Origin of the sequence: Cellulomonas denverensis (assembly GCF_012396125.1) — a bacterium.
Classification (GTDB): domain Bacteria; phylum Actinomycetota; class Actinomycetes; order Actinomycetales; family Cellulomonadaceae; genus Cellulomonas; species Cellulomonas denverensis.
This window is the reverse complement of the sequence record NZ_JAAXOX010000013.1, coordinates 1-56997: the sequence shown is the minus strand read 5'-3', so window position 1 is coordinate 56997 and position 56997 is coordinate 1. Positions and strand designations below refer to the sequence as shown.

General features: G+C 73.6%; 51 protein-coding genes, 1 pseudogene and 1 riboswitch (1 of these 53 only partly in view). Of the genes and pseudogenes, 30 read left to right on the top strand and 22 right to left on the bottom strand.

The window, feature by feature from the left end; all coding sequences use genetic code 11:
- A protein-coding gene (locus HGA03_RS16405) for a YesL family protein (protein ID WP_168631379.1) crosses the window boundary here: on the top strand, positions 1-33 show its final stretch. The gene continues 660 nt to the left of window position 1, outside the view; 33 of the gene's 693 nt are visible here — the last part of the coding sequence; its start codon lies off the left edge, out of view; the stop codon is at positions 31-33.
- Positions 26-2089: a beta-galactosidase gene (locus tag HGA03_RS16400; RefSeq protein ID WP_168631378.1), complete on the top strand. Its 2064-nt coding sequence runs from the start codon at positions 26-28 to the stop codon at positions 2087-2089. The genes HGA03_RS16405 and HGA03_RS16400 overlap by 8 nt, the downstream gene beginning before the upstream one ends.
- Positions 2090-2136: 47 nt before the next feature.
- On the opposite strand, the gene HGA03_RS16395 is transcribed toward HGA03_RS16400, so the two are convergent.
- The 7 genes from HGA03_RS16395 to HGA03_RS16365 form a co-directional block, all read right to left on the bottom strand.
- Complete coding sequence (locus tag HGA03_RS16395; protein WP_203767666.1) at positions 2137-3555, bottom strand: mannitol dehydrogenase family protein; 1419 nt, start codon at positions 3553-3555, stop codon at positions 2137-2139.
- A complete protein-coding gene (gene uxaC, locus HGA03_RS16390; RefSeq protein WP_168631377.1) occupies positions 3552-4985 on the bottom strand; it encodes a glucuronate isomerase in 1434 nt (477 codons plus the stop codon). The genes HGA03_RS16395 and uxaC overlap by 4 nt, the downstream gene beginning before the upstream one ends.
- A 496-nt stretch (positions 4986-5481) precedes the next feature.
- Positions 5482-7359 carry an HNH endonuclease signature motif containing protein gene (locus tag HGA03_RS16385; protein ID WP_168631376.1) on the bottom strand — a complete coding sequence of 626 codons (1878 nt, stop codon included), beginning with the start codon at positions 7357-7359 and terminating at the stop codon, positions 5482-5484.
- A gap of 209 nt (positions 7360-7568) precedes the next feature.
- On the bottom strand, positions 7569-8585 hold the full coding sequence (locus HGA03_RS16380) for a LacI family DNA-binding transcriptional regulator (protein ID WP_168631375.1): 1017 nt from the start codon (positions 8583-8585) through the stop codon (positions 7569-7571).
- A 16-nt stretch (positions 8586-8601) separates the two neighbouring features.
- On the bottom strand, positions 8602-9780 hold the full coding sequence (gene uxuA, locus HGA03_RS16375) for a mannonate dehydratase (protein WP_168631374.1): 1179 nt from the start codon (positions 9778-9780) through the stop codon (positions 8602-8604).
- A gap of 138 nt (positions 9781-9918) precedes the next feature.
- Positions 9919-10914, bottom strand: a complete 996-nt coding sequence (locus HGA03_RS16370) for a hemolysin family protein (protein ID WP_168631373.1) — start codon at positions 10912-10914, stop codon at positions 9919-9921.
- Positions 10911-12299 carry a hemolysin family protein gene (locus tag HGA03_RS16365; protein ID WP_203767272.1) on the bottom strand — a complete coding sequence of 463 codons (1389 nt, stop codon included), beginning with the start codon at positions 12297-12299 and terminating at the stop codon, positions 10911-10913. The genes HGA03_RS16370 and HGA03_RS16365 overlap by 4 nt, the downstream gene beginning before the upstream one ends.
- A gap of 191 nt (positions 12300-12490) precedes the next feature.
- Between HGA03_RS16365 and HGA03_RS16360 the strand changes: the two genes are divergently transcribed.
- On the top strand, positions 12491-13960 hold the full coding sequence (locus HGA03_RS16360; protein WP_168631372.1) for an amidase: 1470 nt from the start codon (positions 12491-12493) through the stop codon (positions 13958-13960).
- On the opposite strand, the gene HGA03_RS16355 is transcribed toward HGA03_RS16360, so the two are convergent.
- Both HGA03_RS16355 and HGA03_RS16350 read right to left on the bottom strand, forming a co-directional pair.
- Positions 13950-14765: a PP2C family protein-serine/threonine phosphatase gene (locus HGA03_RS16355; protein WP_168631371.1), complete on the bottom strand. Its 816-nt coding sequence runs from the start codon at positions 14763-14765 to the stop codon at positions 13950-13952. The genes HGA03_RS16360 and HGA03_RS16355 overlap by 11 nt on opposite strands.
- Positions 14766-14845: 80 nt before the next feature.
- A complete protein-coding gene (locus HGA03_RS16350; protein ID WP_168631370.1) occupies positions 14846-15472 on the bottom strand; it encodes a TetR/AcrR family transcriptional regulator in 627 nt (208 codons plus the stop codon).
- Between the two features lie 265 nt (positions 15473-15737).
- Between HGA03_RS16350 and HGA03_RS16345 the strand changes: the two genes are divergently transcribed.
- From HGA03_RS16345 to HGA03_RS16320, 6 genes and pseudogenes are all read left to right on the top strand, one after another.
- A complete protein-coding gene (locus tag HGA03_RS16345) occupies positions 15738-17408 on the top strand; it encodes an ABC transporter substrate-binding protein (protein ID WP_168631369.1) in 1671 nt (556 codons plus the stop codon).
- A 65-nt stretch (positions 17409-17473) separates the two neighbouring features.
- Positions 17474-18325 (top strand): ABC transporter ATP-binding protein, encoded by an 852-nt coding sequence (locus tag HGA03_RS16340; protein ID WP_168631368.1) that lies wholly within the window; start codon positions 17474-17476, stop codon positions 18323-18325.
- The gene (locus HGA03_RS16335) at positions 18325-19122 is read left to right on the top strand and encodes an ABC transporter ATP-binding protein (RefSeq protein ID WP_168631367.1); all 798 of its coding nucleotides are present in this window, start codon (positions 18325-18327) and stop codon (positions 19120-19122) included. The genes HGA03_RS16340 and HGA03_RS16335 overlap by 1 nt, the downstream gene beginning before the upstream one ends.
- 3 nt (positions 19123-19125) lie before the next feature.
- Positions 19126-20109, top strand: coding sequence for an ABC transporter permease (locus HGA03_RS16330; protein WP_168631366.1), 984 nt, complete (start codon positions 19126-19128; stop codon positions 20107-20109).
- Positions 20110-20111: 2 nt separating this feature from the next.
- Positions 20112-21080 (top strand): annotated as a pseudogene (locus tag HGA03_RS16325) (ABC transporter permease); the annotation flags it as partial.
- Positions 21081-21445: 365 nt separating this feature from the next.
- A complete protein-coding gene (locus HGA03_RS16320) occupies positions 21446-23755 on the top strand; it encodes an exo-beta-d-1,3/1,6-glucosidase (protein ID WP_444542208.1) in 2310 nt (769 codons plus the stop codon).
- A 147-nt stretch (positions 23756-23902) separates the two neighbouring features.
- Here HGA03_RS16320 and HGA03_RS16315 read toward each other — a convergent pair whose 3' ends face one another.
- The 4 genes from HGA03_RS16315 to HGA03_RS16300 all read right to left on the bottom strand — a co-directional run bounded on the left by HGA03_RS16315 (position 23903) and on the right by HGA03_RS16300 (position 26002).
- Complete coding sequence (locus HGA03_RS16315; protein ID WP_168631365.1) at positions 23903-24442, bottom strand: GNAT family N-acetyltransferase; 540 nt, start codon at positions 24440-24442, stop codon at positions 23903-23905.
- A gap of 75 nt (positions 24443-24517) precedes the next feature.
- Positions 24518-24802: a HigA family addiction module antitoxin gene (locus HGA03_RS16310; protein WP_239073507.1), complete on the bottom strand. Its 285-nt coding sequence runs from the start codon at positions 24800-24802 to the stop codon at positions 24518-24520.
- A gap of 16 nt (positions 24803-24818) precedes the next feature.
- Entirely contained in the window at positions 24819-25097 is a 279-nt protein-coding gene (locus tag HGA03_RS16305) for a type II toxin-antitoxin system RelE/ParE family toxin (RefSeq protein ID WP_168631364.1), read from the bottom strand.
- Between the two features lie 65 nt (positions 25098-25162).
- A complete protein-coding gene (locus HGA03_RS16300) occupies positions 25163-26002 on the bottom strand; it encodes a formate/nitrite transporter family protein (RefSeq protein WP_239073508.1) in 840 nt (279 codons plus the stop codon).
- Between the two features lie 61 nt (positions 26003-26063).
- On the opposite strand from HGA03_RS16300, the gene HGA03_RS16295 reads away from it, so the two are divergent.
- From HGA03_RS16295 to HGA03_RS16265, 7 genes are all read left to right on the top strand, one after another.
- Positions 26064-26705: a hypothetical protein gene (locus tag HGA03_RS16295; RefSeq protein ID WP_168631362.1), complete on the top strand. Its 642-nt coding sequence runs from the start codon at positions 26064-26066 to the stop codon at positions 26703-26705.
- Positions 26706-26807: 102 nt separating this feature from the next.
- The gene (locus HGA03_RS16290; protein WP_168631361.1) at positions 26808-27383 is read left to right on the top strand and encodes a copper resistance CopC family protein; all 576 of its coding nucleotides are present in this window, start codon (positions 26808-26810) and stop codon (positions 27381-27383) included.
- Positions 27384-27409: 26 nt separating this feature from the next.
- On the top strand, positions 27410-27931 hold the full coding sequence (locus HGA03_RS16285) for a copper chaperone PCu(A)C (protein WP_168631360.1): 522 nt from the start codon (positions 27410-27412) through the stop codon (positions 27929-27931).
- Entirely contained in the window at positions 27928-29118 is a 1191-nt protein-coding gene (locus HGA03_RS16280; protein ID WP_168631359.1) for a Dyp-type peroxidase, read from the top strand. The genes HGA03_RS16285 and HGA03_RS16280 overlap by 4 nt, the downstream gene beginning before the upstream one ends.
- A 287-nt stretch (positions 29119-29405) precedes the next feature.
- Entirely contained in the window at positions 29406-30548 is a 1143-nt protein-coding gene (locus HGA03_RS16275; RefSeq protein WP_168631358.1) for a glutathione-independent formaldehyde dehydrogenase, read from the top strand.
- 93 nt (positions 30549-30641) lie between these two features.
- Positions 30642-31361: an ATP-binding cassette domain-containing protein gene (locus tag HGA03_RS16270; protein ID WP_168631357.1), complete on the top strand. Its 720-nt coding sequence runs from the start codon at positions 30642-30644 to the stop codon at positions 31359-31361.
- Positions 31358-33301: a YhgE/Pip domain-containing protein gene (locus HGA03_RS16265; RefSeq protein ID WP_168631356.1), complete on the top strand. Its 1944-nt coding sequence runs from the start codon at positions 31358-31360 to the stop codon at positions 33299-33301. The genes HGA03_RS16270 and HGA03_RS16265 overlap by 4 nt, the downstream gene beginning before the upstream one ends.
- A 120-nt stretch (positions 33302-33421) precedes the next feature.
- Here HGA03_RS16265 and HGA03_RS16260 read toward each other — a convergent pair whose 3' ends face one another.
- Complete coding sequence (locus HGA03_RS16260) at positions 33422-35713, bottom strand: Ig-like domain-containing protein (RefSeq protein WP_168631355.1); 2292 nt, start codon at positions 35711-35713, stop codon at positions 33422-33424.
- Between the two features lie 180 nt (positions 35714-35893).
- Here HGA03_RS16260 and HGA03_RS16255 point away from each other — a divergent pair, with 180 nt between their 5' ends.
- From HGA03_RS16255 to map, 3 genes are all read left to right on the top strand, one after another.
- Complete coding sequence (locus tag HGA03_RS16255; protein WP_168631354.1) at positions 35894-36778, top strand: endo alpha-1,4 polygalactosaminidase; 885 nt, start codon at positions 35894-35896, stop codon at positions 36776-36778.
- Between the two features lie 36 nt (positions 36779-36814).
- Complete coding sequence (locus HGA03_RS16250; protein ID WP_168631353.1) at positions 36815-37174, top strand: winged helix-turn-helix domain-containing protein; 360 nt, start codon at positions 36815-36817, stop codon at positions 37172-37174.
- 287 nt (positions 37175-37461) lie between these two features.
- Complete coding sequence (map, locus tag HGA03_RS16245; RefSeq protein WP_239073509.1) at positions 37462-38226, top strand: type I methionyl aminopeptidase; 765 nt, start codon at positions 37462-37464, stop codon at positions 38224-38226.
- Between the two features lie 3 nt (positions 38227-38229).
- Here the strand turns inward: map and HGA03_RS16240 are convergent, their stop codons facing one another.
- Together HGA03_RS16240 and HGA03_RS16235 are read right to left on the bottom strand one after the other, a co-directional pair.
- Positions 38230-39111: an NAD(P)H-binding protein gene (locus HGA03_RS16240; protein ID WP_168631351.1), complete on the bottom strand. Its 882-nt coding sequence runs from the start codon at positions 39109-39111 to the stop codon at positions 38230-38232.
- A gap of 67 nt (positions 39112-39178) precedes the next feature.
- The gene (locus HGA03_RS16235) at positions 39179-39529 is read right to left on the bottom strand and encodes a hypothetical protein (RefSeq protein WP_168631350.1); all 351 of its coding nucleotides are present in this window, start codon (positions 39527-39529) and stop codon (positions 39179-39181) included.
- A gap of 59 nt (positions 39530-39588) precedes the next feature.
- Here HGA03_RS16235 and HGA03_RS16230 point away from each other — a divergent pair, with 59 nt between their 5' ends.
- Genes HGA03_RS16230 through HGA03_RS16220 form a run of 3 tightly spaced genes read left to right on the top strand, consistent with a single transcriptional unit; the run spans position 39589 to position 41094 of the window.
- The gene (locus tag HGA03_RS16230; RefSeq protein WP_168631349.1) at positions 39589-40035 is read left to right on the top strand and encodes a MarR family winged helix-turn-helix transcriptional regulator; all 447 of its coding nucleotides are present in this window, start codon (positions 39589-39591) and stop codon (positions 40033-40035) included.
- Between the two features lie 40 nt (positions 40036-40075).
- Positions 40076-40591, top strand: a complete 516-nt coding sequence (locus tag HGA03_RS16225) for a GNAT family N-acetyltransferase (RefSeq protein WP_239073518.1) — start codon at positions 40076-40078, stop codon at positions 40589-40591.
- The gene (locus tag HGA03_RS16220) at positions 40588-41094 is read left to right on the top strand and encodes a low molecular weight protein-tyrosine-phosphatase (RefSeq protein ID WP_239073510.1); all 507 of its coding nucleotides are present in this window, start codon (positions 40588-40590) and stop codon (positions 41092-41094) included. The genes HGA03_RS16225 and HGA03_RS16220 overlap by 4 nt, the downstream gene beginning before the upstream one ends.
- Positions 41095-41111: 17 nt before the next feature.
- Here the strand turns inward: HGA03_RS16220 and HGA03_RS19470 are convergent, their stop codons facing one another.
- On the bottom strand, positions 41112-41234 hold the full coding sequence (locus tag HGA03_RS19470) for a hypothetical protein (protein WP_275407583.1): 123 nt from the start codon (positions 41232-41234) through the stop codon (positions 41112-41114).
- A gap of 94 nt (positions 41235-41328) precedes the next feature.
- Positions 41329-42108: an alpha/beta fold hydrolase gene (locus tag HGA03_RS16215; RefSeq protein ID WP_168631347.1), complete on the bottom strand. Its 780-nt coding sequence runs from the start codon at positions 42106-42108 to the stop codon at positions 41329-41331.
- Between the two features lie 78 nt (positions 42109-42186).
- On the opposite strand from HGA03_RS16215, the gene HGA03_RS16210 reads away from it, so the two are divergent.
- From HGA03_RS16210 to HGA03_RS16195, 4 genes are read left to right on the top strand one after another with little or no spacing between them, the layout of a single operon-like run.
- Positions 42187-43362 carry an aminotransferase class I/II-fold pyridoxal phosphate-dependent enzyme gene (locus HGA03_RS16210; RefSeq protein WP_203767283.1) on the top strand — a complete coding sequence of 392 codons (1176 nt, stop codon included), beginning with the start codon at positions 42187-42189 and terminating at the stop codon, positions 43360-43362.
- A gap of 60 nt (positions 43363-43422) precedes the next feature.
- Entirely contained in the window at positions 43423-43833 is a 411-nt protein-coding gene (locus HGA03_RS16205; RefSeq protein ID WP_168631345.1) for a TFIIB-type zinc ribbon-containing protein, read from the top strand.
- Positions 43834-43878: 45 nt separating this feature from the next.
- Entirely contained in the window at positions 43879-45300 is a 1422-nt protein-coding gene (locus HGA03_RS19465; protein WP_168631344.1) for a lactate/malate family dehydrogenase, read from the top strand.
- A 5-nt stretch (positions 45301-45305) separates the two neighbouring features.
- Entirely contained in the window at positions 45306-45761 is a 456-nt protein-coding gene (locus HGA03_RS16195; RefSeq protein ID WP_239073519.1) for a GNAT family N-acetyltransferase, read from the top strand.
- Here the strand turns inward: HGA03_RS16195 and HGA03_RS16190 are convergent.
- The 3 genes from HGA03_RS16190 to HGA03_RS16180 form a co-directional block, all read right to left on the bottom strand.
- On the bottom strand, positions 45733-47178 hold the full coding sequence (locus HGA03_RS16190; protein WP_168631343.1) for a choice-of-anchor D domain-containing protein: 1446 nt from the start codon (positions 47176-47178) through the stop codon (positions 45733-45735). The two genes, HGA03_RS16195 and HGA03_RS16190, sit on opposite strands and share 29 nt — an antisense overlap.
- A 216-nt stretch (positions 47179-47394) precedes the next feature.
- Complete coding sequence (locus tag HGA03_RS16185) at positions 47395-48783, bottom strand: choice-of-anchor D domain-containing protein (RefSeq protein ID WP_168631342.1); 1389 nt, start codon at positions 48781-48783, stop codon at positions 47395-47397.
- A gap of 205 nt (positions 48784-48988) precedes the next feature.
- Positions 48989-50371, bottom strand: coding sequence for a choice-of-anchor D domain-containing protein (locus HGA03_RS16180; RefSeq protein WP_168631341.1), 1383 nt, complete (start codon positions 50369-50371; stop codon positions 48989-48991).
- Between the two features lie 245 nt (positions 50372-50616).
- A riboswitch (glycine riboswitch) is annotated at positions 50617-50709 on the top strand.
- 168 nt (positions 50710-50877) lie between these two features.
- Between HGA03_RS16180 and gcvP the strand changes: the two genes are divergently transcribed.
- From gcvP to HGA03_RS16160, 4 genes are all read left to right on the top strand, one after another.
- Positions 50878-53721 carry an aminomethyl-transferring glycine dehydrogenase gene (gene gcvP, locus HGA03_RS16175; protein WP_308439745.1) on the top strand — a complete coding sequence of 948 codons (2844 nt, stop codon included), beginning with the start codon at positions 50878-50880 and terminating at the stop codon, positions 53719-53721.
- Positions 53718-54860 carry a glycine cleavage system aminomethyltransferase GcvT gene (gene gcvT / locus HGA03_RS16170; RefSeq protein ID WP_168631339.1) on the top strand — a complete coding sequence of 381 codons (1143 nt, stop codon included), beginning with the start codon at positions 53718-53720 and terminating at the stop codon, positions 54858-54860. The genes gcvP and gcvT overlap by 4 nt, the downstream gene beginning before the upstream one ends.
- Positions 54861-54870: 10 nt before the next feature.
- A complete protein-coding gene (gcvH, locus tag HGA03_RS16165; protein ID WP_168631338.1) occupies positions 54871-55242 on the top strand; it encodes a glycine cleavage system protein GcvH in 372 nt (123 codons plus the stop codon).
- A gap of 400 nt (positions 55243-55642) precedes the next feature.
- Complete coding sequence (locus HGA03_RS16160) at positions 55643-55882, top strand: helix-turn-helix domain-containing protein (RefSeq protein WP_168631337.1); 240 nt, start codon at positions 55643-55645, stop codon at positions 55880-55882.
- 83 nt (positions 55883-55965) lie between these two features.
- Here HGA03_RS16160 and HGA03_RS16155 read toward each other — a convergent pair whose 3' ends face one another.
- On the bottom strand, positions 55966-56892 hold the full coding sequence (locus HGA03_RS16155; protein ID WP_168631336.1) for a LysR family transcriptional regulator: 927 nt from the start codon (positions 56890-56892) through the stop codon (positions 55966-55968).
- Between the last annotated feature and the right edge of the window lie 105 nt (positions 56893-56997).

Below are 56997 nucleotides of genomic sequence, written 5' to 3'. Positions count from 1 at the left end.
GACATCACCGAGAGGTTCACCCGACATGACTGAGGCCCGCCTGCCGCGGACCGGGACGATCGCCTTCGGCGGCGACTACAACCCGGAGCAGTGGCCGCCGGAGGTGTGGGACGCGGACTACGCCGCCTTCGACGCCGCCCGGATCACCACCGTCACGCTCGGGGTGTTCCTGTGGTCGGTCAGCCAGCCCGGCCCGGACCGCTACGACTTCACCGTGCTGGACCGGATCGTGCAGCGCGCCGAGGACGAGGGGCGGCAGATCTGCCTGGCCACCGGCACCGGGGCACTGCCGCCGTGGCTGGCGCACGACCACCCGGAGGTGACCCGGGTCGACTTCGAGGGTCGCAAGCACCGGTACGGCCAGCGGCACAACGCCTGCTGGAGCTCGCCGGTGTTCCGCCGGCTGGCCCGGGAGCTGGCCGGCCGGGTCGCCGAGCGCTACGCCGACCGGCCCGCCGTGGTCGCCTGGCACATCGGCAACGAGTACGGCGGCGACGGCGGCACCTGCTACTGCGAGCTGTGCGCCGGGGAGTTCCGCGCCTGGCTGCGCCGCCGGTACGGCACGCTGGACGCCCTCAACGACGCCTGGAACACCACCTTCTGGTCGCACCGGTTCACCGCCTGGGAGCAGATCGAACCGCCGAGTGCGCTCACCGAGCACTGGCGCGGCCCGGACCACACCGCCTTCCAGGGGATCACTCTGGACTACCGCCGGTTCAGCACCGACAACGCGATCCGGCAGTTCTGCGAGGAGAAGGCGGCGATCCGCGCGCACTCCGACCTGCCGGTGACCACCAACTTCATGGGGTTCTACCAGCCGCTGGACTACCACCGCTGGGCGCCGCACCTGGACTTCGCCTCCTGGGACAACTACCCGCCCCGCAGCGACGAACCCTGGCGCACCGCCCTGACCCACGACCTGATGCGGGGCCTGAAGGACGGCGCCCCGTTCTGGCTGATGGAGCAGACGCCGACGGTCACCGCCTCCCGCGACGTCAACCCGGTCCGCCGGCCGGGGATCATGCGGCTGTGGTCCTGGCAGGCGATCGCGCACGGCTCGGACTCGGTGCTGTTCTTCCAGCTGCGGGCCTCGCGCGGCGCCTGCGAGATGACCCACGGCGCCGTGCTGGACCACTCCGGCCGGCTGGACACCCGGGCGTTCCGGGAGGTCGCCGGACTGGGGGCCGAGTTGCAGCGGGTCGGCGACCTGCTGCTCGGCGCCCGCACCCCGGCCCGGGCCGCCCTGCTGGTCGACTGGGACTCCTGGTGGGCGATGGAACTGGCGGACGGACCGAACCGGTTGCTGCGATACCTGCCCACCGTGCTGGAGTGGGGCCGGGCGTTCTGGGAGGCCGGCGCCCAGCTGGACGTGCTGCCGGTGACCGCCGACCTGTCCGGCTACGACGTGGTCGCCGCACCGCTGCTGCACCTGATCAAGGACGACCTGCCCGACCGGCTGGCCGCGGTCGCCGCCCGCGGTGGCACCGTGCTGACCGGCTTCCTGTCCGGCCGGGTGGACGAGTACGACCGGCGGTTCCTTGCCGACGTGCCCGGACCGCTGGCCGCCCTGGCCGGGGTCCGGGTGGCCGAGACCGACGCCGCCGAGCCGGAGCTGGCCAACCCGGTGACCTTCACCGACGGCGGGCCGGTGGCGGACGCGCGCTGGGTGTTCGAGATCCTGGTGCCCGAGGGGGCCGAGGTGATCGCCCGCTACGGCGCCGACTTCTACGCCGGGGAACCCGCGGTCACCCGCCGCCGGGTGCCCGCCCCGCAGGCCGGCCCGGGCGGCGAGGGCCAGGTCTGGTACGTCGGTGCGCCGCTGGACCAGGAGGGTCTGGCGCACATCGTCCGGTCCGCGCTCGGCCGGCACGACCTGCTTGGCCCCTTCGCCGAGGTGCCCGGACTCGAACTGGCCACTCGGATCACCCCGCGCGGTGACCGGATCGACCTGGTGCTGCACCACGGCACGGCGCCGGTGACGGTGGCGGCGCACGCCGACGGGGTGGACCTGCTCACCGACCGGCGCTGGACCCGGGGGGAGGCGGTGACGCTCGCGCCGGCGGACGTGGTGGTGCTGCGGCGGGACTGAGTCCCGTGCGGTGGTCCCGGCCCCGGCCGTGGTGCGCGCCGGTCCGCTCAGGCCGCCCGGCGGTTCAGCGCTGCGGCGGCGTCCAGCACGGCGTCCACCAGCGGCTGGTGCCGTTCCCACCCCGGCACCAGCCAGGCCAGCACGGCGTGCACGGTGTCGGCGAGGGACCCGCGGGCCAGCTCGGCGACCTGGTCCGGCCGGGCGTCCGCCACCGGGGCGCCCCCACCGCGCAGGTGCAGCACCCAGCCCGCCACCGTGGTCGCGGCACCGAGCGGGACCCGGCCGGCCGCGCACTCGGCGCGCAGCACCGGCGCCACCCGCGCCGGCAGCTTCTGCGAGCCGTCCGCGGCGATCTGCGCCAGCAGGTGCTCGATCCGCGGGTTGCCGAACCGGCCCAGCAGCGCACGCCGGTAACCGGCGACCTCGTCCGGCGGCAGCGCCAGGTACCGGGCGGCCTCGGTCCACCACAGGTCGACCCGCTGCCGCAGCCGGGGGTCGGCGATCGCGTCCGCCACCGTCCGGTGCCCGGCCACGCTCCCGGCGTAGGCGAGCAGCGAGTGCGCACCGTTCAGCAGCCAGAGTTTGCGCTGTTCGAACGGCCGCACATCGCCGACCAGGTGGGCCCCGGCGTCCTCCCAGGCCGGGCGCCCGGCCGGGAACTCCCCGGCGATCACCCACTCCGCAAAGGGCTCGGTGCCCACCGGGGCGGCATCGGCCAGCCCGGTCGCCGCCTGCACCGCCACCCGGTCCGCCTCGGTGGTCGCCGGGGTGATCCGGTCGACCATCGTGGTGCCGAAGGCGATCTGCTCGGCGATCCACCCGGCCAGCTCCGGCTCGACCAGGTCGGCGAGTTCCAGCACCACCCGGCGCAGCGCGGCACCGTTCTCCGGCAGGTTGTCGCAGGGCAGCAGCGTCATCGGCCCGGCACCGGTGGCGCGGCGCGCTCGCAGCCCGGCCACCACCCGGCCGGGCGCGGTCCGCACCGGTCCGCCGCGGTCGGCGCGCAGGGCGGTCAGGTCGGCCCGGACCCCGGCGTCCTGCTGGTCCAGTCCGCCGTCGGTGCCGCGCAGATAGCCGGCCTCGGTCACGGTCAGGGTCGCCACCGCCACCGCCCGGTCCGACCAGTAGCCCAGCCAGGCGTCCTGCTCGTCCGCACCGTGCACCGCCGAGACGCTGGACACCACCCGGAACCGGTCGCAGTCCGGGGCCCGCGCCACCAGGGTGTACAGCCCGTCCTGCGGTGCCAGGGCATCGGCGGGGCCGCGGGACCGGCCGGCGAAGGCGGCGATGCCCCAGCCCGCGGCGTCCGGCGCGTTGTCGGTGTACCAGGCCTGGTGCGCCCGGAAGAAGTTGCCCAGGCCGAGGTGCACGATCCGCACCGGTGCGGTCGGGCGGCCGTGGCCCGCGGCGCGGGAGAGCCGCAACCCGGTGCGGGCGGTCGGACGGTGCGCGAGGTCGATGGTCACAGCCGGAACGCCTTTCGTGGGGTGGTGGTGACGAGGTCCTGGGCGATCTGGTGGGCCTCGTCCAACGTCAGCCGGTGGTCGGCCACCAGCCGGGCGAGGTAGGCGGCGTCGGCCCGGCGGCTGGTGTCGTGCCGGGCCGGGATGGACAGATAGGCGCGGGTGTCGTCGACGAACCCGGAGGTGCGACCGAAGCCCGCCGTCTCGGTGACGGCCGCCCGGTAGCGCTCCATCGCGTCCGGGGCGTCCAGGAACCACCACGGCGCCCCGACGTACAGCGAGGGGTAGAACCCGGCCAGCGGGGCCAGCTCCCGGGAGAACGCGGTCTCGTCCACGGTGAACACCACCAGCTGGAACCGCGGGTGGGTGCCGAAGGCGTTCAGCACCGGGTGCAGGGCCGTGGTGAACTCGGTGGTCACCGGGATGTCCGCGCCGAGGTCGGTGCCCAGGCGCTCGCGGGAGTCCCGGTGGTGGTCGCGGCAGACCCCGGGGTGCAGGGTCATCACCAACCCGTCCTCGCTCGCCATCCGGGCCATCTCGAACAGCAGGCCCCGGCGCAGCTGCACCGCCTCGTCCGGGGTGGCCCGTCCGGCCCGGGCCGCTGCGTACAGCCGCTCACCGGCCGCCGGGTCGAGGGGGGCCATCCGGGCGTCGCGGTGACCGTGATCGCTGGACACCGCCCCGTGTGCGGCGAAGTACGCCCGCCGCAGCTCCATCGCCGTCACCCAGCCCGCCAGCGTGCCCGTGTCCACCCCGGCGACCTCGCCCAGCCGGTCCACCAGCCGCGGCCACTCCGGCCGCCCGGCCTCCAGGTACCGGTCCGGGCGGAAGGTCGGCAGCACCCGGCCGGGCCAGGACGGGTCCGCGGCCAGCGCGGTGTGGTGCCGCAGGTCGTCGCAGGGGTCGTCGGTGGTCGCCAGGACCTCGATCCCGAACCGCTGGTACAGCGCCCGGGGCCGGAAGTCCGGCTCGGCGACCCGGGCGGCGATCGCGTCGTACACCAGGTCGGCGGTGTCCTCGGTGGGCATCAGGTCGGTGCCGATCACCTCGACCAGCACCTGTTCCAGCCACAGCTTCACCGGCGTGCCCCGGAACGCCGGCCAGAACCGGCACAGCAGGCGGAAGGCGGCCCGGGACTGCTCGGGCGACGGGTCGGCGACTCCGACGCCCAGGTCGGTCAGTGGCACCCCTTGGGCGTGCAACAGCCGGGTCAGGTAGTGGTCGGGGGTGATCAGCAGGGCGGTCGGGTCCGGGAACGGGGCGTCCTCGGCCAGCCACCGCGCCGGGACGTGGCCGTGCGGGGAGATGATCGGCGCCGTCCGCACCGCGTCGTACAGCTCCCGGGCGATCGACCGGGTGCCCGGGTCGGCGGGCAACAGCCGGTCCGGATGCAGCGCGATCCGGGGGGCGACGGGAGACGGCAGGGTGACCATGCGGTCATCGTTCGAGGCCGCACCGAGCGACGGCAAGCGGTTGCCATCTGTTGCCCCGCGGTGGCCGTCGCCGTCGCCGTCCCGGCGGGACGGCCGCGCCGGGGTCGACCGCCGTGCGGCCGCACGGTGTGCGATCGCCCGCTGCCGCACCCGGCGACGAGACAGGCTCCGGCCGGACGTGCACGGGGCCGGAGGGAGGCGTGCGCGTCGAGGTGGGTGGTCGGTCGGCTGCGTTCAGGGACCGCAGATCGGTCAGCGCGGCGAGGTGGGCCGCAGGCCAGAACGGGATCGGTTCGGTGTCCTGCCATGGACCGGGGGCGGAGCTGGCCGTCCCGGTGTGTGGGGTCGTCGGTTCCCGTCCTGAAGGAGCGTCGCCCGGCCCGGCTGTCGGCCCTCGCCCGGCATGATCACCACCCGCTGCGTCGCGCCGCCCAGGGGTGGCAGGACGAGTGCGCGGCGGCGTGGGGCACCGGTCAGGGCGGGGTGGTGGCGCGGGTCAGAACGGGATGACCTCGTCGTCCGCGTCTGCGCCCGGGGGTGCGGGCAGTCGGGTTCCTGCGGTCAGGAGTGCGCGTTGGTCGGTCGCCGTGGTCGGGAGCGCGGGTCGGTCGGCCGGGGTGTGCGGGCGCGCGTGATCGCCGGGGTAGGTGCCGGGTGGTTCGCCGGGTCGTTCGCGGAGCATGCGGTGTTCGCCGTCGCGTCCGGGCACCGACACGTAGCGGCGGGTGAGGCTGGTCCAGACGATCTCTCCCGCGGCGGTCTGTTCGATCCGGTGTCCGGCGTGGGTGCGCAGCAGGTGGTCGCGGCGGCACAAGGGTGCGAGGTTGGTGGCGGCGGTGGGGCCGCCGTCGCCGAAGGGGATGGTGTGGTCGAGGTCGCAGGCGGTCGCGGGTACGGTGCAGCCGGGTCTGGCGCAGGTGCGGTCGCGGGCGATGACGTGGTCGGCGAGTTCTTGTGGTGGCCGGTATCGGGTTCTCCCGACGTCCAGGACCGCGCCGGATAGTGGGTCGGTGACCAGGCGCCGCCAGACACCTCCTGCGGCCAGGGCCCGGGCGGTGGCCGCGTCGATCGGCCCGTGTCCATCCATCTCGGCGGGTTCCTGGTCGGTGCCGATCAGGGTGGACAGGGGCACGGTGACCCGGACCTCGACCCGGGGCCGGGTCACCGACGGCGCACGGTGTCCCGTTGCCGCGCGATGGCCCGAGTCAGCGCCGCCGTCCTTGCCCGAGAGGCAGTCCATGTCGGCGCCGTAGCCGGTGTCCACGCCGGGCTCAGTGCCTGTGCGCTCGTGCGTGCCCGCGCGCTCGCCGGTGTACGCGCCCGGGAACGTCATCGCCCCGTGATGGGTCCCCGCGCCCTGACCGGTCCCAGCCCCGTGCTCGGGTAGCAGTGGCGCCCACGCGGGTCCGACCAGTGCCGCGTCCAGCAGCGCGTCCGCGCGCAACTGCGCCAGGGTCCGCTCGTCCCCGCCCGAGCGCAGCGCGTGGGCGGAGGCGTCCAGTGCCTGGTCCAACCGGGCCGCGTCGTGGGCGGGTAGGAACGCCCACACCCCGGCCATCCCGTCCCCCAACGGTTTGGGGCGGGCAACGTGCCGGTCCGCGCGCCCCCGCCGGCGCCGCAACGCCCCACCATCAGGGTCCACGCGCAGCAACGCCCGGTCGACGTCACGGGACAGTTGCGCCGCGGTCCGCTCCGACGCACCCGGCAGCACGGTCGTTTCGACCTCTTCGGCGGTGAACAGGTCCACCCCGGCAAGTCGGCGCACCATCACCCGCGCCCGCGCGGTATCGATCCGCCCGGTGCGCAACGCCTGACCCGTGCCCGGCAAGTGCCGCTCGTACGCCAGGCCCTCATCCACCAGGGTCTGGGCCGAGCGGCGCCCGATGTTCAGGTAGATCGCCAACTCGTCGGCGGCGGTGTTGGGTTGGTGGACGTTCCCGGCGTACTCAGGCCAGACCGGGTTCATCTCATCCCGCTCGGCCAGTTCCGCGGCCACCCGCGCGGACACTGCGTGCGCCCAGGACTCCAACCGCGCCGCCGCCTCAGCGACCGCGGGCAGGTCCAACAAGTCCACCGCGACCGGGTCGAGGTTGGCCAGCATCCGGGCCAACACCGGACCGTTCTCCGCGAGCATCTCCTCGACCTGGGCGCGCGGGTCCAGGGTCGGGTCGGCTGCCGTCTGTTCGGCCGCGACCCGGGCGGCCAACACCGGGTCGGTCACCCACCGCGGGGGTGCGTCCTCGACCGGGTCCAAGGGGTCTTCGCCTTCGAGCCACCACAGGTCACCACCGACGTCCCACGGGTCGGTGAACACCCGCGCACCCGACCGCACCGGGAGCTCCCCGGGGTCGTATTCGCGCAGGTCAAGTGCCATAAGACGACACTACCCGCCACCACCGACACGCCCGGTTGACCGCCCCAGCGAGCGCGACCAGCGGTCTGTGACGAGCTGGTGAATCCTCGTCGACGGACTGCCCTGAGGCATCCCCGTTCCGCGACGAGCCGCTAGGTCGACGGGCATCCCGGCTCCGTGATGAAGCCGGTCCTGGTCGTCGGCATCAGTCGTCGTGGCGGCGACGCGCGCTAGCCGCCCTGCGCCCCCGGCGGGCCGGAGGAGTCCCGGATCACCAGCCGGGCCGGCACCACCACCGGGCCCGGCGACCGCGACCGCGCGCCGTTCACCAGGCCGAGCAGGTTGCGCAGCCCGGTGGCGCCCATCGACTGCATCGGGGTAGACACCGTGGTCAGCGCGGGGGAGACGATCTGGCCGATCAGCACGTCGTCGAAGCCGACCACGCTCACCTGGTCCGGCACCACCAGCCCGGCCTGTTGCAGCCCGCGGATCAGCCCGACCGCCATCAGTGCGTTGAAGGCCACCACCGCCGTCGAGCGTGCCCCGGCGAGGGCGAGCGCGGCCTCGAACCCCCCGGCGAAGGTCGGCTCGAACGGGCCGATCCGGCGACCGGTCAGCTCCAGCTCGTGGCAGGCGTCGCTGAATGCCCGCCACCGGGCGCCGTTGGTCCAGGACGCGTCCGGGCCGGAGGCGTAAGCCAGATCGCGGTGTCCGGCCTCGCCCAGGTGCTCCACCGCGCGCCGGGCGCCCCGCTGCTCGTCCGCCACCACGCAGGACACGTCGGTCAGCCCGCGGTTCAGCACCACCACCGGTCGCTGCTTCGCGATGCTGCGGATCGCCGAGTCGGACATCCGGGAGGAGGTCAGGAGCACCCCCTCGACCAGCGGCAGGATCCGCTCGGCGGTCTCCCGCTCGGTGGCGGCGTCCTCGCGGGTGTCCTCGACCAGCACCCCGTAGCCCGCCGCGGAGGCGGCCACCTGGGCCCCGCGCAGCAGCTCGGCGTACAGCGGGTTGGACAGGTCGGAGACCAGCACCGCGATCATCCGGGTCCGCGCGGTGGACAGGGCCTGGGCGACCGGGTTGGCCCGGTAGCCGATCGCGGTGGCCGCCGCCCGGATCCGCTCCGCGGTCTGCGAGTTGACCCTGCCGGGGCGCGCGAATGCGCGGGACACGGTGGACGGCGCGACCCCGGCGGCCTGCGCCACGTCGTAGATCGTGGGCGGGCGCGGCGGGTGCTGGTCGGCCATCGGGTGATCGTAGGGGTCAGGCCGGCAGCAGGCGCTGGACCGCCTGTTCCACCCCACGCAGTTCGGCCAGGCCCTTGAGCCGCCCGATCAGCGAGTACCCGGGGTAGGTCTCGCGGAACTGGTCGTCCAGCATCCGCTGGCCGTGGTCCGGGCGCATCGGGATCCGCGGGCCGCCCTCGCGCACCCGGCGGCGCTCCTCGGTGACCAGGGCGGCGATCACGGCCACCATGTCCGCGTCCCCTGCGATGTGCGGTGCCTCGTAGAAGTGCCGGCCACCGTCCTGCAGCCGCACCGACCGCAGATGGGCGAAGTAGATCCGTTCCGCGAACCGCCGGGCCAGGTCGACCACGTCGTTGTCCGGCCGGGACCCGAACGAGCCGACGCACAGGGTCAGCCCGTTCGCGGGGGAGGGTGCCGCCGCCAGCAGGGCGTCCACGTCCTCGGCGGTGGACACCACCCGGGGCAGGCCGAATAGCGGGCGCGGCGGGTCGTCCGGGTGGATCGCCAGCCGCACCCCGGCCTGCTCGGCGACCGGGACCACGGCGCGCAGGAAGGAGGCCAGGTTCGCCCGCAGCGCCTCGGCGTCCACCCGGACGTAGCCGGTCAGCGCCTCGCGGAACTCGTCCAGGGTGTAGCGCTCCTCCGACCCGGGCAGCCCGAGCAGGATGGTGTCGATCAGCCGGTCGCGCGCCGCGTCGTCGAGGCCGTCGAACACCGCCCGCGCCCGTGCAGTCTGCTCGGCGTCGTATTCCGAGGCCGCTCCGGGCCGGCGCAGCAGGAACAGGTCGAAGGCGGCGAGCTGGTCGGCGTCGAACCGCAGCGCCCAGGTGCCGTCCGGCAACCGGTACGACAGGTCGGTGCGCGACCAGTCCAGCACCGGCATGAAGTTGTAGCAGACCACGTCGATCCCGCAGGTGGCGAGGTTGCGCAGCGTCTGCTGGTAGGCCGCGATCGCCCGCTCGCGGCGCGGCCCGCCGCGCTTGATGTCCTCGTGCACCGGCACCGACTCCACCACCGACCAGCGCAGCCCGGCCGCCTCGATCGTCTCCTGCCGAGCCTGGATCGCCTCGACCGGCCAGACCTCGCCGTTGGGGATGTCGTGCAGCGCGGTGACCACGCCGGTGGCGCCGGTCTGGCGCACCTGCGCCAGCGTGATCGGATCGCGGTCGCCGAACCAGCGCCAGGTGTGCTCCATGGCCGTCCTCACCGGTGGGGGCGGTCCTGTGCCGCCGTGTCGTGGCAGCCTCCGGTGCGCGGGCGGGCGGGGGCAACCGGTTGCCAGAAGTTGCTCGCCCCGGACCACCGGGAGTCCGGCAGCCCGGGGCGAGCGTGGTCAGGCCGCGGTGGTCGCCGGGAACAGCCGCGCCAGCACGTCCGCCAGCGTGACCACCCCGAGCGTGCGGTCGCCGTCCCGGACCAGCGCCAGGTGCTGGCGTTCCTCCCGCATCCGGGTCAGTGCCGCCGCCACCGGGGTGTCGGCGGACAGGCGCAGCACCGGCCGGGCCAGCTCGCTCACCGGGGTGTCGTCCGGGTGGGCCAGGGTGTCCCGGACGTGCACCACGGCGGTGTCGCCGACCAGGATCCGCAGGTGCCCGCTGGCCCGGGTCGCGGCCCGGACTCCGGCGACCGTGGCGCCCGGGTCCACCGCGGTGGGCGGGGCGTCGGAGCGGAGCAGGTCCCGCACGGTGAGCCGCTGCAGCTCCAGGGCGCCGGTGAGCTGGGCCGAGTACGCCGGATCCAGGGCACCGACGTTCGCGGAGTGCTCGACCAGGTGCCGCAGGTCGTCCGGGTTCTGGCCGGTGACGATCTGATCGGTCGGCTCGACCCCGACCCGGCGCAGCAGCCAGTTGGCCCCGTCGTTGAGCAGGCGCAGCAGCGGCCGAGCCAGCCACATGAACGCCCGCATCGGCGTGGCCAGCATGATCGCGGAGGTCTCCGGGTGGGCGATCGCCCAGGACTTCGGCGCCATCTCCCCGACCACCAGGTGCAGGAAGGTCACGATGATCAGCGCCAGCACGAAGCCCGCCACGTCGGCCAGCCACAGGGCGACACCCCAGTCCTGGAACAGCGGGGTCAGCCAGTGGTGCACGGCGGGTTTGGTGATCGCACCCAGGGCGAGGGTGCAGGCGGTGATGCCGAGCTGGGCGCCGGCCAGCAGCACGGTCAGCTCGGTGGAATTGCGCAGCGCCGCACGGGCGGAACGACTGCCCGGGGCGGCCTCCTCCAGCCGGTAGCGCTTGGCGGCCAGGGCGGCGAACTCCACCGCGACGAAGAACGCGCTCAGCGCGATCAGGGCGACGGTGACGACGACGACGGTCAGGGTGCTCATCGGGCCGCCTCCCACTCGGTGCGCTCGGACTCGGACGGCGGTGGCGCGGCCGGGACGGTCACCCGGACCCGGGCCGGCACGTGCCGCTCGATCTCCAGCACGTCCACCCGCATCCACACCGGGTCGGGCTCCTCGCTCAGCGCCAGGTCACCCGGGTCGCCGGGCAGCAGGATGATCACGCTGGTGCCGGCCTCCGGCAGCGCGCCGTGCTCGGCGATCACCAGACCGCCGATCGTCTCGTAGTCGCCGGCGGGCAGGTCCCGGCCGATCGCCCGTTCCACCTCGTCCACGTGCACGTCGCCGGACATGGTCCAGGACCCGTCGGCGTCGTCCACCGGGGCAGCCGCCGGCTCGGCGTCGTGCTCGTCAGTGATCTCCCCGACCAGTTCCTCGGCCAGATCCTCGAAGGTCAGCACTCCGGCCAGCCCGCCGTACTCGTCGAGCACGCAAGCCAGTTGGTTACGGCCGGCCGCCAGTCGCCGCAGCGCCTCCGGCAGCGCCATCGACGTCGGCACCAGCTCCGGTCGGCGCATGATCTGCTCCACCGGCGCGGCGGGATCGGTGGCGACCAGCACGTCCTGCAGGTGCACGACGCCGATCACCTCGTCCTGCGCGGTCAGCACCGGGTAGCGCGAGTGCCCCCGGCTCATCAGCTCGCGCACCTCGGCCAGCGTGGTGCCGGCCCGCACGGTGCCCACCCGGGACCGCGGGATCATCGCGTGCTCCACGTCCTGCTCCGGGAAGTCCAGGATCCGGTCCAGCAGCACCGACAGCTCCTGCGGCAGATCACCGCTCTGCGCCGACTCGGCGACGATGTGCTCCAGGTCCCGGGCGGTCGCCGAGTGCTCCACGTCATGCACCGGCTCGATCCGCAGCACCCGCAGCAGCGCGTTGGATGCCGAGTCGAACACCCGGATCAGCCAGCCGAACACCGCCAGGTACGCCGTGGTCGACCGGGCCAGCCAGGTCGCCACCGGCTCCGGGCGCGCAATGGCAAGGTTCTTCGGGAACAGCTCGCCGAACAGCATCTGGATCACCGTGGACACCAGCAGCGCGAGCACCGTGCCGACCGCGATCCCGACGCCCCTCGGCACCCCGACACCGCCCAGCGCCTCACCCAGCGCGCCACCGATCAGCGGCTCGGCCACGTACCCGACGAGCAGCCCGGTCACCGTGATGCCGAGCTGCGCGCCGGACAGCATGAACGACGTCCGCCGGGTCACCGACAGCGCCCGCCGCGCACCCGCGTCGCCGTCCGCCGCCCGGGCGTTCAGCCGCGAGCGGTCCACGGCCATGTACGCGAACTCCTGGGCCACGAAGTAGCCGGTGGCGGCGGTGATCGCCAGCACCACCAACAGCCCCAGCAGCAGGGACAGCACCCACATCAGATCTCACCCCCCGGCACCGTCTCGCCCCAGCGCGGGGGGTGGCTACTCGGGGGGTGACTACTGTCGCCGTCCATCTCTCTCCTGATCGAGGTGCTCTGTCGCTGCGGTCAACGCATGACCTACGTCCCGGGTTCCCGGGTTTTCGCCGGGCGGGACCGCGCCCGGCCCCCGCGGCCTACCGTGGCCCCATGACCCCCGCCCCGCACGACCGCCCCGCCGTCGACCTGGTCGCCGACCTGCGCTCCGGCGCCACCACCCCCACCGCCCTGACCGAGCACTTCCTGGCCCGGATCGCCGCGCTGAACGACCGGGTGGGCGCGTTCGCGACGGTCACCCCGGAGCCGGCCCGGGAGCGGGCGGCGTCGCTGGGTGAGCCGCGGGGGGTGTTGTGGGGGCTGCCGACGGCGGACAAGGACCTGAGCAACCGGGCCGGGGTGCCGACCGGGTTCGGGTCGCGGGTGTTCGCGGGGGAGCGCCGGTTCGTGCCGGAGGTCAGCGACGACATCGTGCGGGTGCTGGACGAGGCCGGGGTGGTGTCGCTGGGCAAGACCGCGGCGCCGGAGTTCGGGTTCCCGTCGTACACCGAGACGCTGGTGGGGCCGCCGGCCCGCAATCCGTGGGATCTGGGCCGGGGGGCCGGGGGGTCGAGCGGTGGGGCAGCGGCGGCGGTGGCGAGCGGGATGCTGCCGGTGGCACCGGGGTCGGACGGCGGCGGGTCGGTGCGGATCCCGGCGGCGGCCTGCGGGCTGGTCGGGCTGAAGACCACCCGGGGGCTGCTGCCGGCCGGGGGCGGGGTGGAGTCGCTGGGCGGGCTGGTCACGCACGGGCCGATCGCCCGGACCACGGCGGATGCCGCACTGCTGCTGGAGGGGATGCTGCCCCGGTCGGCGGACGGGTCGGTGCCGCACCCGCGGACGCTGCGGACGGCGGCGGGTCCGGCCGGGTCGTACCTGGCGGCGGCGCAGCGGCCGGAGATCGGGCGGCTGCGGATCGGGGTGAGCGCCTTCAGTGCCTGGGAGGGCGCGTACGACATCCGGCTGGGCGACGAGGCCCGGGCGGCGCTGGACCTGGCGGCGCGGACGTTGAGCGACCTGGGGCACGAGGTGGTGGACACCGGTCGCTGGGAACCGGACCCGGCCTACGCGCCGGCGTTCCGGACGCTGTGGATGGCGGGGGCGTCGGCGGTGCCGATCGACGACCCGGCGGCGATGGAGCTGCTGGAGCCGCTGACCCGCTGGCTGATCGGGGTCGGCCGCCAGGTGCCGGCGCGACAGGTGGTGGAGGCGGTGACGGCGCTCGCGGCGTTCGAGCGAACGCTGGTGGGGCGGGTGTCGGCCTATGACGCGGTGCTGCTGCCGGGGATGGCGCAGACCCCGCGGCCGATCGGCTGGTACGACGCCGAGGACCCGGAGCGGAACTTCGCGCAGCAGTGCGAGTACACGCCGTACACCTCGATGATCAACGTGGCGGGGCTGCCCGCGCTGGCGGCGCCCGTGTCCTGGACCGCGCCGGCCGACGGTGCCCCGGCCGGGCTGCCGATGGGGGTGCAGCTGGTCGGGTCGCCGGGTGCGGAGCGGACGCTGCTCAGTCTGTCGGCGCAGCTGGAGGACGTGCTGCAGTGGGCGCGTCGCCGGCCGCCGGTGTGGGTCACCGGCTGAGGTCGACCACCGTGCCCAGGTCGTCGCCGGCCGCGGCACCGAGGAACCGGTAGGGGCGCTCCGCGTCGTCGACGTCGGCGAGCTGCACGTCGGCCACCGCCAGGCTGATGTTGTCCCGGGAGTCGGCGGCCAGGGCGGCGGTGAGCAGGGCGTCGGCGGCGGCCTCCCGGTCCGGGGTGCCGGTGAGGATGCCGATGATCCGCTCCTCCTCGACGTAGTCGGTCAGGCCGTCGGAGGTGACCAGCCAGCGGTCGCCGTCCTGGGCGGGCAGTTCCAGCACCGGCAGGTCGGCGGTGTCCTCGGCGTGGCCGGACAGCGAGCGCATGATCACGTTGCGCAGCGGGTGGGTGCGGGCGTCGGCCGGGTCGACGGCGCCGGAGTCGACCAGCATCTGCACGTAGGAGTCGTCCCGGGTGACCCGGTAGCCGGCGCCGTCGCGGACCAGATAGGCCCGGGAGTCGCCGAGGTGGCCGATCCGGACGCAGTCGTCGCCGCCGAACACCGCCGTGACCGTGGTGGCCATCCCCTCCAGCTCGGGTTCGCGGCGGATCCGGAGGCCGAGTTCGGCATTGGCGGTGGCGATCAGCTCGGCGAGCTCCTCGGCGGAGAACCGGTGCGCGGCACGAGTGGCCAGGGCGGACATGATCCGGTGGGTGAAGGTCCAGGAGGCGACGTTGCCCCCGACGTTGCCCCCCACCCCGTCGGCGACCAGGACGTAGTCGATCGAACACCCGACCGAGTCCTGGTTCTCGGTGCGGTGCGGACCCGTCTCGGAACGGAGCGCGGTGTGGAGGGTGACCGGCATTGGTCGATCGTGCGCGGGGGAGCGGGGGCGAGGCAAGTAGATCGGGCCCGCGGGTTCACCCTGTGAGCAGATCGGCCGGCTCAGATGCCCGATTCGGGCCCGATCACCGCCGCGACCAGCGCCTCGATGGCGAATGCGGAGGTTTCGGCGAGTTCGACGTTCTCCCGGTCCAGCAGCCACTGCACCTGCAGTCCGTCCATCACGGCGAGGATCGCGGCGGCGGCCCGGTCGATGGTGTCCGGCTCGTCGATCCCGCGCTCGCGGCAGATCTGCTCGAACGCCTCCCGGATCTCCCGGCGCAGCGTGGTGTACCGCTCCTGGAAGTAGTCCCGGGCCGGGTGGTCGTCGGTGACGGACTCGGCGGAGAGCACCGCGTAGGCCTGGACGATGCCCGGTCGCCCCTCGTTGGCGAAGGCGGTGCGGATCAGGTGCCGGAACAGGTCGATGCCGTCCGGGATGCGCTGGTTCTGGAAGTCCTCGACGTCGGAGCTGTCGCGGTACTTGAGCACCTCGAGCAGCAGCTGATCCTTGGAGCCGAAGTGGTGCAGGATCCCGGCGTGGGTCATGTCGACCTGCTCGGCGATCTCGGTCAACGGGCCGTTCTTGTAGCCCTTGGACCCGAAGGTCGCCATCGCCGCGCGCAGGATGTCCTTGCGGCGTTCCAGGGTCTCCGGGCGCGCCTTGGGCGTGCGCTTCGGGGCGCTCATCTGACTGCCTTCCCGCTGTGCTGGTGCTGGGCCGGGTGCTCGCCCCGGCAGCGAGTGTAGGGGTGCGTCAGCTGTGACCAACCCGTGATCCACAAGGTCCTCCGGAACTTACTGACAGTGTAGTAACCTTCCGGCATCACGTCGTCCACACCGGGGGAACGGCCCGCACTGCCGCGGTCCGCACCGGCTCCCGCGTGGCCCTCGTGGTGGTGACCCCGCTGTCCCGGATCCCTCGCCGGGGCGTTCCGTTTCGAAGGAGAAACCGATGAAGGTCAAGATCCCCGTCGTCGCGCTGGGGCTGGCTGCAGTCCTCGCCCTGGCGGCCTGTGGCACCGGCGACGACGGTTCCGACGGTGGCGGCACCAGCTCGGGCGGCTCGGGTGCGGCCCTGACCATCGCCAAGCCGGACGGCGCGATCGCCACCGAGTCCAACAACCCGTTCGTGGGCGACGCCTCGGCGATGAAGCTCGGTTACATCAACGCGCTGCTGGAGCCGGTCGGCTTCGAGAACCTGGTCGACCCGACCCAGGAGACCCAGCCCTGGCTGGCGTCCGAGATCACCTGGAACGACGACTACACCCAGCTCGACCTGGTGGCCCGGGACGGCGTGACCTGGTCCGACGGCGAGGAGTTCACCGCCGAGGACATCGCCTTCACTTACCAGCTGCTCAAGGACCAGCCCGAGCTGGACAACGCGGCGCTGGGCATCAAGGAGGTCACCCAGGCGGACAACACCGTCACGCTGACCTTCGAGAACTCGATGTACGCCAAGCGGGACAAGGTCATCCACAAGCTGGTCATCCCGCAGCACATCTGGGAGTCGGTGGACGACCCGGCGACCTTCGAGAACCTCGACCCGGTGGGCACCGGCCCGTACACGCTGACCAACTTCAGCACCCAGAGCGTCGAGCTGTCCGCCCGGGACGACTACTGGGGCGGCGAGCTGGCCGTGCCGACCCTGTACTACGTGTCGTACAACGACAACACCGCGCTGACCACCGCCCTGGCGAACGGTGACGCGGACTGGGCGCAGGCCTTCATCCCGAACGTCGACTCGGCCTACCTGTCCAAGGACGACGCGAACGTCTACTGGGCGGCCGCCGGTCTGGGCATCGACGCGATGTTCATGAACACCACCGCCAAGCCCTTCGACGACGTGGCCTTCCGCCAGGCGATGAACCTGGTCGTCGACCGCAGCAAGCACCAGCAGATCGCCCGTGAGGGTGGCGTGCCGGAGCTGACCTCGGTGACCGGCCTGCCCACCCCGGCCGGTGACGACTTCATCGCCGAGGAGTACCAGGGCGAGAACTACGAGGTCGACGTCGACGCCGCCAAGGACATCCTGACCGAGGCCGGCTACACCTGGTCCGCGGACAAGCTGGTCGACCCGGACGGGGAGACCGTCACCTTCGAGCTGTCCGTGCCGCAGGGCTGGAGCGACTACGTCACCGGGATCAGCCTGATCGCGGATGCCGCCGCCGAGCTGGGCGTCGACACCACCCTGGACACCCCGGACTCGGACACCTGGTGGGACATGAAGACCACCGGCGACTTCCAGGCGATCCTGCACTGGACCGACACCGGCCTGACCCCGTACGACCTGTACAGCGACATCATGGACGGCCGCTGGCTGGCCCCGATCGGTGAGGCCGCCGACTACAACTTCGGCCGCTTCGACTCCCCGGAGGCCACCGAGGCGCTGAACGCCTACGCCACCGCCACCAGCGACGAGGACCGTGCGGCAGCCCTGGAGACCGCGCAGCAGATCTTCGTCGAGGAGGTGCCGGCGCTGGGCATCGGGACCCGGCCGTTCATCGCCGAGTACAACACCCGCAACTACGTGGGCTGGCCGACCGAGGACGACCCGTACATCAACCCGGACCCGACGCAGCCGACCGCGTCGCTGATCCTGACCAAGCTCACCGCGGCGAACTGACGCCGGCGCGGGTGGTGGGGCCGCCACCCCACCACCCGCGCAACCACAGACAGAAAGAGTGTGCGGTGACCAGCGACAACGTTGTGACGGTCGACGACTTCTCCGTGGTCTACGACGTGGACCCGCCGGTGCGAGCGGTGCAGCACGTCTCCCTGAGCATCCGGCGCGGGGAGATCCTCGGCCTGGCCGGTGAGTCCGGCTGCGGGAAGACCACCCTGGCCTACGGGGTGCAGCGGCTGCTCAAGCCGCCGGCGGTGATCTCCTCCGGGACCGCGGTGTTCCACGACGCCGACTCCGGCTCCGACATCGACCTGTTCGCCCTGGACGCGGAGCAGATGCGCGCGTTCCGGTGGGACAAGGTCTCGATGGTGTTCCAGGGCGCGATGAACGCGCTCAACCCGGTGGCGAACATCGGCAAGCAGCTCGACGACGTGTTCAGTACCCACCGGCCGCAGATGTCTGCGGGCGAGCGCCGGGAGGAGTGCGGGCAGCTGCTCGACATCGTCGGCGTCGGCCGCGACCGGCTGCGGTCCTACCCGCACGAGCTGTCCGGCGGGATGCGCCAGCGGGTGATGATCGCGATGGCCCTGGCGCTCAAGCCCCAGCTGATGATCATGGACGAGCCGACCACCGCGCTGGACGTGCTGGTGCAGCGGGAGATCCTGCAGCAGATCAGCGACCTGCGGAAGCAGTTCGGTTTCTCGGTCGTGTTCATCACCCACGACCTGCCGCTGCTGCTGGAGATCAGCGACCGGATCGCGGTGATGCGCGAGGGCCGGATCGTCGAGCTGGACACCGCCGAGAACATCTACCGCCGCCCGCAGCACGAGTACACCCGCACCCTGCTGAGCTCGTTCCCGAGCCTCACCGGCGACCGCGGCGACTTCGTGCGTGGACGCAGCGAAGGGGCCGCGTGATGACCACCCTCGAGTTCGCCCACGTGACCAAGAAGTACCGGGTCCGCGGCGCCGGCGACATGCTGGCCCTGGACGACGTGAGCTTCACCCTGACCTCCGGGGAGACGGTCGCCCTGGTCGGCCAGTCCGGCTCCGGCAAGTCGACGATCGCCAAGATCATCACCCAGCTGGAGAAGGCCACCAGCGGGAAGGTGCTGCTGGACGGCGCGCCGATCCCGACCCACGGCCGTGGCCTGCGCCGCTACCGCCAGACCGTGCGGATGGTGTTCCAGGACCCGTTCGCCTCGCTGAACCCGTACCACACCATCCGGCACCACATCGAGCGGCCGCTGCGGCTGGACCACGTGGTGCCCAAGGATCAGGTCGAGGCCGAGACCCGCCGCCTGCTGGAGCGGGTGCGGCTGGAACCGGACGCGGTGATCGACCGCCGCCCGCACGAGCTGTCCGGTGGGCAGCGGCAGCGGGTCGCGATCGCCCGGGCCCTGGCCTCCCGGCCGAAGCTGCTGGTCGCGGACGAGCCGGTGTCGATGCTGGACGTGTCGATCCGGCTCGGGGTGCTGAACCTGCTCGCGGAACTGCAGCGCGAGTCCAACCTCGGCGTCCTCTACATCACGCACGACCTGGCCACCGCCCGGCACTTCAGCGACCGGATCATGGTGCTGCACCACGGCGTCGTGGTGGAGCAGGGCCCGGCGGACGACGTGATCCTGCGGCCCCAGGCCGACTACACCCGGTCCCTGCGCAATGCCTCGCCGGACCCGGACCGCCACTTCTCGACCACGACCGCGGAGGGCTGAGCGATGCGGTTCTTCCTGCGCCGTGCGGCGTTCTACCTGTTCACCGCCTGGGCGGCGATCACGATCAACTTCTTCCTGCCCCGGATGCTCAAGGGCGACCCGGTGTCGGCGTACATGGCCAAGAACCAGGGCCGGATCAGCCCGGAGGCCGCCGACTCGCTGCGCACCCTGTTCGGGCTGGACGACGGCAAATCGGTGTTCCAGCAGTACATCGACTACTGGGGCCTGCTGTTCAGCGGTGACCTCGGCCGGTCGTTCTCCAAGGGTCTGGCGCCGGTCACCGACGTGATCGCCAGCGCGCTGCCCTGGACGGTCGGCCTGGTCGGCATCGCCACCGTGCTCAGCTTCTTCCTCGGCACGTCGATCGGGGCGTTCATCGGCTGGCGCCGCGGGTCGAAGGCCGACCTGGTGGTGCCGGTGGCGACGTTCTTCTCCACCGTGCCGTACTTCTGGATGGGCCTGATCGCGATCGCGGTGTTCTCCACCGCCCTGGGCTGGTTCCCGGCCTCGCACGCCTACGACAAGGGCTCGTCGCCGTCCTTCAGCCTCGACTTCATCGGGCAGGTGATCCAGCACGGCACGCTGCCCGCGCTGACCATCGTGCTCGCGTCGCTCGGCGGCTGGATCCTCGGGATGCGCAACATGATGGTGACCGTCCTGGACGAGGACTACGTCACGGTCGCCCAGGCCAAGGGGCTGTCCCAGCGCCGGGTGCTGGTGAACTACGCCGCACGCAACGCCGTGCTGCCGCAGCTGTCCAGCTTCGCGCTGTCCCTGGGCTTCATCGTCGGCGGCACGCTGGTGATGGAGCTGGTGTTCAGCTACCCCGGCGTCGGCAAGCTGCTGCTGGACGCGACCACCGCCAAGGACTACCCGTTGATGCAGGGCCTGTTCCTCATCATCACGCTCACGGTGCTGGTCGCGAACATCCTGGCCGACGTGGCCTACGCCGTGCTCGACCCGCGCACCCGCCAGATGGAGGCCTGACCATGACCGCTGAGGTCGTCGCCGCCGAACCGGCGCTGCCCACCGACCACCGCACCTCGTTCCTGGCCCGGCTGGGCCGCGGCTTCGCGATGTTCCGGAACGGCAAGTCGATCGCCGGCCTGTGCATCCTGGGGTTCTTCGTCCTGCTGGCCGTGTTCGGCGACTGGATCGCGCCCTACGGCCCGCTGGACAAGGACTTCGACTCGCTGCGGCAACCGCCGTCGGCCGAACACTGGCTCGGCACCACGCACATGGGCGAGGACGTGTTCAGCCAGATCGTCTACGGCACCCGGGGTGTGCTGGTGGTCGGCTTCACCGCCGGCATCATCGGCACCCTGATCGCCGTGATCGTCGGGGTGACCGCCGGCTACGTCGCCGGGTGGCGGTCGGAGTCGCTGTCCGCCCTGACCAACGTGTTCCTGGTGCTGCCCGCGCTGCCGCTGATGATCATCGTGGCCTCGCAGTACGACAACCCCTCGCTGCTGCTGATCGCCGGGGTGCTGGCGATCACCGGCTGGGCCTGGGGCGCCCGGGTGCTGCGGGCGCAGACCATGTCGCTGCGGAACCGGGACTTCGTGCAGGCCGCCCGGGCCAACGGTGAACCGCTGCACCGGATCATCGCGGTGGAGATGCTGCCGAACCTGACCGCGATCATCGCCTCGTCGTTCGTCGGGACGGTCACCGCGGCGGTGCTCGGCCTGACCACCCTGGCGTTCATCGGCGTCATCCCGATCACCAACCTGAACTGGGGCACGATCCTGTACTGGGCGCAGCAGAACGGCGCCTTCCCGGACTTCTGGTGGTGGTACGTCCCGGCCGGTCTGTGCATCGCCCTGCTCGGCATGGCGCTGTCGCTGATCAACTTCGGCATCGACGAGTACGTGAACCCGCGGCTGCGGTCGGCGGGGGAGCGGGCCCGGGCGATGCGGAAGAAGGGACTGAGCCCGAGCAGTGGCGTGACGGTGGTCCGGACCGACCTGGACGAGCCCGAGGTCGACGGCGGGGCCGCAGCGGGACGCCATGCCGCGGCGCCCACCGACACCGGATCTGCCGCCGGGCCCGCCGCTGAGCCCACCGACTCCGGACCTGCCGCGGGACTGACCGATCCCGGCGTCCCCACCGCCCGCGCCGAACCTGACCCCGACGCGGTCACCCCAGCGCCGCCGAGCCGCGGCTCGACCGACTGACCCCCGGGCCCGGGGTGGGTGGTGACCCCCGCCCCGGGCCCTTCCGACCACGTGCGCCCCGCGCGCACGACCTAGGGTGGTCACGCTCCCACACCCCGCGGGACGACCCCCCGAACGACCCTGGCAACGCCGCCTCCGAAGGACTCATCGTGACCGTCACCAGCCCCACCGCCCCGTACCAGGACCCGGCCGTGCCGATCGAGCACCGGGTCGCCGACCTGCTCGCCCGGATGACCCCGGAGGAGAAGGTCGGGCAGATGATGCAGCTCGACGCCCGGCCCGGGGTGGAGGACCTCGTGCTGGACAAGCACGTCGGCTCGATCCTGCACGCCTCCCCGGAGCGGCTGGCCCAGGCGCACGCCCTGACCGAGCAGACCCGGCTGCGGATCCCGCTGCTGGTCGGCGAGGACTGCATCCACGGGCACTCGTTCTTCGTCGGGGCGACGATCTTCCCGACCCAGCTGGGCCTGGCCTCCTCCTGGGACGCCGCCCTGGCCGAGCAGGTCGCCCGGGCCACCGCGGTCGAGGTCGCCGCCACCGGGGTGCACTGGACCTTCTCCCCGGTGCTGTGCATCGCCCGTGACCTGCGCTGGGGCCGCGTGGACGAGACTTTCGGCGAGGACCCGTTCCTGATCGGCGAGCTGGCCTCCGCGATGGTGCGCGGGTACCAGGGTGCCGGGCTGGACGACCCGACCGCGATCCTGGCCACCGCCAAGCACTTCGCCGGGTACTCCGAGACCCAGGGCGGCCGGGACGCCTCCGAGGCGGACATCTCCCGCCGCAAGCTGCGCTCGTGGTTCCTGCCGCCGTTCGAGCGGGTGGCCCGGGAAGGCTGCAGCACCTTCATGCTCGGCTACCAGACCACCGACGGCGTGCCGATCACGGTGAACGACTGGCTGCTGAACGACGTGCTGCGCGGCGAGTGGGGCTACACCGGCACCCTGATCACCGACTGGGACAACGTCGGCCGGATGGTCTGGGAGCAGAAGGTCCAGCCGGACTACGCGCACGCCGCCGCCGCCGCGGTGAAGGCCGGCAACGACATGGTGATGACCACCCCCGGGTTCTTCCAGGGGGCGCTGGACGCGATCGAGTCCGGGCTGCTGGCCGAGTCCGAGCTGGACGCCGCGGTCAGCCGGATCCTCACCCTGAAGTTCCGTCTCGGCCTGTTCGAGAACCCGCGCCGCCCGGACGCCGCCGCCCAGGCCGCGGTGGTCGGGTCCGCCGCGCACGCCGAGCTCAACCTCGCGGTCGCCCGGCGCTCGCTGGTGCTGCTGCGCAACCAGGGGGTGCTGCCGCTGGCCGGTGGGCTGACGGCGACGACCGGCACCGGGTTCGCCGGTGCGCTGCGCGCCGCCCCCGCCGCCGGGTCGAAGACGATCGCCGTGGTCGGCCCGCTCGCCGACGACGCCCAGACCCAGCTCGGCGACTGGGCCGGCAACTCCGGTCAGGCCGACTGGCTGCCGGACGGGCAGCCGGAGGACATGATCGTCACCGTCCTGGACGGCCTGCGCGCCACCGTGCCCGGCGACTGGACCGTCACGCACACCCGCGGTGCCGACATCCTCACCCTGGAGCCGGACCCGGAGGGCGCGTTCTTCCCGGACGGCCAGCCCCGCCCGCCGGTGGTCGTCCCGGTCGAGCCGGATCACGCGATGATCGACCAGGCCGTGGCCGCCGCGCGGGACGCCGACTACGTGGTCGCGGTGGTCGGCGACCGGATCGAGCTGGTCGGCGAGGGCCGCTCCACCGCCACCCTGGAGCTGATCGGCGGGCAGAAGGCATTGCTGGACGCGCTGGCCGCCACCGGCACCCCGATGATCGTGGTGCTGCTCGCCTCCAAGCCGCTGGTGCTGCCGGACTCGGCGCTGGACGCCGCCGCGCTGCTCTGGGTCGCCAACCCCGGGATGCAGGGCGGGCAGGCGATCGCGGAGCTGCTGCTCGGCCTGACCGACCCGGCCGGACGGCTGCCGATCTCCTTCGCCCGGCACGCCGGACAGCAGCCGACCTACTACAACCAGATCCGCGGCCAGCACGGCGACCGGTACGCCGACCTGACCCAGCGCCCGGCCTTCGCCTTCGGCGAGGGGCTGTCCTACACCACCGTCGAGTACACCGACCTGGTGCTGGACACCGAGCAGGTCGCACCGGACGGGGTGATCCGCGGCCGGATCACCCTGACCAACACCGGCGACCGGCCGGCCCGGGAGACGGTCCAGGTCTACGTCTCGGACACGGTCACCTCGGTGTCCTGGGCGGACAAGGAGCTCAAGACCTTCCGCCAGGCCGACGTCGCGCCCGGCGCCTCGGTCACGGTGGAGCTGGAGCTGCCGGTGGCGGAGTGCACGATCGTCGACGCCGCCGGGAACCGGGTGGTCGAGCCGGGGGCGTTCGAGCTGCTGGTCGGCCGCTCCTCCCGGGACGAGGACCTGCTGCGGGCGGGCTTCACGGTCGCCTGAGTACCCGCCCGGACCGGGGCCGTTCCGCCATCGCGCGGGGCGGCCCCGAGCCGGTTCAGGCGGACGCGCAGCGCCGTCCTTCACGGCGTGCGCGCCGGCCCGCGACGCCCCTCGACATCGGTCTGCCGCAGCGCACTGTCGCCGGGCTCAGCGCCCCGGCCACTCCTCCGCCAGCACCGCGTACAGGAATGCGTCGTGCCACACCGGCCGGCCGTCCGGCCCGTCCTCGAAGGAGGCGCAGCGCAGCTCGTGACCCTCCCGGCGCATCCCCACCCGCTCCAGCAGCCGCCAGGACGGGGCGTTGCGCGGGTCGCAGCGCGCGGTCACCCGGTGCGCGCCCTCGGCCGCGAAGCAGTCGTCGATCACCGCCCGGGTCGCCTCGGTGGCATACCCCCGGCCGCCGAACTCCGGGTTGAACACGTAGCCCACCGTCCAGGTCCGCCACGACGACGGGTCGACCAGCGCACGGAACACGTGTCCGACCAGCACCCCGTCCTCGATCCGCTCCACCGCCACGAACCGCGGGTCCTCCGCCCGCCGCGCCGCCTCCTGCGCCGCCTGCTCCGCGGTGTGCGGGCCGTACGGCTCGAAGCGCACCACCTCCGGGTCGCGGAGGTAGGCGTGCAGGGCGGGGCCGTCGGCGGGGGTGAACGGCCGCAGGGACAGGCGAGGGGTGTGGGCGCGCATGGGCGTCACGCTAGGAGCGCGGCGGGGGGACGGGCGAGGGGTTATCCGACGCGGGGCGGACGTCGGACGCGGGTACTACGCCACGTCGAGCCGCACGACCTGGGGGAGCGTCGTGTCGCGGGCCCGGGCGAGGTCGTAGGCGGCCTGCATCGCCAACCAGGCTCGGGCGGTGCTGACGCCGGCCAACTCCAGGCGGATGGCCAGGGACGGGCTGATCGCGGCACGTCCGTGCAGGACACGGCTGAGCGACACCCGCGAGACGCCGAGGCGCTCGGCCGCGGTGGTGACGGACAGGCCCAGCTCGGCCAGCACGTCCTCGCGCAGGATCTCGCCGGGGTGGACCGGGGTCTTCATCGCCATGGTCACCGTCTCCTTCTCAGTGGTAGTCGCGGTAGTCGACCAGCTCGACATCCGCGCCGACGAACCTGAACGTGATCCTCCAGTTGCCGTTGACCCAGATGGACCAGGAGCCGGCCAGGTCGCCGGTGAGCGGGTGGGTGCGGAACGACGGGATCGCCAGGTCATCCGGCCCGGCGGCCACGTCGAGCGCTGACAGGATGCGGGCGAGCTTGGCCGCGTGATCGGGGCGGATGCCCTTCTTGGAGCCCGACACGTAGAACCCCTCGAGGCCCTTGTGCCGGAAGCTCACGATCACCGATCGAGTGTATCGTGTAGCGCTACGCGATACAACAGCCCGACCGGACGCGGTCGTCCACAGCCTCAGCCGCGCCGCCAGCGCCGGTCGTCGTTGACGTAGGCGTAGTACAGCCCGATCAGCAGCCCGCCGCCGATGAAGTTGCCGACCAGCGCGATCCCGATGTTGCCCAGTGCCGCCGCCCAGTCCAGGCCCTCCCGGATGCCGACGATGCCGAACAGCACGCTGTTGGCGACCGAGTGCTCCAGGCCGAGGAAGGCGAAGATGAACACCGCGGTGATCATCACCAGGCACTTGACCAGGTCGGAGTCGATCAGCCCGTTGTAGACCAGCAGCATCGCCAGGTTGATGCAGAAGTTGCACAGGATGGCGCGGACCAGCAGGTCGGTCCACCCGGCGGGGCCGTCACCGAGGTAGGCGAGCTTGTGGTCGACGGCGGCGGACATCTCGGCGAGCGTCGCGCCCTCGGCGATGGTGGAGAACCGCAGCAGGACGGCGATCAGCAGCCCGCCGATCAGGTTGCCGACCAGGCACAGCCCGAGCAGCCGCAGCGCGCGCGGCCAGCTGGTGCGGCGGTGGTAGGCCCCGACGCAGACGATCATCATGTTGCTGGTCAGCAGCTCGGACCGGGAGTAGTAGATGAAGATCAGCGCCCAGCCGAAGATGATCGCGCCGATCAGCCGGCCGAGTTCACGCAGGCTGCCGGCCTCCGCGGGCACGCTGTCGAAGGCCGCGATGATCGCGTAGTTGGTGGCGTAGAGCAGACCGATGATGATCCCCGCCATGGCCGCACGCTGGAGGTAACGCCGGGTCAGGGCGCCGGACATGGTGGTCTTGGTCTCCAGCACCTCCAGGGTGGTGCTGATGAACTGCTTGCCCGGGAACAGCGGATCAGCGGTGGTCACGCGCCACACGGTGACACAGCTCGCCCGCGGGGAACAGTGCGCCGTCCTTATGATCGGGGTCATGGAACGGGCGACGCAGGGGGCGGTCGATCCGCGCCGCCGTCGCCTGGTACGCGGGGCGGCCGCGGCGGTGTCGTCGACCTTCATCGCCCTGATGTCGCACCTGATCGGCGGTGGGGCGATGCCCGGGCCGCTCGGCGTCCTGGTCCCGCTGCTGGTGGCGACCTCCGCCTGCGTGCTGCTGGCCGGGGTGCGACTGCCCTGGCTGCGGCTGTCCGGGTCGGTCGCCGCGAGCCAGTTCCTGTTCCACACCCTGTTCGTGCTGGGCGCCGGGGGCGGTGGCTCCACGCCGGAGACCGGGCACCTGCACCACGCGGAGACCTTCGTGGCCGCCGGGACCGCCCCGATGACGCATGCCGGTCCGGGCATGTGGGGTGCGCACCTGGTGGCGGCCGTGGTGACCGTGCTGGCGATCCGGCACGGGGAGACGCTGGCCGGCCGGATCACCGGGCTGCTGCGCCGGGTGACCGCGCGACTGGTCGCGGCGGTGACGGCCACCGTCCCGGCGATCGGGCAGCTGCCGTCGCTGCGGGTGGTCGCGGGGCTGCTGCCGGTGCTCACGCCGGTGTGGGTGCGCGGGACGCCGCCGCGCCGGGGACCGCCGCCGGCCGCGGTGCTGCGTCCCCTGCCTGCGACCCGGTGATCCCCGGGCGCCGGCTCCGTCGTCCCCGGGCGCGCCGTCCCCTGCCGTGACACCGGCCGGCGGACCCGCGCGGTCCCGGGGTGCCCCGAAAGTGATGACCCCATGTTTCAGCCGTTCCCGCGCGCCCTCCGGCGTGCCCTGGCCGGACTCGGACTGGCCACCGGACTCCTGCTCGCCACCGCGGGTGCCGCCACCGCGCACGACAGCCTGATCGACAGTGCCCCGGTCGCGGACCAACAGCTCGCCACCGCCCCGGCGGAGGTGCGGCTCACCTTCTCCGCCGACGTGATGGACGTCGGCGCCGCGGTCCGGGTGATCGACGACGAGGACACCGACTGGACCGCCGGTGAGCCGGTGCTGGCCGGGCCGGTGGTCACCGTGCCGCTGGATCCCGAACTGCCGGACGGTGCCTACCGGGCCGCCTGGCGGGTGGTGTCCTCCGACGGCCACGCGATCTCCGGCGTGGTGCCCTTCGTGGTGGGCGATCCGGTCGCCGCCGCCGACCGGCCGGCCACCGAGGACACCCGCGCCGTCGACCAGGTGCTCGACCCCGCCGGGCGGGACGCCCCGATGCCCGGCCGCACCGTGGTGGTCGCCGCCCTGGGCGCCCTGGTCGCCGGCGGCCTGTACGCCCTGGTGCTGGCCCTGCGAGCGCGCCGCCGCCGCCACTCCTCCTGACCCCTCAGCCGAAAGTGAGTTCCGCCATGTCCGCACGTCGCACCGCCACCCTCCTCGCCCCCGCCCTGGCCGTGACCCTGGCCCTGTCCGCCTGCTCCGACGGGGCACCGGCCGCCGACTCCAGCAGCTCCGCGGCGACCGGCACCGCCGCCGATGCCGTGCTGGTCGAGGACGCCTGGGTGAAGGCCGCCGACTCCGGGATGTCCGCCGCCTTCGGGGTGGTCCGGAACACCGGGGACCACGACGTCACCGTCCAGGGGGCGACCAGCCCCACCGCGACCGGGGTCGAGCTGCACGAGACGGTGGACGACGGCACCGGGGCGATGGTGATGCAGGAGAAGGACGGCGGCTTCACCGTCCCGGCCGGTGGCGAGCTGGTCCTGGAACCGGGCGGCAACCACCTGATGCTGATGGGCCTGACCGCGCCGGTCGAGGCCGGTGACGAGGTCGACCTGACGCTGACCTTCGACGACGGCTCCACGCTGGACGTGACCGCCCCGGCCAAGGATTACTCCGGGGCGAACGAGAACTACGGCGGCGACCAGTGACGACCCCCGATCGCCGGCCCACCCGGCGGCAGGTGCTGCTCGGCGGCGCCGTCGCCGGGGCGGGTGCGGTGGCGGCGGTCGGCATAGACGCGGTCGCCCGGTCCCGGGACACCACCACCGGCGACCGGCCCGCCCCGGCCGAGGTGCTGACCGGCGAGGAGACCGTGCCGTTCCACGGCGTGCACCAGGCCGGGATCGACACCGCGCCGCAGGCGCACGCCACCCTGATCGCCTTCGACCTGCTGCCCGGCACCGACCGGGACGCCCTGGGCCGGATGATGCGCCTGCTGTCCGACGATGCCGCCCGGCTGACCCAGGGCCGGGCGGCGCTCGCGGACTCCGAACCGGAACTGGCGGTGCTGCCCGCGCGGCTGACCGTGACCTTCGGCTTCGGGCCGGAACTGGTGCGCCGGGCCGACCCCGCCGCCGTGCCGGAGTGGCTGCGGCCGCTGCCCGCGTTCGGGGTGGACCGGCTGGAGGACCGGTGGAGCGGCGGCGACCTGCTGATCCAGGTGGCGGCGGACGACCCGCTGACCGTCGCCCACGCGCTGCGGATGCTGGTCAAGGACGCCCGCAGCTTCGCCACCGTGCGCTGGACCCAGCCCGGGTTCCGCCGGGCGCGCGGGTCGGAGGCGGCGGGCACCACGATGCGGAACCTGTTCGGCCAGGTGGACGGCACGGTGAACCCGGTGCCGGGCACCGCGGACTTCGACGACGTGGTGTGGGGTGCGGACGGCGGGACGTCGTTGGTGCTGCGCCGGATCCGGATGGAGCTGGACACCTGGGACGAACTGGACCGGGACGGCCGGGAGCAGTCCACCGGGCGGTTCCTGGCCTCGGGTGCACCGCTGACCGGGACCCGGGAGCACGACGAGCCCGACTTCGAGGCGACCACCGCGGTCGGCTTCCCGGTGATCGGCGAGTTCGCGCACATCCGCCGGGCCCGCTCCGACGACCCCCGGCAGCGGATCTTCCGCCGGGCCTACAACTACGACCAGGACGGTGAGTCCGGGCTGCTGTTCATCGCCTTCCAGGCCGATGTGGACGCGCAGTTCGTGCCGCTGCAACGCCGGCTGGACGAGCTGGACCTGCTGAACCGGTGGACCACCCCGGTGGGCTCGGCGGTGTGCGCGATCCCGCCCGGGTGCGCGGAGGGCGGGTACGTGGGCGAGCAACTGCTGGGCTGACGGGGAGGGTCGTGCCCGGCCGGGGCCGACCCCCGCCGCCCGTCCCCGTCCCGCCGAGATTGCACGAATGCACGTCTCCCGGCCCCGGAAGCGTGCATTCGTGCACCCTCGATGAAGAAGCAGCGCCTGGGGAGGGGCGTGCGCGGGGCTCGGCGGGCGGTGAGAGTCGGTTGACCAACCACGGCTCCCGCCCGGCCGGGATGCCCGGTGCGCCGATCGGGGTGAGGGTGGAGGGAGCACACCGGCCTGGAGCCCACGGGTCGACCCGCACATCGTGAGGAGTCGCCATGCGTGCCGTCGTCTACCGAGGCCCGAAGTCCGTCGAGGTCACCACCGTCCCGGATCCGCGGATCGAGGAGCCCACCGACGCGATCATCCGGATCACCACCACCAACATCTGCGGGTCCGACCTGCACATGTACGAGGGCCGGACCAACGTGGAGGAGGGCACCGTCTTCGGGCACGAGAACACCGGCATCGTCGAGGAGGTCGGTGCCGGGGTCACCCGGGTCCGGGTCGGGGACCGGGTGAGCGTGCCGTTCAACGTCGCCTGTGGCACCTGCCGCAACTGCCTGCACGGCTGGACGTCGTTCTGCCTGCGCACCAACCCGACCGAGGGTGTGGACGGGGCGGCCTACGGCTACGCCAACATGGGCCCCTACGACGGCGGCCAGGCCGAGTACCTGCGGGTGCCCTACGCCGACTTCAACCTGCTCGAGCTGCCGGCGGGCACCGAGCACGAGGACGACTTCGCGCTGCTGTCGGACATCTTCCCGACCGGCTGGCACGGCACCGTCCTGGCCGGGATGTCGCCCGGTGACGACGTGGTGATCTACGGCGGCGGACCGGTGGGCCTGATGGCGGCGCACTCGGCGCTGATCCGGGGCGCGGCGCGGGCGTTCGTGGTCGACAAGGAGCCGGACCGGCTGCGGCTGGCCGAGTCGATCGGGGCGACCGCGATCGACTTCTCTGCCGGTGACCCGGTGGAGCAGGTGATGGCGGCGACTGAGGGCCGGGGTGCCGACTGCGGCGTCGAGGCGGTCGGCTACCAGGCGCACGACGCCACCGGCCAGGAGCACCCGGAGCTGGTGCTGGACAACCTGGTCGCCACCGTCCGGGCGACCGGCGGCATCGGGGTGATCGGGGTGTACCTGCCCGAGGACCCGGGCGCGGCGACCGAGCAGGCGAAGCAGGGCCGGATCGGCTTCGACTTCGGGTCGCTGTTCATGAAGGGCCTGCACGTCGGCACCGGGCAGGCGCCGGTGATGCGCTACAACCGCCAGCTGCGGGACCTGATCGTGGCCGGGCGCGCCACCCCGTCGTTCCTGGTGTCGCACCACCTGGGCCTGGACCAGGCGGTCGAGGGCTACCGCCGGTTCGACGAGCGCGAGGACGGCTGGACGAAGGTGCTGCTCAACCCCGGAGCCTGACCGTCCCTCCCGTGGCCGGTCGGGCCGGGCTCTGCCACGCTGACCTGGGGCGGCGTCGATCCGCTGGCCGCCCGGAGAGCGAGGCGGGCTCGGATGAGCACCCAGGAACTGCCACCGATCGATCCGGACCAGGGGGAACCGGCCGAGCCGGAGCAGCCCGCGGGGCTGCGCGCCACCGATCTGGGGATGCACACCGCCGAGGGCTGGGTCTACCGGCACGTCACCCTGGCCGCCGACCCCGGCCAGGTGGTCGAGCTGCGCGGCTCGGGCGGCACCGGCCGGTCGATGCTGCTGCTCACGCTGGCCGGCCGCGCCCGGCCCAGCACCGGGACCCTGGACGTGCTCGGCTTCGACCGGCCACGGGACATCCGGCCACGCACCGCGCTGGCCCGGGTGCACGACGTGATCGGCCCGGAGCCGGAGCAGACCGTGCACCAGGCGATGACCGAGCGCGCCCGCTGGGACCGGGTGCACCCGCGCGGGTCGGACGGGCTGGGCTACCGGATCGACGAGGTCCGGGAACTGACCGGCCTGGACGCCGCGGACCATGACCGGATCGCCGGCCTGCCCCGGGTGCAGCAGACCCTGCTCGCGGTGGCGCTGGCGCTGCTGTCCCGGCCCGGGGTGGTGCTGCTGGACGACCTGGACGTGGGACTGTCGGCACCGGACCAGTCCCGGGTCTGGGACGCACTGCACGCCGCCGCCGGGCACGGGGCGGTCGCCGTGGCCAGCACCGCCGGAGCCGTCCCGCCACCGCCCCAGGCCACCCGCGTGGTCGTCGATCTGCACCCCAGCCACGTGGAGGAGTCGTGATCCGCCTCGCCCTGTCCGAGCTGCGCCGGTACCGGCTGCCGATGCAGCGGATCGCCCTGGTGTTCCTGGTGCTGCTGCCATCGCTGTACGGCGGGCTGTACCTATGGTCGAACTGGGACCCCTACGGGCACCTCGGCGACATCAAGGTGGCGGTGGTGAACGAGGACCGGCCGGTCACCGTCGAGGGCCAGGACAAGCCGGTGGCCGCCGGCGACCAGGTGGTCGACGAGCTCAAGGCCGACCCGATCGTGGACTGGACCACCACCGACGCCGAGGACGCCGCGGCCGGGCTGTCCGACGGCACGTACCTGATGACGATCACCATCCCCGCCGACTTCACCGCCAAACTGGCCTCGGTCAGCTCCGGCGACCCGCAGACCGCGGAGCTGGTGCTGCACCAGGACGGCGCGAACGGCTTCATCATCGGGGTGGCCGCCCGCGGGCTGTCGATCGAGCTGCAGGAGCGGATCAACGCCGCCGCCACCGCCGCCTACTTCACCGTGGTCTTCCAGCAACTGGGCGAACTGCGCTCCGGGCTGAGCACCGCCGCGGATGGGGCGCACCAGCTGGAGGACGGCCTGGCCACCGCGCACGACGGCTCCGGCACCCTGGCCACCGGGCTGGTCACCGCGCGGGACGCGGTCACCCAGCTCACCGACGGGGCGAACCAGGTCGCGGACGGCAACCAGCAGATCGCCGACCTGGTGGATCCGGTCGCCGACCGGCTGATCCCGGCGATCCCCCCGGTCGCGGACGCCGCCACCCGGCTGACCGACTCCGCCGCGCAGCTGGCCGGCGTGGTCTCGGACACCCAGGACGGCATCGCCGCCCGCACCGGTGGGGTGCTCGGCCGGCTCAACGACCTGGTGGCCGCCACCGACCCGAGCGACCCGCACTACAACGATCTGGTCGCCGCCCGGGACGCCGCCAACTACGCGAACGACCGGGCGAACGAGGTCAGCACCTTCACCCACGAGGTGACCACCGCCGCCCAGGACGTGGCCGGCCGGGCCGCGGCGATCGACGCCCAGGTCCCGGCGATCCAGCAGGAGCTGCGGCAGGGCCAGGCGGACATCGACCGGCTGGCCTCGGGCTCCCGGCAGGTCGCCGACGGCCTGGCCGAACTGGGCACCGGCCTGGACACCGCGGTCGGCGGGGCGAACCAGCTCACCGACGGCACCGGGCAGTTGCTGACCGGCGCCACCACCCTGGCGGATGGCCTGGACTCGGCGGTGGGGCAGATCCCCGACCTGGGCCAGGCGGACCCGGCGGGCACCGCCCAGCAGGTGGCCAGCCCGACCACGATCCGGACCGACGCGGTGAACACCGCCGAGTTCTACGGCGAGGGACTGGCGCCGTTCTTCTTCGGGATCGCGCTGTGCGTGTTCGGCGTGGCCGGGTTCACCGTGCTGCGGCCGATCAACCCGCGCGGTCTGGCCTCCCGGGCCCGGCCGGTGACCGTGGCGCTCGCCGGGTACCTGCCGGTGGCGTCGATCGGGGTGTCCGGTGGGCTGGTGCTGACCGCGATCGTCGGCTTCGGGCTCGGCCTGGATGCCCGGTCCTGGCCCGCCACCCTCGGGCTGGTGGTGGTCGCCTCGCTCGCCTTCACCGCGATCGCCCATGCGCTGCGCACGGCATTCGGGGTGGTCGGCTCGGCGGTGGCGCTGGTGCTGCTGATGCTGCAACTGACCAGCTGTGCGGGGATCTATCCCCGGCAGACGCTGCCCGCCGCGTTCCAGGTGATCCACCCGCTGCTGCCGATGACCTATGTGGTCGACGGCCTGCGGATCACGATGACCGGCGGGCCGGGCGACCGATTGTTGCGCGACTTCCTGGTGGTCGGTGGCTTCCTGCTGCTCGGCGTCGCGGCCGGGATCGCGGCGGTGGCCTGGCGACGACGGTGGACGATCACCCAGCTCAAACCGGTGCTCGGCGAGTAGACGCCGAACGGCCCCGTGGTGGATCGCTCCACCGCAGGGCCGTTCTGCTGTCCCGGGGCGGGTACGGCCGGCCGCTCACCAGCCGCGCCCGCCCCCGGTCATCGCGAGCGCTGCCCCCTCTCAGGCGGCGCCGCGCACCGCCCGCACCCGGCGAACGACGATCAGCAGCACCGCACCGGCGACGAGCAGTAGCCAGGCGGCCGCCAGCCCCGATCCGGCACCCGCACCGGTCACGGCGAGCTGCGTGGTGGCCGGCGGCGCACCGGCCACCGCCAGCTCGATCGGCAGCTCGGCCCACCGGCCGGAGGTGCCGCCGGTGGCGATCACGGTGTGCGACCCGACCGGCAGCCCGGCCGGGATCACCGCGGTCAGCCGGGCGATCCCGTCCGCCCCGGCCACCGCGGTGCCCAGGTAGACCGGGTCGGAGTGCACGAAGAACGCGACCGTCTCCCCGGGCAGGAACCCGTCGGCGACCAGTTCCATCGCCTGGCCCGGGACGGTGGCGGCCTTCGGGGTCGCCAGCTTCGCGGTCGGGGCGCCGGTGCGGGCCGGCTCACCGGTCACCGTGACGGTCAGGTCCTGGGTGTACCGGGCGGTGCTGGCGGTCTCCGGCAGCACCAGGGTGAGCTGGTGGGTGCCCGGCTCCAGCACCGGCAGGGTCAGAGTCACCGAGCCGAGCACCGGCAGCGCGCCGCGCAGCAGCTCGGTGGACCCGGCGAGCAGCACGTACTCCGCCGGGCGCGCGGTGCCGGTGACCTGGAGGGTGGCGGTGGCCGCGGTGGCGACCGGGACGGTCAGGGTGCGGGGGAAGTCGGCGGTCACCGCGGGCTTGACCACGGTGACGGTGCCGGTGCCGGTGGCCGCCCGGTACGGGTTGGCATTGCCGGCGGCCTCGGCCACCACCGAGAACCGGGCGAAGGTGTACTGCTCCTCGGTCGGGCGGTACGCAGCGGTCACCGTGTACCGGCCGACCGGCAGGCCGGACACCTGCACGGTGGCCTTGCCCGAGCCGTTCAGGGTGACCGCGCCGGGGGTGACCGGGTCGCCGCCCGCCACCGGGACCAGCGTGACCGCGACCGACCCGGTGGGCACCGGGCCACCGGCCGGACCGGCGACCGTCACCGGGATCACCGCGCCCTTGCCGACGGTGAGGGTGGACGAGCCCACGGTAACCGTCGGGGTGGTCAGCACGTTCCAGACGTAGGCGTAGTCGTACAGGGTGTCGTGCCCGGCCTCGGTCACGGTGAGCTGGACGCTGATCGTCTTGCCCAGGTCGGCGGCCCGCGGGGTGTACGACACCGCGGTGGACACCCGCTCGCCGTTCACCGACCAGGCGTAACCCAGCGTGGCCGCGCCGGACCAGCCGGTGGCCTTCGCGGTCAGCTTGGTGCCCAGCGTGGCCTGGTGGTCCACCGCGCCGTCGATTACCAGGTCGCCGTACACCGCGGGGGCGGGCTGCACGGTGGCCGAGATGGTCAGCGGCAGCGAGCCGAGCGCCGGGTGGCTGCCGGTGAGGGTCAGGGTCAGCTGCTTGCCCAGGTCGGCGGCCACCGGTGTGTAGCTGTTCGCGGTGGAGACCACGTGGCCGTCGATGGTCCAGGCGTACCCCACGGTCAGCCCTTGCTGCGGGGTGGGCGACCACTGGCCGAACACCTGCGCGCCGACCGCGCTGTCCACCCGCGGGGTGCCGTTCAGGCCGTAGCCCCCCGGACCGGTGATCGAGGTGATCACGGACAGCGGGACCCCGGCGGAGGTCGAGGCCAGGTAGCCGGCGGCGCCGGAGTAGGCCGCGGTGACGGTGCCGGACCCGGTCACGACGGTGGAGAGCACGGCGGTGCCGCCGGTCAGAGGGGCGATCCCCAGCGAGGAGCCGCCCAACCGAAACTCCACCGACCCGCCCACCGCACCGGGGACGCTCGCGGTGAACGTGACGTGGTCACCGGTCACGACCTGTGCCGGCGCGGCGGCCAGGGTGGTGGTGGTGGCGACGTCCACGCCGACGATCTCGAGCTCGCTGAGCACGGCGCCGAGCGGCACGTACCCGTCCCACTCCTCGTAGCAGTCCAAGCCGATCGCGTACATGCCCGGCGCCACACCGGTGAGGTCGAAGGTGACCTGGCCGGAGTACGTCGGGGTCCCCGGATCGGTGAGGACCATCACCGGCTCCTGGGTGGCGACGGCCTCGGCACCGTAGGGCTGCAGCCGGACGCTGGCGCCCCGGCTGTTCGGCAGACCGCTGCAGGTGATGTCGAAGGTCGCGCTCTGCCCGACGGTCAGCGAGCCGTCGCTGAAGGTGGCCGAGCCGGACACGGCCGCGGCGGTGGCCGGCATGGCCGGCAGGATCACGGCGAGCAGCGTCGCCGCCACTGCCCAGGCGGTGGGCCGCCGGAGCCGCCCCAGGGTGAATCGCACGGTTGTCCCCCGTCCGGCCGGGGTCGTCCCGGCATCGTCTGATCTGAACGGGTCCCTGATCGGCCGCCCCGGTGGGATCAGGAGGGGTCGGATCGGGTGGTTGCCGGTGGCGGGGGTGCTACCACCCCGGCCGGGGGAGCGCGCGGGGGTGGTAGCACCCGGTCGTGGTGCACTGGACTCATGCCCAGCCGCCCCGCCGCAGCGACCCTGGCGCGCGCCCTCGTCCTCGCCGTCGTCCTCGGCACCGGCGCCTGCACCCCCGGCGATGCCACCCCCGCCGACCCCACCGCGGCCACCCCGGCCATCCCGACTACCCCCGCCACGACCCCGCACCCCGGTCTGCCGCCCGCCGGCCAGGTCATCGACTACCAGCTCGGCGGTGGCTACCAGCCGGCCGACGGTGTCGCCGGGGTGATCCGGGACGTGACCGACACCCCGGCGGACGGCCTGTGGTCGGGCTGCTACGTCAACGGCTTCCAGACCCAGCCCGCCGAGCGCGACCGGTGGCTGACCGAGTACCCCGACCTGGTGCTCCGCTCGGCGGACGGCGCCCCGGTGATCGACCCGGGCTGGCCGGACGAGCTGCTGCTGGACACCTCGACGCCGGAACGCCGGGCCGGGATCGCCGCGGTGCTCGGGCCGGTGATCGCGGACTGTGCCGCCCGGGGCTTCGATGCCGTGGAGCTGGACAACCTGGACACCTGGACCCGGTCGGACGGCCGGCTCACCGAGGACGACGCGGTGGCGATGGCCACCCTGCTGGTGGACGCCGGGCACCGGGCCGGGCTGGCCGTGGGGCAGAAGAACGCCCCGGACCTGGGCGACCGGGGCCGGACCGAGGCAGGCTTCGACTTCGCGGTGGCCGAGGAGTGCGAGCGCTACGACGAGTGCGAGGCCTACACCGGGTTCTACGGCACGGCGGTGATCGACATCGAGTACGCCGACGACCTGTCCGGGCCGTGGTCGGAGGTGTGCGCCGACCCGCAGTTGCCCGCCGCCACGGTCCTGCGGGACCGGGATCTCACCGCGCCCGGCGACCCGGAGCACGTCTTCGACCGCTGCTGACGTGCCGACCGGTCGCACCCGCCCTACCGTGCAGGAATGGCGACCGAGGCGGTCACCGGCGCGGATCGAGGGGAGTCCGCGCTGCTGGTGGACATCCCTGCCCGGCGGGTGCACGTCCACGGCCGGCCGGTGCACCTGACCCGCAGCGAGTTCGACCTGCTGCTCGCGCTGGCCCGCCGCCCGGGTCGTCCGGTGTCCAAGGACGATCTGGCCCGGCTGCTCGGCGCCGCGCCGCTCGGCGGTGATCCCGGCCCGGCCGCCCGGCGCAGCATCGAGGTCCACCTGGCCAACCTGCGCCGCAAACTCGGCGACGGCCGCGACCACCCGGCCTGGATCCGCACCCTCCGGGGCCGGGGCTACCTGCTGGAACGCGGCGTGGCCCGGATCATCGGATAAAACCCTTGGCCCCGGGCGGTCACCGGTCGTAGCGTCTGTCGCACACCGGAAGGAGGTGATCCGAGAAATGAAGTCTTCTTGGACGCGTGAGGTGACTGTCCGCTAGTCGCCCGAGTACCTCGGACGGATTGCCGTTCCGCTGGTCCCCGCATCGGGCGGGCAACCGGCGAATCCCAGGCAGTCACCGCAGCCCGTGGGAGCCGCGAACTCGTCCCTCGCGGCGGGACCCCCTGATCAAGGGTCCGGCCCACGGGCTGTTGCCTGCCCGGATGTGGCAGGGTGGCGAGGTGGCCCTGAAGACCCCCGCCGAGATCGACCAGATGCGCACCGCCGGGCGGTTCGTCGCCGGTGTGCTGACCAGCCTGCGCGAGGTCGCCCGGGTCGGCATGACGCTGCGGGACCTGGACTCCCATGCCCACCGGATGATCGACGAGGCCGGTGCCCGCTCGGTCTACCTGGGCTACCACCCCTCCTTCGGCGCGATGCCGTATCCCGGGGTGCTGTGCACCAGCGTCAACGATGCCGCCCTGCACGGCCTGCCCTCGGACCGGGTGCTCGGCGACGGTGACGTGCTCAGCATCGACTTCGCCGCCGAGGTCGAGGGCTGGGTCGCCGACTCCGCGCTCACCTTCCAGCTCGGCACCCCCGACCCGGCGGCCCAGCGCCTGATCGCGGTCACCGAGGAGGCGCTGGCGGCCGGGATCGCCCAGGCCCGGCCCGGCAACCGGATGGGCGACATCTCCGCGGCGATCGGCAAGGTCGGCCACGCGGCGGGCTACGGCATCAACACCGACTTCGGCGGGCACGGCGTGGGCCGCACCATGCACGAGGAGCCGCATGTGCCGAACGCCGGCCGCCGCCGCAGCGGGCTCACGCTCCGGCCGGGCCTGGTGATCGCGATCGAGCCGTGGTTCATGGCCGGCGGGGACGGCTACACGGTCGACCCGGACGGCTGGACGATCCGCACCGCCGACGGCTCGCTGGCCGCCCATGCCGAGCACACCGTGGCGATCACCGCCGACGGCCCGGTGGTGCTGACCGCCCGGGAGTGAGGCTCACCGCCGCAGGTGCGCCCAGTCGCCGGGGTTGAGGTCCAGCCACTCGGCGAAGGACTGCGCGGGCCGGCCGGTCAGCCGCTTCACCGTGGGTGCCACCTGGGCCAGCTCGCCGGCGGCGATCGCCGCGTAGGACGACACCCACCCGTCGACCGCCCAATGCGGTGCGTCGTAGACCGCCCGGGACGCGTACGCCTCGTCCAGGGTCTCCGGCCAGTAGCTGATCGTGCGGCCGGTGGCGCGGCTGAGCACCTGCGCGGCCTCGGCCAGCGAGTACCCGGTGGGGCCGGTGACGTCCAGGGTGGCCCCGTCGAAGGGGTGCAGGTCCGCGGCGAGCAGTGCGGCGGTGGCGACATCGGCGACGTCGTCGTGCGACACCGCGGCGACCAGCCCGTCGCCGGCCGGGCCCCGGATCACGTCGTCCTCGCCCACGAAGTGCGCAATCGCGTCGTGGTAGAGGCAGTCGCGCAGGAAAGTGAAGTGCAGCCCGCTGGCGCGGATGTGCTCCTCGGTGGCCCAGTGGTCCCGGGCGAAGGTGAAGGTCGCGTCCGGGGCGGCGCCCATGAAGGACAGGTAGACGATCCGCTGCACCCCGGCGTCGACCGCGGCGTCCACGGCGGCGCGGTGCTGCGCGACCCGGTCGGCGTCCTCCCGGCCGGAGGTCAGGAACACGGTCTGTGCCCCGGTGAAGGCCGCCCGCATCGAGTCGAGGTCCGAGTACCCGGGGCTGAGCGCCACCTCGGTCTCGGTGCCGGGCAGCCGGGGTGCCCGGTCCGCGGTGCGCACCACCAGCCGCTGGTGCGCGCCCTCGGCGGCCAGCCGCACCGCCAGTCGTCGTCCCACCCGGCCGGAGGCGCCGGTCACCACGATCAGGTCGTCCATGCGGCGACGGTAGCGGGCCGGTGCGGGCGGCGCGCCGGGAAGCGGGCCCGGTGTTCGTGGGTCGGGACTACCAGGCGGTCACCACGACGGCCGCGCCGTGGCAGAGCACCGCGATCACCGGGCCGGCGATCATCCCGGGCACCCGGTAGGCCACGCCGATCGCGATGTCGCCGAGCTGGGCCACGATCGCCGCCACGAGCAGCAGCACCAGGAAGGTGGGCGCCGGCGTCAGCCAGACCGCCACCGCCACCGCCAGGCCGAGCGGGATCGCGCGGGCGGCGTACATCGCCGGGTAGAACCGGGAGGACGTGTCCTGGCCCGAGGGTGCGATCAGGCCGGGCCGGAGCAGTGCGGCGACACCGAAGCCCGCCGAGGAGAGTGCCGCCAGGGTGTTCAGTGCGGCCAGCCACCGGACCATGATCGTTCTCCTGACTATCGTTCAGTAGTGAATGATTCAGTGATGATAGCGTTGGCGGCATGAGTGAGGTCAACGGGGAGGCGATCCTGGCCGCGGCGTGCTTCCGGATGGGGGTGGCGGGGTCGCGGCTGACCCGGGCCTTCGCTGACCGGATCACCCCGCTCGGTCTCAGCCACAAACAGGTCGGCCTGCTGGCGGTGGTGGATGCCGGGCTCGCCCGCTCGCAACGGGAGATCGCCGACCGGATGCAGGTCGCGCCGAGCCTGGTCGTCTCGCTGGTCGACGGGCTGATCGAACTCGACGCCGTCCGGCGCACCCGCAGCACCACCGACCGCCGGGTCCAGCTGATCGAGCTCACCGACCGGGGCCGCGACCTGCTCGCCACCGGCGCCCGGACCGCCGCCGCGCTGGACGACGAGTTCCGCGCCGGCCTGTCACCGGCCGGCCGGGCCGCGCTCGACACCCTGCTGATCGAACTCGACGCGCGCCGCCCGATCACCGGCTGAGCGTGCCGCTCGCCCGGGATGCCACGATGGGTGGGTGTCGATGTTCGCGTCCTACCGCCCCGGAGACCGGGGAGTGCCGGACCCGGACATCCGGCTACGACCGGCGACCGGCGCGGACCTGCCCGGCATCGTCGCGGTGGCGGAGTCCCGGGGCGGGGTGCCGGCGGCGTTCGCCGAGCGACTCGCGGCACGGCTGACCGACCACACCTGGCGAGTGCTGGTCGCCGACCGGCCGGACGACCCCGCCGTGCTCGGCTGGGCGATGCTCGGGCCGTGGACCGGGCTGACCGACGCGCCCGACGGCCGGTACGTCTCCGCGCTGACCGTCGCGCCCGGCGCCCGGCGGCGCGGGATCGGCGACCGGCTGCTGGCCGGACTGCTCGCCGGCGAGGACGGAGCGGTGCACAGCGTGATCAACGCCCGCAACGGTGCCTCGCTCGACCTGCACCGACGGGCGGGCTTCACCGAGCTGGGCCGGGCCGCCCGGTTCGCCGGGATCGACTTCGACGGCGGCAGCGGAGTGCTGCTGCGCTGGACCAGGAGAGGAACGACGTGACCGAGCCCTACCGGATCATGACCGTCTGCACCGGCAACATCTGCCGATCCCCGATGGCCGAGGTGGTGCTGCGGGACCGGCTGGAACGGGCCGGGCTGGCCGACCGGGTGGTGGTCGACTCCACCGGGGTCAGCGACGAGGAGCACGGCAACCCGATCGACCGCCGCGCCCGGGCCGCCCTCGCCGCCCGCGGTTACCCGGTGCCGCACCGGGCCGCCCGGCAGGTCCGCCCGGACGACCTGGCCCACCGCGACCTGGTGCTGGCGATGACCGCCTCGCACGCCCGGGCGCTGCGCCGGATCGGCGGTGGCCAGGCGCCGGTGGTGATGTACCGGTCCTTCGACCCGGCCGCGCCCGAGGTGACCGACCGGGACTCCGAGCACCTGTTGGACGTGGACGACCCCTGGTACGGCGGGCCGGAGAACTTCGAGCTGTGCCTGGACGAGATCGAGGCGGCGGCCGACGGGGTGGTCGAGCACGTCAGGTCGGCGCTCGAGGGCTGAGTGCCGGGGGCGTCCTCCTACTGGCGTGGGCGCCGTTCGCCGGCCGCCCGGGTGGTGGCCCGGATCAGCCAGACCACTCCCGCCACGATCAGGATGACGATCACCGCCGCCACGATGTGCCACGGTTTCAACCCGATCATGCTGCCTCCGAGGTGCTGGGTGGGCCTCGTCGCCCGGGCTGACCCTAGTCAGGTGTCGTCAGCCGGGACAGCCCTTCTGACCCGCGCTGACCGGTCAGGCCAGGAACGCCGCCGCGCGCGCCCCCCAGCCGCGGATCGCGGTGAGGTCCGCCGCCACCTCCAGCTGCGCGCCGGGCAGGATCCGGGCCAGTGCACCGGCGGTGGAGACCGGGTGACCGGGGTCGGTGGTCCAGGGCAGCAGCAGCGCGGGGTGCGGGAGACGGGCGAGCACGGCGGGGTCGGGCAGGTCGCTGGCCCCGGCGCCGCGCAGCACGCTGGGCAGCACGTCGGCGGGCACCGAGGGCTCCGGGTCGAAGTCCAGTCCGTCCAGCACCGCCGGGCCGGGGGTCGCGGCGGCGGCGCGCACCCAGGGGCCGAGGCCGTGCTGCTCCACCGAGCGGGCGTCCGCCTGGTAGGTGTCGGCCTGGGCGGCCCGGGTGTCCCAGGCGGTCGGCGGGATGGTGAGCACCAGGCGGCGGAACCGGTCGGGGCGCAGCGCGGCGGCCCACAGCACGGTGGCGGTGCCCATCGACGCACCGACGGCGTCCACCGGGGCGTCCGGGCTGACCTGGTCGATCAGGGCCAACAGGTCGCCGGCCTGGGCGGACCAGGTGTAGTCGGCGGGGACCGGCGCACCGGTGGAGCCGCCGTGGCCCCGGGCGTCGTACTCGACCAGCGTCCCGCCGGCCCCGAGCGCCGACCAGTCGAACAGTCCCTCGGCCGCGGCCATCGCCCGGCTGGAGGTCAGGCCGTGCGCGGTGACCACCACCGGTCCGTCACCGGTGCGGCGGACGGAGTAGTCGAGGTCGGCACGGGGGCGGCTGAGGGTGGGCATGTGGGGGACCGTAGCCCGGGGGTCCGACACCTGTCCTGGGGGATGCGTGGCGCCACGGGCCGACGGCACGATGGGGTGATGAAGGTCTCTCAGCGTTCCCACGTGCCGCCGTTCGCGGTGATGGACATCCTGGCCGCCGCGAACGCCCGCCGGGCCGCCGGAGCGTCGGTGCTGAACCTGTGCGCCGGGGAGCCGTCGACCGGGGCGTCGGAGGTGGTGCGGCGCCGGGCGGTGGACCTGCTGTCCGGCGGGGACCTGGGCTACACCGAGTCGCTGGGTGCCCCGGCGCTGCGGGCGGAGATCGCCGCGCACTACCGGCGCTGGTACGACGTGGAGGTGGATCCGGCACGGGTCGCGGTGACCACCGGGTCGTCGGGCGGGTTCATGCTGGCGTTCCTGGCGGCCTTCGACGTGGGCGACCGGGTGGCGCTGGCCCGGCCCGGCTACCCGGCGTACGCGAACATCCTGCGGGCGCTGGGCTGCGAGGTGGTCGACCTGGACTGCGGCCCGGAGACCCGGTACCAGCCGACGGTGCAGCAGCTGGCGGCGCTGGACCCGCCGGTGAGCGGCCTGGTGGTCGCCGGCCCGGCGAACCCGACCGGCACGCTGATCGACCCGGCGGCCCTGGCGGAGCTCACCGAGTGGTGCGCGGCGAACGGGGTGCGGTTGGTGTCGGACGAGATCTACCACGGCATCACCTACCCGGCCCCGGCCGAGCCCGCACCGGGCGCCCCGACCGCCGCGGGCGCGCTGGACGGTGGGGCGGTGGTGGTGAACTCGTTCTCCAAGTACTGGGCGATGACCGGGTGGCGACTGGGCTGGTTGCTGCTGCCGGAGGACCTGGCCGGACCGGTGGACGCCCTGGCCGGGAACGTCGCGCTCTGCCCACCGGCCCTGGCGCAGCACGCCGGGGTCGCCGCGTTCAGCCCGGAGGGCTACGCGGCCGCGCAGGCGAATGTCGTGCAGTACGCGGCCAGCCGGCAGCTGGTGCTGGACCGGTTGCCGGAGCTCGGCTGGTCCCGGGTGGCACCGGCCGACGGGGCGTTCTACGTCTACGCGGACGTGTCCGGCACCGGTCTGGCCTCGCCCGAGTGGTGCGCCCGGGCGCTGGACGAGGCGGGGGTGGCGCTGACCCCCGGCACCGACTTCGACCCGGCACACGGGGCGGACTGGGTGCGGCTGTCCTTCGCCTCCTCGCCGGCGGTGGTGGCCGAGGCGGTGGACCGGATCGTGGCCTGGCAGCAGACGCTCTGACGGGAACCGGTCCACCGGGCCGGACGTTGAAGTTCCGCACACGACGACGAGGAGTCCGACATGAGGTGTCCCACCGACGGCGCCGAGCTGGTGATGTCCGAGCGCCAGGGGATCGAGATCGACTACTGCCCGTCCTGCCGGGGGATCTGGCTGGACCGCGGTGAGCTCGACAAGATCCTGGAGCGCGCCTCCGGTGCCCCGGCCCCCGGCCTGCCGGTGGACCCGCTGGCCCCCGCCGCCGACCCGCGTGCGGCCGATCCGCGGTACGCCCCCGGCCCCGGCTACCCGCCCGACCCGCGGTACGCGCCCGAGCCCGGGTACGCGCCCGACCCGCGCGGTGGCTACGAGCCCGGCTACCGCGACCCGGGCTACCGCGACGACCGCCGGTACGACCGTGGCTACGACCCGCGGTACGACAAGCGCCGCAAGCGCAAGGAGTCCTGGCTGGAGGACCTGTTCGACTTCGGGTGAGCCGCGTCATGCGCCGGACATCTGCGTGCCCTAGCCTCCTTCGACGTGGATGTGGCGGTGCTGGGTGCGACAGGTGACGTGGGGCGGCAGGTCTGCGCCCAGTTGATCGAACGGCGGGTGCTGCCCACCACGTCGCGGCTGCAACTGGTCGGCCGTCCCGGGGGTGCGTCCGGCCGGGCGTCCTACGGTCTGCGCGCCGACCTGATCGACGCCTATGACGAGCACGCCCCGCTGATCGACGTGGTGCTGGACCCGGCCGACGTGGTCGCGGACGTGATCGTGCTCGCCGCGGGCCGGACCGCCCCCGCCCGCGCCGGTGCGGTCGCCGACCGGGCCACGCTGGCGGCCGAGAACCAGCAGGTGTTCGCCGCCTACGCCCGGGCGATCGCCGAGCACGGCTCCGGGCACGAGGTCGTCGTGGTGGTCTCCAACCCGGTGGAGCTGGCGGTGGCCACGGTGGCCGCCGAGCTGGGCCGGCACCGGGTGATCGGGATGGGCGCCTGGCTGGACACCCTGCGGTTCCGGCGGGAGATCGCGGTCTCGCTCGGGCTGCGCCGGCACCGGGTGGGCGGATTCGTGGCCGGGCAGCACGGCGACGACCTGGTGCCGCTGTGGTCGACGGTGCGGGTCAGCGGACTGGACGCGGAGGAACGGGCCCGGGCGGTCGCCGGTCTGCGCGCCGGGCGGTCGCTGGACGACTTCGGCGCCGAGATCACCGGGGCCCAGACCGAGCTGGCCGGGCTGATGGCCGACCGGCCGGACCGGGCGTTCGCGCTGGTGGAGGGCTGGCTGCCGGATCTGCGCGCGGTCGCCCGGCCGTGGCTGACCCACCAGAGCGGTGCCAAGACCGCCTCCGCCACCGCGGCGGCGACCGTGGACCTGGTGGACACCGTGCTGGACGGCCGGGAGATCGTGGTCGCCGGGCAGGTGGTGCTGGACGGCGAGGTCACGGTCGGCGGGCGGGCACTGCACGGCGTGCTGGGCGTGCCGGTGGTGCTCGGCCCGGAGGGGTGGACCCGGGTGATCCTGGACGAGCCCGCCCCGGACGAGGCCCGGCGGCTGCTGGCCTCCGCCGATCGGATCGACGGGCTGCTGGCGCCCTGGGGGCTGGGCCGGGACGGTGGCGCGCCCGGTGGTGGCGCGGTGGATCGCTGGGACGCGGGCAGCAGCCGGGCGACCACCGGCCTGGCCGTGGCGGCGGCCGCCGGGCCGGAACGCCGCTGGGTGATGGAGCTGACCGGCGACGACCGCACCGGCACCCTGATGGCGCTGGCCAGTGTGTTCGCCAGCCGCGGGGTGTCCTTCGACGCGCTGCGCACCGCCGACGCCCAGGACGGTGCGGGCGAGATCACCGTGACCTTCACCGCCACCGAACGCCGCCAGCGCCTGCTGATCCGCACGGTGGCGCGGTTGCAGGCGGTGCACGCGGTGCGGGTTCGGGCCGCCGGGCTGGAGGACGCCCGGTGAGCGAGCTGCTGATCGAGGTCGACGACCTGACCCGGCCCGCGGTGCACGCGCTGCTGGCCGAGCACCTGTCCGACATGCGCTCGGCCAGTCCGCCGGAGTCGGTGCACGCCCTGGACCTGGACCAGCTGCGCGACCCGGCGGTCACCCTGCTCACCGCGTGGTACGGCACCCTGCTGCTCGGCTGCGGGGCGCTGAAGGACCTGGGCGACGGGCACGGCGAACTGAAGTCGATGCGCACCACGGTGGCCGCCCGGGGCCGCGGGATCGGCGCGGAGATGCTGACCCGGTTGATCGAGCTGGCCGCCGAGCGCGGCTGGCGGCGGGTCAGCCTGGAGACCGGGGCGGAGGACCAGTTCGCCGCCGCGCGCCGGTTGTACGCCCGGCACGGATTCACCGAGTGCGGGCCGTTCGCCGACTACCGGCCGGACCCGCTCAGCGTGTACATGACCCGCGAGCTGTGAGGGGCACGCCGGCGGACCGGCGCCGGGCGATCAGGAGCAGCCCGCCGATCAGCAGGGCACCCGCGGCGCCGGCAGCGACCGGGAACAGGGCGCCCGAACCGGTGACGGCGAGCACCGGGGACGCAGTGGCCGCGTCCTGATCCGCTCCGCCGGTCGTGGTGCCCGGGTTCGCGGGTGCGCCCGGGCTCGCGGAGACGCTGGGGGTGGGGTCCGGCTCGGGCTCCGTCGGCGGCGTGGTCGGCGGGGCGACCGGCGCCGTGACGGTTCCGGTGAGTGTGATCAGCCGGCTGGTGACGTCGGTCAGGTTGCCCGCGTCGAGGCCGTGGATCCAGACCGAGGCGTCCAGGTCCGCGGGGGCGCGGTGCCAGGTCACGGTGCCGGCGACCGTCGCGCCCGGGGCGAGCTCGTCGGTCGGTAGCGCGATCTCGACCTCGTCCGTGCCGATCGACTCACCGGTGCCGGTCCGGCCGACCGCCCCGGCGCTGAGTCGCAGCGGGACGTTTCCGGTGTTGCTGATGGTCACGGGCTGCTGCACGGTGTCGCCCTGGACCACCTCACCGAAGTCGACCGCGCCCGCCTCCATCAGCAGGCTGCGGGAAACCCCGGTGCCGCTGAGCGTGGGGAAGATCGGCAGCGAGGTCACCGTGCTGCCGACCGCGTGCACGGTGAGCCGGGCCGACGCGGCCGCGGTGATCAGACCGGTGCGTTGGGGAGTGAAGGTGACCGCGACCTCGGTGGTGTCACCGGGCTGGACGGTGACCGAGGCCGGTTGCCCGGGCGCCAGTCCGAAGTCGGCCAGGGCCTCCACCTGCGACAGGTCGATCTCCACCGGGTTCGGGGTGATGTTGCGCAGCGAGACGGTGCGGGCGGCCGAGGTGCTGCCGACGGCGACCTGGCCGAAATCGACCGCGGCGCCGAGCTCCAGGTGGAGGGCGGTGAGGTTCGCGCCCACGTAGGTGCCGGCGGTGGAGCCGTCGGCGACCGAGGTCGCGGTCATCGTGGTGCCGGAGATCTGGGAGCCCCAGGTGTTCAGGGCGGTCGGCCCGAAGGTGAACCAGAACTGGCAGACGTCACCGGCGGTCAGCTGGACCATGAAGCCGTTGTCCGGGCAGGCGCCGGCGCGGTGGAACGCCGTGGTGTCGGCGTTGGAGTTCCATCCCGACGATCGCAGCTGGATGTCCTGGTGGGCCGTGATCGTGACCGCCGCGGAGGTGGCCGAGGAGCTGCCCAGGCCGGCGGTCGCCGTGAACGAGGTCCCCGAGACGTCGAACAGGTCGTTGCTCGACGGCTCGGTCCAGGCCGCCCGGGTGAATCCGGTGCTGGTGGTGGGCGGCGGGTCGGCGGCGAAGGCGGCCGGGGCGGTGACGGTCAGGGCGGCGGCGAGCACAAGGGTGCCCAGGGCGCGGACAAGCTTCACAGGGGGACTCCTGGTCGGACGGCTGACGATCCAGGGTGCGGGCAGTTGGCCGGCCGGCCCAGGGCTGCTCCGTGATCCGGGCGTGATCTGAGTACGCCGGGTCGGCGGATCTGAGTAAGCGCACCCGGGCTGCCCGGCACCGGTTCCCCGGTGCCTGTGACCGGCCGGCCCGGCCCGGCCCGTGCGCGTGGCGGCGGCGGGCCGGGCCGGGGGCGATCAGCGGGTCGCCCGGCGCACCCGGCGCGCGGCGACCAGGCCGGTGCCGAGCAGCACCGCACCGGCGGCGACGCCCAGGATCCAGGCGGTCGAGCCGGAACCGGTGATGGCCAGCCGGGTCGTGGTCGCGGTGGTCGCGCCGGTCGTGGTGTCCGGTGTGGCGGGCTTCTCCGGTGCTGTCGGCGGGATGGTCGGCGGGGTGGTCGGCTCCGGGGCGCTCGGCGCGGCGACCGTTCCGGTCAGGGCCACCAGCTCGGTCGCGGTGGTTGCGGGGGTCACCGCGGCGGGGGCGGCACCGGAGTCGTCGCCGTTCACCCGGACCGTGGCGGCCAGGTCGTCGCCGGCTCCGTGCCAGGTCACCGTGCCGGTCACGGTCTGACCGGGGGCGACCTCATCGGTGGGCAGTGCGACCTCGACTGTCTCGGCACCGGCGGACTGCACGTCCTCGGTGGACAGCCGCAGCGGCACCGCGCCGGTGTTGGTCACGGCGATCGGCTGCTGCACGGTGTCGCCTTCGGTCACCTCACCGAAGTCGACCGGGCCGGCGGTCAGGCCCGCCTGGCGCTCGACGCCGGTGCCGATGAACTCGGACAGCCGCGGGGTGGACTGGGCGGTGCCACCGACGGTGGTGACGGTGGCCAGCGTGTTCCACCACTCGCTGACCCGGCCCAGCGCCGTGGGGGTGAACGTGACCTGGACGTCGGCGGTGGCGCCGGGCTGGATGGTGAAGGTCGCCGGCTGGTCGTCCGCGAGGTGGAACGGTGCCATCGAGGTCAGGTAGGTCAGCTCGACCCGGACCTCGTCCGGGGTGATGTTCTGTACCGCGATCGACCCCGGGGCCGAGGTCGTCCCGAGCGGGACCTCGCCGAAGTCCAGCGGTGCCGCGGGCAGCACGTGCTGCACCTGGTTCTCCAGCCCGACGTACTCCGACGCGGTCGCCCCGCCGGAGGTGGTCGCGGTGAAGTGCAGCCCGCTGATGTAGCTGGACCACTCGTCGGTGGTGTCGGGTCCGTAGCTGACCCAGATCTGGCAGGTGTCACCGGCGGCCATCGTGATGGTTTGCGACCAGACCGAGGCCGGGCAGGTCCCGGACCGGTAGATCGCCATCCCGTCGGGCTCGTCGCTCCAGGTGCCTTGCTGCATCGTGAGGTCGGTCTTGGCGGTCAAGGTCAGCACCGACGTGGTGGCGCGGGGGGCGCCGATCCCGACCGTGCCCTTCCAGCGCGACCCGGAGAGGGTGAACAGGTCGTTGTCGATCGGGTCGCCCCAGCTCCCGGCGGCGAAGCCGGTGCTGGTGGTGGGCGGCGGGTCGGCGGCGAAGGCGGCCGGGGCGGCGACGGTCAGGGTTGCGGTGAGCAGCAAGGTGCCCAGGGCGCGCAGAAGCTTCACGGGGGGACTCCAGATCGGACGGCTGACGATCCAGGCTGCGGGTGGCCGTGTGGTGGGTCTGCGGGGTGCTCCGCGGTTCGCGCGTGATCTGAGTACGCCGGGTCGGGCGATCTGAGTGACCGCACCCGGCGTCCGCGGCACCAGCCACCCAGTTCCGGTGCCCGGCCCGTACACCCCCGGGGGCGGCGGGCCGGGCACGGGGCGGTCAGCGGGTGGCCCGGCGCATCCGGCGTACGGTCACCAGCGCGACGCCGGCCAGCACGGCACCGGCCGCCGCGGTCAGGGCCCAGGTGGTCGACCCGGAACCGGTGGTGGCCAGCCGGGTGGCGGTGATGGTGGCAGTGCCGGTCGTGGTGTCCGGCGGGGTGGTCGGCGCCGGGGTGTTGGTCGCGGTGACCGCACCGGTCAGGGCGACCACCTCCGACACCGGGGTGGCGGCGGGGACGTTGAGCGCCGCGGCGTCGGCGTCGGTGCCGGTGATCCGGACGCTGGAGGCGAAGCCGGCGGTGGCCGAGTTCCAGGTCACGGTGCCGGTGACCGATTCGCCGGGGGCGACCTCATCGGCGGGCAACTCGACCCGCACGTCCTCGGGGGTGGCGGCGGAGCCGTCCTGGACCACCGCGTCGGCGGTGAGCACCAGCGGGACCGGCCCGGTGTTGGTCACGGTGATCGGCCGCTGGGTGGTGGCGCCCGGGTCGACAGTGCCGAAGTCGACCGGGCCGCTGCTCAGCGCGGCCTGGCGGGCGATGCCGGTGCCGGTGAACGCCGACAGTGGGGTCCGGGCCTCGGTGGTGCTGTTGACCGGACGCACGATCCCGACGGTCTCGTCGTCGGCCACGGCCTGGCCCTCCTGGGTCGGGGTGAAGGTCACCGCGACCTCGGCGGAGTCGCCGGCGAGGAGGGAGACCGTGGTCGGCTGACCCGGGGCGAGCTGGAACGGGCCGATCGCGGTCATCTCGGTCAGGTCGATGTCGACCGGTGTGGTGCCGGTGTTGCTGATCGTGAAGGACTGCGGGGCGGAGGTGGTACCGACCACGACCTCACCGAAGTCCAGCGGTTCGCCCTCGACCTCGTAGGACACACCGACCTGAACCCGGACCTCCTGGGACGCAGTGGTTCCGTCGGGCGCCTCGGCATAGAACTGCAGCGTCCGGCTGGTGGCCCCCCACTCGTCCATGGCCTCCGGTCCGAAGCTCGCCCAGAACTGACAGGTGTCGCCGGCCGACATCTCGACCTGGGTCCTGATCGGGTCGCCCGGGCAGAGCCCGGCGTGCGGGACCACCAGGAGGGCGGGATCGCCGCCCCAGTTGTTCAGCATCCGGTGCTCTCGGACCGTGATGTCGCGGTTGGCGGTCAGGGTGATCACCCCGCCGGTCACCTGCTGGGTGCCGAGGGCGGCGTCGCCGTACCACCCGGCCGCGGAGACGGTGAACAGGTCGTTGCTCACCGGGTCACCCCACCGCTCCTGCACGACTCCCGTGCTGGCGGTGGGCGGCGTCGAGTCGACGGCCATGGCGGCGACGGGGGCGATGCCCGCCACGGCGACGGTGGTCGAGAGGGCGAGCAGGGCTCGCAGGGGGCGCTTCACGGATGCTCCGATCACGGGGATGCGGCGGGCGGCGCGCTCGCGGCGGCGTCACACGGGGACGCTCCATGGTCGGGGTGGCGTGCGGTGAAGCGGCGGTCGCGACCGGATCTGAGTAGGCGGGTGGCAACGAACTGGGTACCCTCGCCGCCCGCCCTGGAGACGATCACCCGGCGACCGGTCCGGGGGCAGACGGATCCTCCGCCGACGGTTACGCTGTGCCCGGTCTCACAACTTCACACGCTGCTCGAACCACGGCGGGAGAGCCCACCCGCCACGGTGGCGCCGAAGGAGCAAACCCTCCCCGGGAATCTCTCAGGCACCCGTACCGTCGTGGCCAGGCAACTCTGGAAAGCGACCGGCTCGCCGGTCCACCGACGGTGCAAGTCGGCGCGCCCCGGGCCCCGTGCGGGCCACGGCGGACCGGCAAAACTCTCAGGTCGTGTCCCCGGGCGCGGATGACAGAGCGGGGAGGACGCCTACCGCCCGTCCGCCCTTGGAGCAGCCGCGTGACCTTCACCCTGGATGAGTTCGCCGACCGGCACATCGGTCCGCGCCGCACCGACACCGCCGCCCTGCTGGCCCCGATCGGCGACTACGCCGACCTGGACGCGCTGACCGACGCCGCGGTGCCCGCCACGATCCGCACCGCCCGGCCGCTGGACCTGCCGGCCGCCCGGACCGAGACCGAGGTGCTGGCCGACCTGCGGGCGATCGCCGCGAAGAACACCGTGCACACCCAGATGATCGGGCTGGGCTACTCCGACACCATCACCCCCGCGGTGATCCGCCGGAACGTGCTGGAGTCGCCGGCCTGGTACACCGCGTACACGCCGTACCAGCCGGAGATCGCGCAGGGCCGGCTGGAGGCGCTGCTCAACTTCCAGACCGTGGTGGCGGATCTGACCGCGCTGCCGGTGGCCAATGCGTCGCTGCTGGACGAGGCCACCGCGGTCGCCGAGGCGGTCGCCCTGATGCACCGGGCCGCGAAGGGCCGCGCCGGGGTCGTGCTGCTGGATGCCGACTGCCTGCCGCAGACCCGGGCGGTCGCCGAGGGCCGGGCGCACGCCGCCGGACTCGGCCTGGTGGTCGCCGACCTGACCGACGGGCTGCCCGAGCTGGACCAGGACCTGGTCGGGGTGGTCGTCCAGGCGCCGGGTGCCTCCGGGGCGGTCCGGGATCTGCGCCCGCTGATCGCCGCCGCCAAGAAGCGGGGCGCGCTGGTCACGGTCGCCGCCGATCTGCTGTCGCTGACCCTGCTCACCCCGCCCGGCGAGTTGCGCGCCGACATCGCGGTCGGCTCCTCGCAGCGGTTCGGGGTGCCGTTGTTCTACGGCGGCCCGCACGCGGCCTACCTGGCGGTGCGCACCGGCCTGGAGCGGATGCTGCCCGGCCGGCTGGTCGGGGTGTCGATCGACGCGGACGGGGCGACCGCCTACCGGTTGGCGCTGCAGACCCGCGAGCAGCACATCCGCCGGGAGAAGGCGACCAGCAACATCTGCACCGCCCAGGCGCTGCTGGCGATCGTGGCGTCGATGTACGCGGTCTACCACGGGCCGGACGGGCTGCGGGCGATCGCCGAGCGGGTGCACGGGCACGCGGTGTCCCTGGCCGGCGGGCTGCGGGCCGCGGGGGTCGAGGTGGAGCACGCGGTGTTCTTCGACACCGTGCGGGCCGTGGTGCCGGGCCGGGCGCGCGAGGTGCTGGCCGCGGCGCTGGAGCGCGGGATCAACCTGTGGGCCACCGACGACGACCACGTGCAGATCGCCTGCGACGAGGTGACCACCCCGGCGCACATCGAGGCGGTGCTGGCGGCCTTCGGCGCGGGGGCACCGGGCGCAGCGGGTTCGGCGATCCCGGCGGAGCTGGCGCGCACCAGCGCCTACCTGACCCACCCGGTGTTCCACCGGCACCACAGCGAGACCGCGATGCTGCGCTACCTGCGGATGCTGTCCGACAAGGACCTGGCGCTGGACCGCACGATGATCCCGCTCGGCTCCTGCACCATGAAGCTGAACGCCACGGTGGAGATGGAGTCGATCTCCTGGCCGGAGTTCGCCGGACTGCACCCGTTCGTGCCCGCCGACCAGGCCGCGGGATACGCCGAGCTGATCGGCGACCTGTCCGGCTGGCTGGCCGAGATCACCGGCTACGCCGCGGTGTCGGTGCAGCCGAACTCGGGTGCGCAGGGTGAGTTCGCCGGGCTGCTGGCGATCCGCGGCTACCACGAGGCCCGGCAGGTCGAGGGTGAGCCGGTGCGGGACGTCTGCCTGATCCCGGCGTCCGCGCACGGCACGAATGCCGCGTCGGCTGCGTTGGCCGGGATGCGGGTGGTGGTGGTCGCCACCGCCGAGGATGGGTCGATCCTGCTGGACGATCTGCGGGCCAAGCTGGACCAGCACGGCCCCGAGGTCGCGGCGATCATGATCACCTACCCGTCCACGCACGGGGTGTACGAGCAGGACGTCCGCACGGTCTGCGACCTGGTGCACCAGGCGGGCGGGCAGGTCTACATCGACGGGGCGAACCTGAACGCGCTGGTCGGACTGGCCCGGCCGGGCGAGTTCGGCGGCGACGTGTCGCACCTGAACCTGCACAAGACGTTCTGCATCCCGCACGGCGGCGGCGGTCCGGGCGCCGGGCCGATCGGGGTGGCCGAGCACCTGGTGCCGCACCTGCCGCCGGTCGAGCCGGGTGCCGCGGGGATGGTGTCCGCCGCGCCGTTCGGGTCGGCCGGGATCCTGCCGATCAGCTGGGCCTACGTCGCACTGATGGGCGCCGACGGACTGCGCCGGGCCACCCAGACCGCGGTGGCGTCGGCGAACTACCTGGCCGCCCGGCTCACCGACCACTTCCCGGTGCTCTACACCGGCCCGGCCGGGCTGGTCGCGCACGAGTGCATCCTCGACCTGCGGGCGGTCACCAAGGAGACCGGGGTGACCGCCGAGGACGTGGCCAAGCGGCTGATGGACTACGGCTTCCACGCCCCGACGCTGTCCTTCCCGGTGGCCGGCACGCTGATGGTCGAGCCGACCGAGAGCGAGGACCTGGCCGAGCTGGACCGGTTCGTCGACGCGCTGGTCGCGATCCGGGGCGAGATCGACGCGGTCGCCGCCGGCCGGTGGCCGCTGGCCGACTCCCCGCTGCGGGGCGCCCCGCACACCGCCGCCGCGGTCACCGCCGATGTCTGGGACCATGCCTATGGCCGGGAGCTGGCGGCGTACCCGGTGGCCGCCCTGCGCGGTGCCAAGTACTGGCCGCCGGTCCGCCGGATCGACGGCGCCCGCGGGGACCGCAACCTGATCTGTGCCTGCCCGCCGATCGAGGCCTACGCCGAAGGAGCCAGCCTGTGACGATCATCGAGTCCCCGCTGAACGACGAGCACGTCGCGCTCGGGGCCACGCTGGTGCCGTTCGCCGGCTGGTCGATGCCGCTGCGCTACAGCTCCGACCTGGCCGAACACCAGGCGGTGCGCACCGCCGCGGGACTGTTCGACCTGTCGCACATGGGCGAGCTGCACCTGGACGGTCCGGGGGCCGGCGCGGCACTGGACTACGCCCTGGTCGGCAACCTGACCGCGCTGGCGGTGGGCCGGGCGCGCTACACCATGATCGTGGCCGAGGACGGCGGGATCATCGACGACCTGATCGTCTACCGGCTGGCCGACGAGTCGTACCTGGTGGTCGCCAATGCCGCGAACGCCGCCGTGGTCGCCGAGGCGCTGACCGAGCGGATCGACGGCTTCGACGCGGTGCTGACCGACCGGTCGCGGGAGACCGCGCTGATCGCGGTGCAGGGCCCGGCCGCGGCGGAGATCGTCGTCGGGCTGACCGACCCCGCGCAGGCCGACGCGGTCCGGGAGCTGAAGTACTACGCCTCGGTGCCGGCCACCGTCGGCGGGGTGGACGCCCTGGTCGCCCGCACCGGGTACACCGGCGAGGACGGCTTCGAGCTGTTCGTGCCCGCCGACCGGGCGCCGGGGCTGTGGCGCACGATCCTGGCCGCCGGACAGTCGCACGGGCTGGTGCCTGCCGGGCTGGCCGCGCGGGACAGCCTGCGGCTGGAGGCCGGGATGCCGCTGTACGGCAACGAGCTGGACCGCACCACCGCGCCGCACGACGCCGGGCTCGGCCGGGTGGTGAAGCTGGACAAGGTGGACGCCGACGGTACGCCGCTGCCGTTCGTCGGCCGGGCTGCCCTGGCGTCCCGGGCGCATGCCAACCCGTCCCGGGTGCTGGTGGGGCTGGTCGGCTCCGGTCGCCGCGCCGCCCGGCACGGCTATCCGGTGGTGATGTCCACTGCCGACGACGCGGTCACCATCGGCCAGGTCACCTCCGGTGCCCCGTCGCCCACGCTGGGCGTGCCGGTGGCGATGGCCTACGTCAGCCCCGAGGTCAGTGCCCCGGGCACCGAGCTGGCCGTCGACATCCGCGGCCGCCGCGAGCCGGTGCGCGTGGTCGCCCTGCCCTTCTACCGCCGATCCCAGTCCTGAGGAGCCCGACATGAGCCAGACCCCCACCCATCTGCAGTACACCGCCGAGCACGAGTGGATCGACGCGGGCAGCCCGGCGACCGTCGGCATCACCGCCACCGCCGCGGACGCGCTGGGCGACATCGTCTACCTGGAGCTGCCCGAGGTCGGCGCGGCGATCAGTGCGGGCGCGGTGATCGGTGAGGTGGAGTCCACCAAGTCGGTGTCCGAGCTGTTCTCCCCGGTCACCGGCACGGTCACCGAGGTGAACCAGGCCGCGGTCGACGAGCCGTCGGTGGTCAACTCCGACCCCTACGGCGCGGGCTGGCTGATCAAGGTCGAGGTCGAGTCGACCGGGGCGCTGCTCAGCGCGGAGGAGTACGCGGCGCTCGCGGCCGGCTGACCCGGCTGCCTCCTGACTCCTGCGGCCAGATCGGCGGCCCGGCTGCTGAGTTCGTGACTCCTGCGCCCACATCGGCAGCCCGGCTGCCGAGGTCGTGGCGGGAGTCACGAACTCGGCGGGAGCGTCGCTGCTGTTCGGCGGGGCACCGGGGGTGTTCGGGGGGCGAGATGGGGCGCTGGTCCGAACGGGTGGTCTTCACCCGGTGGGGCGGGAAGCGTTTCCCCGGGAGTGACCTGGGACTTCGGACCCAGAATCGTGGGTGATATGCCCGGAATGCCCTGACCTCGCGGGGTCGGGGTTCTTCGGGAAACCCGTGGTGGGCGCGCACTATTGCCGATCACAACCGGTAGACGGCCGCTGGACCCCCCGCAGCCGCGCCTCGTCACCCACCGGAGGAACGATGACCACGATGGAGATCGCCCCGAACACCCGGAGCGACATCTTCGGCGAACCGCTGACCACCCGTGAGCGGATCGTGCTGGCCGAACTGACCGAGGACGTCACGCTCGAGGACATCGCGCGTCGGCTCTTCGTCACCCGCAACACCGTGAAGTCCCAGGTCCGGAGCGTCTACCGCAAGATCGGCGTCTCCACCCGGACCGAGGCAGTCGCCTGGGCCAAGGCCGCAGGCATCCGCTGACCTCGCACCGGCACCCCCTGCCGGTACGACGTCGACCACACCGGGATGGGCCGAGGTGCGCGGCCCGTCCCCGGTGATCCCCTTCACCCGCCGGTCGCGGCGACCACCTCCGCGGCCAACTCCCGGGCCGCCGCCGAGGGCTGACGGCCCGCCGACCAGACCATCCGGAGCCGGCGCCGCAGATCCACCGCCGTCGGCACCGCCACCAGCTCCCCGCGGGCCAGCTCGTCCGCGACCGTGAGCTGCGACAGCACCGCGGCGATCCGCCCGGTGCGCACCATCGTCTTCACCGCCGAGGTGGAGCCGAGCTGGTGCACCGACCTGCCGAGCGTGACGCCTGCCGCCGACAGTGCCTCCTCCAGGACCTCCCGGGTGCCCGAACCCTCCTCGCGCACCGCCAGCGGACCGGCCGCCAGGGTCGCCGCGTCCAGCGGTTCCGCGCGCCCGGCCCACGGGTGGCCCGGGACGACCACCACCAGCAGCTGGTCCTCGCCGACCACCCGCTGCCGCAGTCCGTCGCTCACCCGCGGGCCCTCGACGAACCCCAGGTCGGCCCGGCCGTCCAGCACCGCGGCCATCACGTCCCGGGAGTTCGCCACGGTGAGCTCCACGGTCGGCGCCTCCGGTGACCGTCCGGCCAGCCACACCGGCACCAGGTACTCCGCGATGCTCAGGCTCGCGGCCAGCCGCACCCGGTCGCCCTGCCGGAGCTCGGCCACCTCGCGTTCCAGCGCGTCCGACGCGGACAGCACCGCCCGGCCACGGGCCAGCACCGCCTCGCCGGCCGCAGTCAGCCGGGTGCCGGTCGCCGACCGGTCCAGCAGGGTCAGCCCGGTCCGGCGCTCCAGGCGGCGCAGGCCGGCACTGACCGACGGCTGCGCGATCCCGAGCGCGGCGGCCGCGGCGGTCAGCGACCCGTGGGTGGCGACGGCGTCCAGCAGATCGAGGGCCGCCAGCGGGATCCGGCCCCGGGTGGTCGGGGCCTCGGGCAGATCCTGCGGGTCGGGCATAGCCTCAGGCTAGGGGGTGCCAGCGGATTCGGCGTTCCGCGGGGCCATGCACCAGGCGCACCGTGGACCCGTGAACGACGCCCACCCCACCACCACCGCTCTCGA

Bases quoted from the DNA above. Each gene is read 5' to 3' on its own strand.
- HGA03_RS16400 (WP_168631378.1), top strand. From the start codon at position 26: ATGACTGAGGCCCGCCTGCCGCGGACCGGGACGATCGCCTTCGGCGGC.
- uxaC (WP_168631377.1), bottom strand. From the start codon at position 4,985: ATGGTCACCCTGCCGTCTCCCGTCGCCCCCCGGATCGCGCTGCATCCG.
- HGA03_RS16385 (WP_168631376.1), bottom strand. From the start codon at position 7,359: ATGGCACTTGACCTGCGCGAATACGACCCCGGGGAGCTCCCGGTGCGG.
- HGA03_RS16380 (WP_168631375.1), bottom strand. From the start codon at position 8,585: ATGGCCGACCAGCACCCGCCGCGCCCGCCCACGATCTACGACGTGGCG.
- uxuA (WP_168631374.1), bottom strand. From the start codon at position 9,780: ATGGAGCACACCTGGCGCTGGTTCGGCGACCGCGATCCGATCACGCTG.
- HGA03_RS16370 (WP_168631373.1), bottom strand. From the start codon at position 10,914: ATGAGCACCCTGACCGTCGTCGTCGTCACCGTCGCCCTGATCGCGCTG.
- HGA03_RS16365 (WP_203767272.1), bottom strand. From the start codon at position 12,299: ATGTGGGTGCTGTCCCTGCTGCTGGGGCTGTTGGTGGTGCTGGCGATC.
- HGA03_RS16360 (WP_168631372.1), top strand. From the start codon at position 12,491: ATGACCCCCGCCCCGCACGACCGCCCCGCCGTCGACCTGGTCGCCGAC.
- HGA03_RS16355 (WP_168631371.1), bottom strand. From the start codon at position 14,765: ATGCCGGTCACCCTCCACACCGCGCTCCGTTCCGAGACGGGTCCGCAC.
- HGA03_RS16350 (WP_168631370.1), bottom strand. From the start codon at position 15,472: ATGAGCGCCCCGAAGCGCACGCCCAAGGCGCGCCCGGAGACCCTGGAA.
- HGA03_RS16345 (WP_168631369.1), top strand. From the start codon at position 15,738: ATGAAGGTCAAGATCCCCGTCGTCGCGCTGGGGCTGGCTGCAGTCCTC.
- HGA03_RS16335 (WP_168631367.1), top strand. From the start codon at position 18,325: ATGACCACCCTCGAGTTCGCCCACGTGACCAAGAAGTACCGGGTCCGC.
- HGA03_RS16330 (WP_168631366.1), top strand. From the start codon at position 19,126: ATGCGGTTCTTCCTGCGCCGTGCGGCGTTCTACCTGTTCACCGCCTGG.
- HGA03_RS16315 (WP_168631365.1), bottom strand. From the start codon at position 24,442: ATGCGCGCCCACACCCCTCGCCTGTCCCTGCGGCCGTTCACCCCCGCC.
- HGA03_RS16310 (WP_239073507.1), bottom strand. From the start codon at position 24,802: ATGGCGATGAAGACCCCGGTCCACCCCGGCGAGATCCTGCGCGAGGAC.
- HGA03_RS16295 (WP_168631362.1), top strand. From the start codon at position 26,064: ATGGAACGGGCGACGCAGGGGGCGGTCGATCCGCGCCGCCGTCGCCTG.
- HGA03_RS16290 (WP_168631361.1), top strand. From the start codon at position 26,808: ATGTTTCAGCCGTTCCCGCGCGCCCTCCGGCGTGCCCTGGCCGGACTC.
- HGA03_RS16285 (WP_168631360.1), top strand. From the start codon at position 27,410: ATGTCCGCACGTCGCACCGCCACCCTCCTCGCCCCCGCCCTGGCCGTG.
- HGA03_RS16275 (WP_168631358.1), top strand. From the start codon at position 29,406: ATGCGTGCCGTCGTCTACCGAGGCCCGAAGTCCGTCGAGGTCACCACC.
- HGA03_RS16270 (WP_168631357.1), top strand. From the start codon at position 30,642: ATGAGCACCCAGGAACTGCCACCGATCGATCCGGACCAGGGGGAACCG.
- HGA03_RS16255 (WP_168631354.1), top strand. From the start codon at position 35,894: ATGCCCAGCCGCCCCGCCGCAGCGACCCTGGCGCGCGCCCTCGTCCTC.
- HGA03_RS16250 (WP_168631353.1), top strand. From the start codon at position 36,815: ATGGCGACCGAGGCGGTCACCGGCGCGGATCGAGGGGAGTCCGCGCTG.
- HGA03_RS16240 (WP_168631351.1), bottom strand. From the start codon at position 39,111: ATGGACGACCTGATCGTGGTGACCGGCGCCTCCGGCCGGGTGGGACGA.
- HGA03_RS16235 (WP_168631350.1), bottom strand. From the start codon at position 39,529: ATGGTCCGGTGGCTGGCCGCACTGAACACCCTGGCGGCACTCTCCTCG.
- HGA03_RS16230 (WP_168631349.1), top strand. From the start codon at position 39,589: ATGAGTGAGGTCAACGGGGAGGCGATCCTGGCCGCGGCGTGCTTCCGG.
- HGA03_RS16225 (WP_239073518.1), top strand. From the start codon at position 40,076: ATGTTCGCGTCCTACCGCCCCGGAGACCGGGGAGTGCCGGACCCGGAC.
- HGA03_RS19470 (WP_275407583.1), bottom strand. From the start codon at position 41,234: ATGATCGGGTTGAAACCGTGGCACATCGTGGCGGCGGTGATCGTCATC.
- HGA03_RS16215 (WP_168631347.1), bottom strand. From the start codon at position 42,108: ATGCCCACCCTCAGCCGCCCCCGTGCCGACCTCGACTACTCCGTCCGC.
- HGA03_RS16210 (WP_203767283.1), top strand. From the start codon at position 42,187: ATGAAGGTCTCTCAGCGTTCCCACGTGCCGCCGTTCGCGGTGATGGAC.
- HGA03_RS16205 (WP_168631345.1), top strand. From the start codon at position 43,423: ATGAGGTGTCCCACCGACGGCGCCGAGCTGGTGATGTCCGAGCGCCAG.
- gcvH (WP_168631338.1), top strand. From the start codon at position 54,871: ATGAGCCAGACCCCCACCCATCTGCAGTACACCGCCGAGCACGAGTGG.
- HGA03_RS16160 (WP_168631337.1), top strand. From the start codon at position 55,643: ATGACCACGATGGAGATCGCCCCGAACACCCGGAGCGACATCTTCGGC.
- HGA03_RS16155 (WP_168631336.1), bottom strand. From the start codon at position 56,892: ATGCCCGACCCGCAGGATCTGCCCGAGGCCCCGACCACCCGGGGCCGG.